At 48.0% G+C, this 41,953-nt stretch carries 47 protein-coding genes; 12 read left to right on the forward strand and 35 right to left on the reverse strand.

Going from position 1 to position 41,953, the window contains the following annotated elements:
• Positions 1-21 precede the first annotated feature (21 nt).
• Genes TRESADRAFT_RS09595 through TRESADRAFT_RS09605 form a run of 3 tightly spaced genes read left to right on the forward strand, consistent with a single transcriptional unit; the run spans position 22 to position 2,684 of the window.
• A complete protein-coding gene (locus tag TRESADRAFT_RS09595) occupies positions 22-762 on the forward strand; it encodes an amino acid ABC transporter ATP-binding protein (protein WP_002705202.1) in 741 nt (246 codons plus the stop codon).
• A gap of 15 nt (positions 763-777) precedes the next feature.
• On the forward strand, positions 778-1,428 hold the full coding sequence (locus tag TRESADRAFT_RS09600; RefSeq protein WP_040842820.1) for a cytidylate kinase-like family protein: 651 nt from the start codon (positions 778-780) through the stop codon (positions 1,426-1,428).
• Between the two features lie 50 nt (positions 1,429-1,478).
• Entirely contained in the window at positions 1,479-2,684 is a 1,206-nt protein-coding gene (locus TRESADRAFT_RS09605; RefSeq protein WP_002705204.1) for an aspartate aminotransferase family protein, read from the forward strand.
• A 208-nt stretch (positions 2,685-2,892) separates the two neighbouring features.
• On the opposite strand, the gene TRESADRAFT_RS09610 is transcribed toward TRESADRAFT_RS09605, so the two are convergent.
• The 3 genes from TRESADRAFT_RS09610 to TRESADRAFT_RS09620 all read right to left on the reverse strand — a co-directional run bounded on the left by TRESADRAFT_RS09610 (position 2,893) and on the right by TRESADRAFT_RS09620 (position 5,278).
• Positions 2,893-3,654: an amino acid ABC transporter ATP-binding protein gene (locus TRESADRAFT_RS09610; RefSeq protein ID WP_002705205.1), complete on the reverse strand. Its 762-nt coding sequence runs from the start codon at positions 3,652-3,654 to the stop codon at positions 2,893-2,895.
• A 17-nt stretch (positions 3,655-3,671) separates the two neighbouring features.
• Positions 3,672-4,349 (reverse strand): amino acid ABC transporter permease, encoded by a 678-nt coding sequence (locus tag TRESADRAFT_RS09615; RefSeq protein WP_002705206.1) that lies wholly within the window; start codon positions 4,347-4,349, stop codon positions 3,672-3,674.
• Positions 4,350-4,468: 119 nt separating this feature from the next.
• Entirely contained in the window at positions 4,469-5,278 is an 810-nt protein-coding gene (locus TRESADRAFT_RS09620) for an amino acid ABC transporter substrate-binding protein (protein ID WP_002705207.1), read from the reverse strand.
• Positions 5,279-5,489: 211 nt separating this feature from the next.
• Here TRESADRAFT_RS09620 and TRESADRAFT_RS09625 point away from each other — a divergent pair, with 211 nt between their 5' ends.
• The 3 genes from TRESADRAFT_RS09625 to TRESADRAFT_RS09635 all read left to right on the forward strand — a co-directional run bounded on the left by TRESADRAFT_RS09625 (position 5,490) and on the right by TRESADRAFT_RS09635 (position 8,128).
• Positions 5,490-6,761: an RtcB family protein gene (locus TRESADRAFT_RS09625; RefSeq protein ID WP_002705208.1), complete on the forward strand. Its 1,272-nt coding sequence runs from the start codon at positions 5,490-5,492 to the stop codon at positions 6,759-6,761.
• Between the two features lie 12 nt (positions 6,762-6,773).
• Positions 6,774-7,553 (forward strand): nucleotidyltransferase domain-containing protein, encoded by a 780-nt coding sequence (locus TRESADRAFT_RS09630; RefSeq protein ID WP_002705209.1) that lies wholly within the window; start codon positions 6,774-6,776, stop codon positions 7,551-7,553.
• Between the two features lie 86 nt (positions 7,554-7,639).
• Positions 7,640-8,128: a DUF805 domain-containing protein gene (locus TRESADRAFT_RS09635; RefSeq protein WP_002705211.1), complete on the forward strand. Its 489-nt coding sequence runs from the start codon at positions 7,640-7,642 to the stop codon at positions 8,126-8,128.
• 96 nt (positions 8,129-8,224) lie between these two features.
• Here TRESADRAFT_RS09635 and TRESADRAFT_RS09640 read toward each other — a convergent pair whose 3' ends face one another.
• The 24 genes from TRESADRAFT_RS09640 to TRESADRAFT_RS16290 all read right to left on the reverse strand — a co-directional run bounded on the left by TRESADRAFT_RS09640 (position 8,225) and on the right by TRESADRAFT_RS16290 (position 26,879).
• Entirely contained in the window at positions 8,225-9,001 is a 777-nt protein-coding gene (locus TRESADRAFT_RS09640) for an SH3 domain-containing protein (protein ID WP_002705213.1), read from the reverse strand.
• 110 nt (positions 9,002-9,111) lie between these two features.
• Positions 9,112-9,318 (reverse strand): hypothetical protein, encoded by a 207-nt coding sequence (locus TRESADRAFT_RS09645; RefSeq protein ID WP_040842825.1) that lies wholly within the window; start codon positions 9,316-9,318, stop codon positions 9,112-9,114.
• A 42-nt stretch (positions 9,319-9,360) separates the two neighbouring features.
• Complete coding sequence (locus tag TRESADRAFT_RS09650) at positions 9,361-10,506, reverse strand: NADase-type glycan-binding domain-containing protein (protein ID WP_002705215.1); 1,146 nt, start codon at positions 10,504-10,506, stop codon at positions 9,361-9,363.
• Positions 10,507-10,728: 222 nt separating this feature from the next.
• The gene (locus TRESADRAFT_RS09655; RefSeq protein WP_002705217.1) at positions 10,729-11,892 is read right to left on the reverse strand and encodes a YwqG family protein; all 1,164 of its coding nucleotides are present in this window, start codon (positions 11,890-11,892) and stop codon (positions 10,729-10,731) included.
• Between the two features lie 9 nt (positions 11,893-11,901).
• The gene (locus tag TRESADRAFT_RS09660; RefSeq protein WP_002705219.1) at positions 11,902-13,233 is read right to left on the reverse strand and encodes an ankyrin repeat domain-containing protein; all 1,332 of its coding nucleotides are present in this window, start codon (positions 13,231-13,233) and stop codon (positions 11,902-11,904) included.
• A gap of 41 nt (positions 13,234-13,274) precedes the next feature.
• Complete coding sequence (locus TRESADRAFT_RS09665; protein WP_159100058.1) at positions 13,275-14,696, reverse strand: ankyrin repeat domain-containing protein; 1,422 nt, start codon at positions 14,694-14,696, stop codon at positions 13,275-13,277.
• A 114-nt stretch (positions 14,697-14,810) separates the two neighbouring features.
• Positions 14,811-15,134, reverse strand: coding sequence for a hypothetical protein (locus tag TRESADRAFT_RS09670; RefSeq protein WP_002705223.1), 324 nt, complete (start codon positions 15,132-15,134; stop codon positions 14,811-14,813).
• A 302-nt stretch (positions 15,135-15,436) separates the two neighbouring features.
• A complete protein-coding gene (locus tag TRESADRAFT_RS09675; protein WP_002705224.1) occupies positions 15,437-16,717 on the reverse strand; it encodes a hypothetical protein in 1,281 nt (426 codons plus the stop codon).
• A gap of 117 nt (positions 16,718-16,834) precedes the next feature.
• Entirely contained in the window at positions 16,835-17,140 is a 306-nt protein-coding gene (locus TRESADRAFT_RS09680; RefSeq protein ID WP_050985078.1) for a hypothetical protein, read from the reverse strand.
• A 189-nt stretch (positions 17,141-17,329) separates the two neighbouring features.
• On the reverse strand, positions 17,330-18,082 hold the full coding sequence (locus TRESADRAFT_RS09685; protein WP_002705228.1) for an SH3 domain-containing protein: 753 nt from the start codon (positions 18,080-18,082) through the stop codon (positions 17,330-17,332).
• A gap of 17 nt (positions 18,083-18,099) precedes the next feature.
• Positions 18,100-19,392 (reverse strand): formylglycine-generating enzyme family protein, encoded by a 1,293-nt coding sequence (locus TRESADRAFT_RS15240; RefSeq protein WP_050985079.1) that lies wholly within the window; start codon positions 19,390-19,392, stop codon positions 18,100-18,102.
• A gap of 16 nt (positions 19,393-19,408) precedes the next feature.
• Positions 19,409-20,101, reverse strand: coding sequence for an SH3 domain-containing protein (locus TRESADRAFT_RS09695; protein ID WP_002705232.1), 693 nt, complete (start codon positions 20,099-20,101; stop codon positions 19,409-19,411).
• 43 nt (positions 20,102-20,144) lie between these two features.
• Positions 20,145-20,525: a hypothetical protein gene (locus TRESADRAFT_RS16280; protein ID WP_002705233.1), complete on the reverse strand. Its 381-nt coding sequence runs from the start codon at positions 20,523-20,525 to the stop codon at positions 20,145-20,147.
• Positions 20,522-21,346, reverse strand: coding sequence for a hypothetical protein (locus TRESADRAFT_RS16285; RefSeq protein WP_002705234.1), 825 nt, complete (start codon positions 21,344-21,346; stop codon positions 20,522-20,524). The genes TRESADRAFT_RS16280 and TRESADRAFT_RS16285 overlap by 4 nt, the downstream gene beginning before the upstream one ends.
• Before the next feature lie 70 nt (positions 21,347-21,416).
• On the reverse strand, positions 21,417-21,722 hold the full coding sequence (locus TRESADRAFT_RS16070) for a hypothetical protein (RefSeq protein ID WP_141607317.1): 306 nt from the start codon (positions 21,720-21,722) through the stop codon (positions 21,417-21,419).
• A gap of 17 nt (positions 21,723-21,739) precedes the next feature.
• A complete protein-coding gene (locus TRESADRAFT_RS15245; RefSeq protein WP_002705236.1) occupies positions 21,740-22,438 on the reverse strand; it encodes a YARHG domain-containing protein in 699 nt (232 codons plus the stop codon).
• A gap of 60 nt (positions 22,439-22,498) precedes the next feature.
• Positions 22,499-23,848, reverse strand: a complete 1,350-nt coding sequence (locus TRESADRAFT_RS09715) for an ankyrin repeat domain-containing protein (RefSeq protein ID WP_002705240.1) — start codon at positions 23,846-23,848, stop codon at positions 22,499-22,501.
• Between the two features lie 27 nt (positions 23,849-23,875).
• Positions 23,876-24,358, reverse strand: a complete 483-nt coding sequence (locus tag TRESADRAFT_RS09720; RefSeq protein WP_002705242.1) for a hypothetical protein — start codon at positions 24,356-24,358, stop codon at positions 23,876-23,878.
• A gap of 27 nt (positions 24,359-24,385) precedes the next feature.
• Positions 24,386-24,715 (reverse strand): hypothetical protein, encoded by a 330-nt coding sequence (locus tag TRESADRAFT_RS09725; RefSeq protein WP_002705243.1) that lies wholly within the window; start codon positions 24,713-24,715, stop codon positions 24,386-24,388.
• Between the two features lie 11 nt (positions 24,716-24,726).
• A complete protein-coding gene (locus TRESADRAFT_RS09730; RefSeq protein ID WP_002705245.1) occupies positions 24,727-25,023 on the reverse strand; it encodes a SpaA isopeptide-forming pilin-related protein in 297 nt (98 codons plus the stop codon).
• A gap of 24 nt (positions 25,024-25,047) precedes the next feature.
• Complete coding sequence (locus tag TRESADRAFT_RS16710; protein ID WP_281054624.1) at positions 25,048-25,182, reverse strand: hypothetical protein; 135 nt, start codon at positions 25,180-25,182, stop codon at positions 25,048-25,050.
• 106 nt (positions 25,183-25,288) lie between these two features.
• On the reverse strand, positions 25,289-25,549 hold the full coding sequence (locus tag TRESADRAFT_RS09735; RefSeq protein WP_002705249.1) for a hypothetical protein: 261 nt from the start codon (positions 25,547-25,549) through the stop codon (positions 25,289-25,291).
• Positions 25,550-25,662: 113 nt separating this feature from the next.
• Entirely contained in the window at positions 25,663-26,424 is a 762-nt protein-coding gene (locus tag TRESADRAFT_RS09740; protein WP_002705251.1) for an XAC2610-related protein, read from the reverse strand.
• Positions 26,425-26,591: 167 nt separating this feature from the next.
• Complete coding sequence (locus TRESADRAFT_RS16290) at positions 26,592-26,879, reverse strand: hypothetical protein (RefSeq protein ID WP_159100059.1); 288 nt, start codon at positions 26,877-26,879, stop codon at positions 26,592-26,594.
• Between the two features lie 226 nt (positions 26,880-27,105).
• On the opposite strand from TRESADRAFT_RS16290, the gene TRESADRAFT_RS09745 reads away from it, so the two are divergent.
• The 3 genes from TRESADRAFT_RS09745 to TRESADRAFT_RS09755 all read left to right on the forward strand — a co-directional run bounded on the left by TRESADRAFT_RS09745 (position 27,106) and on the right by TRESADRAFT_RS09755 (position 29,172).
• Positions 27,106-27,342: a hypothetical protein gene (locus tag TRESADRAFT_RS09745; protein ID WP_002705252.1), complete on the forward strand. Its 237-nt coding sequence runs from the start codon at positions 27,106-27,108 to the stop codon at positions 27,340-27,342.
• Positions 27,343-27,585: 243 nt separating this feature from the next.
• The gene (locus TRESADRAFT_RS09750; protein ID WP_002705253.1) at positions 27,586-28,224 is read left to right on the forward strand and encodes a TM1812 family CRISPR-associated protein; all 639 of its coding nucleotides are present in this window, start codon (positions 27,586-27,588) and stop codon (positions 28,222-28,224) included.
• A gap of 18 nt (positions 28,225-28,242) precedes the next feature.
• Positions 28,243-29,172, forward strand: a complete 930-nt coding sequence (locus TRESADRAFT_RS09755) for a hypothetical protein (protein WP_002705254.1) — start codon at positions 28,243-28,245, stop codon at positions 29,170-29,172.
• Positions 29,173-29,231: 59 nt separating this feature from the next.
• On the opposite strand, the gene TRESADRAFT_RS09760 is transcribed toward TRESADRAFT_RS09755, so the two are convergent.
• Positions 29,232-29,639: a hypothetical protein gene (locus TRESADRAFT_RS09760; protein ID WP_002705255.1), complete on the reverse strand. Its 408-nt coding sequence runs from the start codon at positions 29,637-29,639 to the stop codon at positions 29,232-29,234.
• A gap of 14 nt (positions 29,640-29,653) precedes the next feature.
• Positions 29,654-30,172, reverse strand: coding sequence for a hypothetical protein (locus TRESADRAFT_RS09765; RefSeq protein WP_002705257.1), 519 nt, complete (start codon positions 30,170-30,172; stop codon positions 29,654-29,656).
• A 135-nt stretch (positions 30,173-30,307) separates the two neighbouring features.
• Here TRESADRAFT_RS09765 and TRESADRAFT_RS09770 point away from each other — a divergent pair, with 135 nt between their 5' ends.
• The 3 genes from TRESADRAFT_RS09770 (at position 30,308) to TRESADRAFT_RS09785 (ending at position 36,654) form a co-directional block, all read left to right on the forward strand.
• Entirely contained in the window at positions 30,308-31,897 is a 1,590-nt protein-coding gene (locus TRESADRAFT_RS09770; RefSeq protein WP_002705259.1) for a hypothetical protein, read from the forward strand.
• A gap of 57 nt (positions 31,898-31,954) precedes the next feature.
• Positions 31,955-34,330: an AAA family ATPase gene (locus TRESADRAFT_RS15250; RefSeq protein WP_002705268.1), complete on the forward strand. Its 2,376-nt coding sequence runs from the start codon at positions 31,955-31,957 to the stop codon at positions 34,328-34,330.
• A 725-nt stretch (positions 34,331-35,055) separates the two neighbouring features.
• The gene (locus tag TRESADRAFT_RS09785; protein WP_245534344.1) at positions 35,056-36,654 is read left to right on the forward strand and encodes a VWA domain-containing protein; all 1,599 of its coding nucleotides are present in this window, start codon (positions 35,056-35,058) and stop codon (positions 36,652-36,654) included.
• A 212-nt stretch (positions 36,655-36,866) separates the two neighbouring features.
• On the opposite strand, the gene TRESADRAFT_RS15255 is transcribed toward TRESADRAFT_RS09785, so the two are convergent.
• The 6 genes from TRESADRAFT_RS15255 to TRESADRAFT_RS09815 form a co-directional block, all read right to left on the reverse strand.
• A complete protein-coding gene (locus TRESADRAFT_RS15255; RefSeq protein ID WP_002705273.1) occupies positions 36,867-38,270 on the reverse strand; it encodes an adenylate/guanylate cyclase domain-containing protein in 1,404 nt (467 codons plus the stop codon).
• Positions 38,271-38,331: 61 nt separating this feature from the next.
• Positions 38,332-38,616 carry a hypothetical protein gene (locus tag TRESADRAFT_RS16295; protein WP_002705274.1) on the reverse strand — a complete coding sequence of 95 codons (285 nt, stop codon included), beginning with the start codon at positions 38,614-38,616 and terminating at the stop codon, positions 38,332-38,334.
• Between the two features lie 2 nt (positions 38,617-38,618).
• Positions 38,619-39,932, reverse strand: coding sequence for an ankyrin repeat domain-containing protein (locus TRESADRAFT_RS09800; protein ID WP_002705275.1), 1,314 nt, complete (start codon positions 39,930-39,932; stop codon positions 38,619-38,621).
• Between the two features lie 15 nt (positions 39,933-39,947).
• Positions 39,948-40,148 carry a hypothetical protein gene (locus tag TRESADRAFT_RS09805; RefSeq protein ID WP_002705276.1) on the reverse strand — a complete coding sequence of 67 codons (201 nt, stop codon included), beginning with the start codon at positions 40,146-40,148 and terminating at the stop codon, positions 39,948-39,950.
• Between the two features lie 179 nt (positions 40,149-40,327).
• Positions 40,328-41,116 carry a TIGR02452 family protein gene (locus tag TRESADRAFT_RS09810; RefSeq protein ID WP_002705277.1) on the reverse strand — a complete coding sequence of 263 codons (789 nt, stop codon included), beginning with the start codon at positions 41,114-41,116 and terminating at the stop codon, positions 40,328-40,330.
• Positions 41,117-41,199: 83 nt separating this feature from the next.
• On the reverse strand, positions 41,200-41,953 hold a 754-nt coding region (locus TRESADRAFT_RS09815), incomplete at its 5' end, for a leucine-rich repeat domain-containing protein (RefSeq protein WP_002705278.1).

A 41,953-nucleotide genomic window follows, 5' to 3' on the forward strand; every position in this document is an offset into this window, starting at 1 on the left:
GACCAATCAGGAGGAGGAAAAATGGCGGAGAAAATAATCGAAATCAAGGATTTGAGCAAATCGTTCGGGAAGCATGAGGTTCTTCGGAAAATCGACATAGACATCGAGAAAGGGGAAATCATCTGCATTCTCGGCTCGTCGGGAAGCGGAAAATCGACATTGCTCCGTTGCATCAACAAGCTTGAGCGGCAGACATCAGGCAAAGTCCTGTTCCACGGAAAGGAAGTCCGCGACGTTCAGAAGGACATAAACACGTTCCGCTCAAAAGTGGGAATGTGCTTCCAGTCGTTCAATCTTTTCAACAACTACACTGTCCTTGAGAACTGTATGCTCTGCACGAGAAAAGTGCTTCATCTTTCAAAGGAAGAATCGTTCCAGCGCGCAATCAAGCACCTAAAGGAAGTCGGAATGGCTCCTTACATAAACGCAAAGCCTGCGCAGCTGAGCGGCGGTCAGAAGCAGCGCGTCGCAATCGCAAGAAGTTTGTGCATGAATCCAGAAGTCCTTCTTTTTGACGAGCCGACATCCGCGCTCGACCCGGAAATGGTGGGCGAAGTTCTGAGCACGATGAAGGAACTTGCGAAGACGGGACTTACGATGGTGATTGTGACTCACGAAATGGGTTTTGCACGGGACGTAAGCACGCGGACAATCTTCATGGATCAGGGATATGTCGCGGAAGACGCGCCTCCGGCAAAGTTCTTCTCGAACCCGTCGAATCCGAGGTCGAGGGAATTCCTCAAGCGGTATCTGGAAGGCTAAAAAAAGGGGTGAAAAATGGCAGAAACAGGAAATGAACAGGAACATTTTGTGGTGACATTCGCACGCGGATTCGGAACTGGCGGAAAGGAAATCGCATCGAAGCTTGCGAAGGAGCTTGGAATCCACTGTTACGAGAACAGAATCCTCACGCTCGCAAGCCAGATGAGCGGCCTTGACGAGGAAATTTTCCGCGAAGTCGATGAGAAAATCAGGAACAAAGGCGGATTCGCAAGTTTTTTGCGCGGGCTTCCGAAAGCGAAAAGCTACATCGCACGGAACGAGAAATTCGTGAGCGACGACAAGCTCTTCGAATACCAGAGCAAGATTATCGAAAACCTCGCGGAAACCGAAAGCTGCGTAATCGTCGGAAAATGCGCGGATTACGTCCTACGCGGGAACCCGAGGGTCGTGAGCGTGTACATCGAGGCACCGAGGGCATTCTGCCTGAAGCGCACCATGGAAAAGATGGGCGTGACCGAGGAAGTCGCGGCGGCGACAATCACGCAGACAGACAAATTCCGCGCCGACTATTACGAATACTACACGGGCGGAAATTACTGGACGAACCCGGTGAACTACGACATCACGCTCAACAGCGAGAAAGTCGGAATCGAAGGCTGCGTCGATATGGTGAAGCATCTGCTTGAACTGAAAGGCTTAATCTGAAAAACACAAATCAGCTGACAACAAATAATCAAACAATAGGGAGAAAAAATATGAAACTCAAAGACACAGGATTGACAGCTCAGGACATCAAGGACAAGGTTTCAAAATACATGATTGAAACTTACGAACGCTTCGATTTTCTTGCGGAGACGGCAAAAGACCAGTATGTGTACGACGAGAAAGGTGAAGCGTACCTTGATTTCTATGCAGGAATCGCGGTGAACAGCGCGGGCAACTGCAACAAGAAAGTCGTGGATGCCGTAATCGACCAGGTGCAGGACATCATGCACACGTTCAACTACCCTTACACAATTCCGCAGGCACTTCTCGCGGAAAAAGTCTGCACGACAATCGGAATGGACAAAATCTTCTATCAGAACTCGGGAACGGAAGCGAACGAAGCCATGATCAAGATGGCGCGAAAATACGGAATCGAAAAATACGGCCCGAACAAATACCACATCGTAACGGCGAAAATGGGCTTTCACGGACGAACATTCGGAGCGATGAGCGCGACAGGTCAGCCGGGAAACGGCTGCCAGGTGGGATTCGGCCCGATGACATACGGATTTTCCTACGCTCCGTACAACGACCTTGAGGCATTCAAAAACGCATGCACCGAGAACACAATCGCAATCATGGTCGAGCCGGTGCAGGGAGAAGGCGGCGTCCATCCTGCCACAATGGAATTCATGCAGGGACTCCGCAAATTCTGCGACGAGAAAGGAATGCTTCTTCTGATTGACGAAGTCCAGACAGGCTGGTGCAGGACGGGAGCTGTTATGAGCTTCATGAACTACGGAATCAAGCCCGATATCGTCTCGATGGCGAAAGCACTCGGCGGCGGAATGCCGATTGGCGCAATCTGCGCACGCGCGGAAGTCGCAAAAGCGTTCACGCTGGGAAGCCACGGAACGACATTCGGCGGACATCCCGTAAGCTGCGCCGCCGCCCTCGCGGAAGTCAACGAGCTTTTGGACAGGGATTTGGCAGGAAACGCGAAAAAAATGGGCGACTACTTCTCCGCAAAGCTTGGGACGCTCCCGCACATAAAGGAAGTCCGCCATCAGGGGCTTCTTGTGGGCGTTGAATTCGACGACACAATCAGCGGCGTTGACGTGAAGCACAAATGCCTTGAAAAGCATCTTCTCATCACCGCAATCGGCGCGCACACAATCAGAATGATTCCGCCGCTCATCATCACGGAAGAGGACTGCGACAAGGCATTCGAAATCATCAAATCGGTCGTTTCATGACATCATAAAATCTGTGGCGGTGTTACGAAAAGTATCTGCTTAAGGTGGCCGAGCGTCGCCGAAGCCCGTTCTTTCCCATGCAAGAAGCGGGCATTTCGACTGCGCTCGGCCACCATATTTCGACGATGAATCACAAAATGCCTGAAACTCGGCATTCGGGATTCATAAATGAACACGTGCGCTTTTCAGGCATAGCGGAATATGAGCGTCACACGGTGCTGAACCGGGAAAGGAAAGCCTTCGTGCGCTCCGTTTTCGGGTGGTTGATTACATCGTCGGGCTTGCCCTGCTCCACGATGACGCCGCCGTCCATAAAAATGATTTCGGTGGAGATGTCGCGGGCGAACGACATTTCATGCGTGACGACGACCATCGTCATCTTCTCGCTCGCAAGCTCCTTGATTACGGCAAGTATTTCCCCCGTAAGCTCCGGGTCGAGGGCGGAAGTCGGCTCGTCGAAAAGGAGCACTTCCGGGTTCAGCGCAAGGGCGCGGGCGATGGACACACGCTGCTGCTGTCCGCCCGAAAGCTCGCACGGATAATTCTTCATCCGCTCGCCAAGGCCGATTCTTCGCAAAAGCTCCTCCGCTTTTTCCGTCGCCTCCTCGCGCGATTTCCGCAAAACGCGAACCTGCGGCTCGACTACGTTCTGCAGGACAGAATAATGCGGGAAAAGGTTGAAGTTCTGGAACACGAGCCCGCTTTTGAGCGTGATTTCGTGGCGGAGGCTCTTGTCAGAATACACGCCGTCGGCAACGAGCGGAAGACCGCAGATTTCAATGCTTCCGCCGCTCACGCTCTCAAGCTGGGAAACGCAGCGGAGGATTGTCGATTTTCCGCTTCCCGAAGGTCCGATTATCGAAAGGACCTGCCCCTTTTTCACCGAAAAGGAAATGTCCTTCAGGATTTCCGTTTTCCCGAACGATTTCTTCAAATTTCTAACGCCGATGATTTCATCCGTCCCGCTCATTCCTGCACTCCCCTTCATCAATGATAATAATTGAGCTTCTTTTCAAGCCGCGCAAAAACAATCGAGACGAACCAGTTCATCACGAAATAGAAAACGCCTGCGATGAAAAGCGGCGCGAAGCTGAAAAGCGCGCCCTGACGCTCCTTTGCGACCATCAGAAGCTCGCTCACGCCGATGACGCTCACGAGGGCGGTGTCCTTCACGAGCGTGATGACCTCGTTTCCCATCGCGGGAACAATCCTTTTGATTACCTGCGGGAGGATAATCCTGAAAAATGTCTGGTATCTCTTGTAGCCGAGAACCTGGCACGCCTCGTACTGCCCTTTCGGGATCGATTCGATTCCGCCGCGGTAGATTTCCGCAAAGTAGGCGGCATAGTTCACGCTCAGTGCGATTATCGCGGCCGTGAAGCGGTCCCATCTGAAACTCACGTCAAATCCCATCGAAACAAGCCAGCGGACGAAAAGCCCGGGGCCGAAGTAGACGACAAGAAGCTGCAGCATGAGCGGAGTCCCGCGGATTACAAGAAGAAAAATGTTCGTAATCCAAGAAAGAACCTTGTCTTTGCCCATTCTTCCGAGCGCAATCGGAAGAGCCAGAGGAATCGAAAAAATCAGCGTGAGGAAAAACACTTCGAGCGACGTGACGGAGCCGTCGAACATCGCCGAAAGCATTTTCATATATTTAGGAGACATAAGAACTTCCAGAAATTACACCTGCTCGGGAACCTCAGTTTCGGAGCAGGTTGCCTTAAATGCTGTCTGCACGTTTTTGAACTCGCAGACATGAGCGACAGCGAACGTATCGGACATGCCTATTTATTGATTACAGAGATATTCTTGCCGAACCATTTTTCAGAAATCGCGGCGACCGTACCGTCAGCGGCCATTTCCTTGAGGACAGCCCAGACTGCATCGCGAAGCTCGCCCTCGTTCTTCCTGAAACCGATACCGTAGCCCTCGTTCGAAAGCGGCTCGTCGATGACGACGAACGGCTTTTTCGTCTGCGCAATCGAATAGTTCGCGACGACGCTGTCCATAACGACCGCATCGACGCCGCCGATGTCCAAATCGTTCAGCGCGGTGATATTGTCCTTGAAATAAATGGTGTTTCCGACAGACGCGGCAAACGAAGCATTGCCGTCGACGGCTATCTGCGCGCTCGAGCCGCTCTGAATGCCGAGCGTCTTTCCCTTCATGTCCGAAAGCGTCTTGATTCCGCTGTCCGCGCGGACGACGAGAACCTGCTCGTTGTTCAGATACGCCTCAGTGAAGCTCAACGCCTCCTTGCGCTCGTCAGTGATTGTGAACCCGTTCCAGATGCAGTCGATTTTGCCGGTCTCAAGCTCCATCTCCTTCGCGTCCCAGTCAATCGGCTGCGCCTTAAACGAAACGCCGAGACGCTTCGCGGCTTCCTTCGCAAGGTCGATGTCATAGCCGACGATTTCGTTCGTGTCGTTGTCGCGGAAACCGAGCGGCGGGAAAGACGCATCGAGACCGAGAACGAACGTCCCGCGGTTTTTCAGAGCATCAACAGGATTCTCGCCCGTTTTCGCCGTTTTCCTGCAGGAAGCAAGCGCAAAAAAAGCACAGGAAAGAAGAATTCCGCCAATAATTTTTTTCATAACCGAACCTCTTTTTAAAATATTCGCAATTTTTTTTGAAAGCCGCATGGTTGCCGATGCCCCGTGCTGAGCCGTATGCATGGATTATAGTGAAAACAAGCCTTTAATAAAAGCGAGCCGGAAGCGCTGAACAGTGCAGGATTCCATTTCGCACCGAATTTTCCGTGATTTGCGGGAAATCTTCCGCCATAGTGGAGCCATGGAGGCCCATATGAAAGAAATCACAGGCACATTCAACAGCGCGAAAATCTTCACCGACGACGTCGAGGAAAAATCGCTTGGACAGGTCAAAACGCTCTGCGACCAGCCGTTCTCCGCGGGCGCAAAAATACGCCTCATGCCCGACATCCACGCGGGTGCCGGCTGCACCATCGGGACGACGATGACAATCACCGACAAAATCTGCCCGAACCTCGTCGGAGTCGACATCGGCTGCGGCATGGAGACGATTGTCTTCCACGCGGATTCCCCGACAAGCCGCACCTTCGACCCCGAAAAGCTCGACAAATCTATACGGAAGAACATCCCGTCCGGTTTCGCAATCAGGAAATTCCCGCACAAATTCGCCGACGAGGTCGAATGGGACAAAATCCGCGGGAAATACGACAGGAACAGGGCGCGGCTCTCCCTCGGAACGCTTGGCGGCGGCAACCATTTCATCGAGGCGGACAGGGACGACGAGGGAAACCTCTACATCGTCGTCCATTCGGGGAGCCGGCACGCCGGGCTCGAAATCGCGAATTTCTACCAGGAGGAGGCATGGCGGCAGCTCAACAAGAACCGCGAGTCCGACGTCCAGTCGCTGATTGAGTCGCTCAAATCGTCAGGACGCGAGAGCGAAATCGAAATCGAGCTTCAGAAAATCCGCGCGCAAGTCCTCACATCAATTCCGCGCGACCTTGCGTACGTCAGCGGAAGCCTTTTCGACGACTACATAAACGACATGAAGATAATGCAGCATTTTGCCGCGCTCAACAGGAAGGCGATGATTCAGACAATCTGCGTGGGGCTTCGCGTCGCGCAGGACGAAATCGCGGAGCAGTTCACGACAATCCACAACTACATCGACATGGAAGAAACAGTGCCGGGAAAGATGATTTTGCGGAAGGGCGCCGTGAGCGCGAAAAAAGGCGAGAAGCTTCTGATTCCAATCAACATGCGGGACGGAAGCCTCATCTGCATCGGGAAAGGCAACGAGGACTGGAATTTCTCCGCGCCGCACGGAGCCGGACGGGTGATGAGCCGCGCACAGGCAAGGAGAGAGCTCAAGCTCGACGAATTCAGGAGCGAGATGGCGGGCATTTTCTCCACGACGGTGGGAAGCGACACGATTGACGAGGCGCCGATGGCATACAAGACGATGGAAAGCATCGTGAGCAACATCGCGCCGACAGCCGAGGTCGTGAAAACCATCAGGCCTATTTACAATTTCAAGGCAAGCGACGAAGCCCCGTGGGAAAGGCGCGCGAGACGAAGAAGATGAGGGGAGCGTTTTATGGAAACGATTGAGGAAAGAATCAAATATAAAATAGAAGAAGTCGAGCGCAAAAACGACGTGCGCGTCATCTACGCGTGCGAGAGCGGAAGCCGCGCATGGGGATTCGCGTCCCCGGACAGCGACTACGACGTGCGCTTCGTCTACGTCCGGCACCCCGCCGAATACATGCGGCTCGACAAAACGCGCGACGTCATCGAGCACGAGCTGAACGACGTGTTCGACATAAACGGCTGGGACTTGCAGAAACTGCTCCGCCTCCTTATGAAGTCGAACCCGACGATTTTCGAATGGGCGTCCTCCCCGATTGTCTACGCAGAACGCACGGAATTCGCGCGGCTGCGGAATCTCCTCCCGCTTTATTTTTCCGAGAAGCGGAGCATCTTTCATTATTTTTCGATGATGAGGAACAACCTCCGCTCGTATTTCCAGTCGGATTCCGTCGCGCTCAAAAAATACCTGTATGCGCTCCGGCCGCTGCTTTCGTGCAGGTGGATTCTCGAGAAGCATTCCCCGCCCCCGACATCATTCTCCGCCCTCCGCTCGGAAACGCTCCCGCGCATTTTTGACGGCGACGTGGACGCGCTCCTCGAAAGGAAAAAGAACGCGAACGAGGCGGAACGAGGCAGAAGAATCCCGCGCCTCGACGAATTCATCGGCTCGGAATGCGAGCGTCTCATTTCCGTAATCGAAACCATTCCGCAAAGGCAGAATCCCGGCTGGAAAGCGCTGAACGGCGCGTTTTTTGAGACAATCGCGTCGGCTTTCGCCCCGTCGTGAAAAAACGCGCGAAACCGGTGCTGTCGTTCAGGACAGTCCGCACCGCATATGGACTCTCCGCACCGTTTCCGGTAAAATCTTCCGCCATGCAAAATACACACGACATAATCAAAGAAAAGAACGAAGGGCCGAAGCCCGACCCGCTGCCGTTTGCCCGGGCAATCAAACTGTGCCTCGGAAAGTTTTTCTCGTTCAGGGGATGCGCGACGCGGGCGGAATTCTGGTGGTTCATGCTGTTCTATCTGGCGTCGCTCATGGTGTCGCTTCTCGTCGTCGCGGCGGCAAAAACCAGTTCCGTCCAACTGATTTTTTTCGGCGTGTTCGAGATTGTCGCATTGGTGGGGCTCGTCCCCCTGTATTCCGCGGCGATACGGCGGATGCACGACATCGGGCTGATGGGATTTTTCGGCTTCATCCCGATTGTCGGGCCAATCCTCTGGCTTCTTCCGTCAAAAGAGAGCAGCGCATACCGGACTGACAGGAACCTGCATCCGGTTTTGGACGTCATCGGAAAGATTTTCCTCATCCTTGTTATCATTGCCAAGCTCCTCACCACTCTCTCCGGCGAAAGCTGAGCGCGGATTATTTTCCCCGCCGCCATCCAAAACACGATGACGGCAAAATATCAACGAAAGGATTGAACAAAAATCTTCGCAAAGTTGCAGGCATAATCAGTTTCCCAAAGCGTCAGTACTAATTCCGATTTCTTTAAGCTTTCCGTTTTCAAAATGAAAGCCAATATCAGAAAAAACATCATAAACACACGAAAAAGAATAAAGATTTTCGTAATATTCTGAATGATTCAGCTCTCGTTCAAAACAGGCTTTCAATTCATCCAAAGTCATTCCGATTTTAACGCCGAAAGCGTTCGGAACAGTTTTAGTGATTTTTGTAGAAATCCAGTTTTCGCACCTGACTTTATGCTCCCCGCAGTCAAAAGCATAAACAAAGTAATCAATTTCAATCGGATGGGCTTCGTCATCATAATTTTTCATATACACTTTGTCATTTCGCACAGGAGTTTTCCCTTTTGCAAACGCCGCGACAGATTCTTCTGTAGGCATCGCACAAAATGGAGTCGCCGCAACCAAATTATAATTTAGAATCTCGTCAAAAAATTCCTGCTCCTCCCGAATCAAATCAACGCTGTCCTTTTCGGCTATGTCAAGATATTTTCCGAAAATCCAGCCGAACTGTCCTTTTGATTCATCAAGCCAAATCTTGTACCATTTGTCCCAAGAATTATCCAGCCGGACATTTTTATCAAGAAAAGCGATGACCTTAAACTTCTGATTCTTGCCGACTTTAGCAATGACTTCTGAATCACCCCCTGTCGAAGGCAAAGTCCTGACACGAACATTATCATCGTTCAGAACGCAATAAATATCCGCAGAGAACGCGAATGTCGGAATCAACAAAACCAAAATACATAAAAGGCTTTTTTTCATAAATCGTTTTTCCTATAACTGAGTAAAATATTATCCTGATTATTAATTAACTGATAATTAAGCGCTTAATTAGAAGAATTTTCATATTTTTTATTTTAAGGCATCTGACTCTATTTCTGATGTTCATCAAACATTTTTTTTGCATTTTCCAGCAAATTTTCTTTTGTTGCGTGAATATCTGCGAGTTCTGAAGTACGGACGGTTTTCTCAAAAACATATTTTTCTACTTGGACAAAGCCCAAAGAATCAGGAGAAAATCCTGCCCCCGCTTCAATATCGACATATCTATCGTCTCCGCGCAAAATGCTCATGTTCATATTTTGATTTCATAGTTTTTTTTCCACATACAATCTTAACGCTTACGGTTCCCAGAAATCTACAAAAAGACATTCAGGGTCAACAAGAAGATATTGATTTCCGTTTACATCAATGCGATAATTCGGCTCTGAAACTGAACTGAATGGCTCATAGGTTGAATTTTGCTCTACATCAACCAGATAATCTCGATATTCATAACCGCCGCAAAAACCGTCTGGACCATACTGAACAGTTCCTTGCTCAGTTATGACACTGTTTGTACTTGAATCAAAACTAAATTCTCTGTGATCCATATACCTGTATCCAATGTCTACAATAAAAGAATAATCATAGATGTTTATATTGGGATTTTCTTTCCATTGCCATAAATGCTCATAGTCTGCTGTCAATTTTTTATAATCATCAACACCTCTAAACCAGCAGTCATAAAGACCTACTTTACGACCATCAAATATAACGGCATAACCTTTTACATCACCAGAATTGAGCGGAACAAGAAATGCTTTACCATTATATTTTCCGTCTTTTGTCTGATAATAACGTTCTGCTCTTTTGTATAATTTTTTGTAAAGAGCTGAATCTTCATCCAGATTTTTTGAAGCTTTTGCTTTTGCATCTTTTTTTGCCTGCTTCAAGGTTTTAACATTTTTAATGTCAATATTTCTTCCTTTATAATAAAACCTGATTTCATCAATGCAAGTGTCATTGTATTTTGTTCCCCTGTAAACATCCTGAATCGTAAAAACAAGAGCATCAACGGTAAAGGTTTCATCAAGATAAATCGATTGGAAATTCTCGCAATTATCTTTCAGAGTATATTCTCTCACATAACCTGCATCAGTATAAAGAAATCCAATGTTCAAAGTTTTTACGCGGTTATTCTTTTTGTAATAATCCTTGTGAGCAAAACCGTTTATGATTTGAATTTCGTCAATTTTAATCGGCTCATAAAAAACAACAGTCAGTCTTTCATCGATTCCAGAATCATCTGCATTTTCAACCCAGACGGTTTCCGTATCATTATCAAAAGCATTAAGCGCATCATACACAACTTCTTTGCCCGAAAGCCACTCAGAAAGCGTGCTGCTCGCCTCTGCCGACCGAAGATATGCGCAGTCAGCAAGAATCCTCTCAGCAAAAATCTGAAAGGACACAAACATCATCATTGCAAAAAATATCTTTTTCATCTTAAAGCTCCTGTTTTTTCACTTTCCGAATATAGCTCGCTCTTTTTGCATCGACATAGCCGTTCAAAATCATGATTTGTCCGAATTGGGAAATTGTTTGTCCAAGTTGGGAAATTGTTTGTCCAAGTTGGAAAACCTTCGTCCGACATTGGAACTGTCATTGACGAATTTATTTCACAATCCGTGCGTCGACTCCGCTCAGCAACCATGCTTCGGCTTCGCTTAGTAGCAGTCCCAGTTGTAGAGCACGTTTGAAAAATCTCGATTGATTAAATCCTCAGGATTGATAAAAAAGTTCGCGATTCCCATATCTCCCCAGAGGATTTCGCCCTCGCTGTCCATCTGAAAAAGCAGAATGTCGCCATCACGTCGCGCGTCGTTCTGCGTGAAATCGGGATAGCCGCCGATTTGGTGCTTAGAGTTGTCGCTGAAAAAGGCAGAGAAAGAATCCTCGTCAAAAAGCTCGTAAGGGCTTTTGTCATAGACGGAAAAGCCCAAGACTTGCGCCGCATTTTTCAGAACGCCGTCAAAGTCGTCGAGGTGCGGGTGCGAATATGTTTGTGTTTTCTCGAAAGAAAGCGCGTATTCTTTTTGAAGCGGCATCTCTGACATTTCCTCGCCAGCGCAGTTCACGCCCATTGCACGCAAATCCGCTTCGCTCATGGCAAGGCTTGGCGAAAAGACTTCCCGCCAGACAATGCGCCAATCTTTTTGCTCACTGTCGAAACTACAGCCATAGGTGTCATCTGCTTTTATGAAAATCTGCAAAAGCCCGCGATTGGGATAATCGGCAAGATTGGGAACTTCGGAAAAATTGATTTGCGCCAAAAGATAGAGATTCGCTCCGTCTTCTGCTTTTGGGTATTCTTCGCCGCGCGTCCAATACGGCAAACCACCGAACTTTGAAGAGCAGGCTTTCTTTTCAAAAGGCAGAGAGCTATCAGCTGGCATGGGCTTTATGCGGACAGTGTCTTTTGCCGTGCTGTCGTGGATGTAGCGCAGAAGCCGCTTTGCTTGCTCCTCGGTGTAGTGCGGATTGACTTCTGTCTTTGGTTGGGAATCAGTCTGTGATTTAGAGTCAGCCCGCGGCTGCTTTGGCTCCTTGACGGTAAAAAAGCCCGCTTGTCGTGTTACATATTCGCCGTCATCGTCGTTTTGTGGACTTGAATCGCTCTTCGCGGCAAATGATTCCATCATACTCATAAAATCATCCACCAGTTTCTGCGATTTTTCTCTTTCGCTGGCTTCCTGCTTTTCTTCTTCTTTTTTGATTGCGTTCATAATCGCAAAAAAACCAATAACTATCACAATAGGGTTTGGTTTAATCCACAAACCAATGCCAACAAGGACTAGTATCAATACAATAGTGAGTATCTTCTTCACCATATCTGCCACCTACCAGTTATCTAGAATATCATCGAGTTCTCTATGTTTTTCCAAAGAAATATATGCAATTTCTGTCGGTTCTGAAGAAAAAATATTGGGAGAAGAATTTTTTTGAGAAGAAACTTTCGGCGTGAGGAGCGCGGCGATTTTGTCATAATAATTTTTGCTGGACTCACCACTATATTTGTAGTCCTTGTACCGCTCTGTGTGCAAATCAAGCGCAGTCTTTCCGTCCTTGTCCTTGAGCGAAATGTCCGCGCCGTGCCGAGTGAAAAACTCCGCCGCCCGAAGCGTGTCTTCCCAGCTGATAATTTCCGAAACAGCATACATCAGCGGCGTTTTGCCCTCGTCGTCCTGCGCGTTGATGTCCCCTCCCGCGTCCAAAAGCATTTTTGCAAGTCTGCTCCGCTCCTCGCTCCATTCATAAAACAAAGCCGCATAGTGCATTGCCGTTTTGCCCGCGTCGTCCCTGTCGCTCGCGTCAATCTTTTTCAGCAGCGTTTCAAGCACATACGCCTTGTCCTCGATGTTAAAGTCGCCCTCATAGCCGTCAAAAATCTGCATGACCAGCGTTTTCTTCTCGTTGGTTTCGTTGTTCCTGATTTCGTAGCCGTACATATACGCTCCGACTTTCGCGCCGCGCTCCAAAAACAGCCTCGCCGCCTTGTAAGAACTGCACCGCAACGCCCACTGAAACGGCATAAAGGGCTTTCCGACAAGGATTTTTTTGCCGTTTTCGCCGACTTCGCCGCTTTCCTCATAGCTGTCGATGTTCGCTCCTCTCTCCACCAAAAGCCGCACCGCACCTGCCCTGTGCTTGTCAATCGCGACAGCCATAGCGCAAATCCTGTTGAAAGACACCGTTCCGAAAAAATATTCTTCCTCGAGCAAAAGGTCTGGCTCTGCCCCCGCCTCAAGCAGAATCTGCACGATTTCGTCATATTCGCCCTTGTTTGCTCCGTCCAGCGCACAGGCTGCAATAAGCGGCGTTCGGTTGCCCCTGCCCTCGTTCACATCCGCGCCCGCTTCGATGAGTTTTTTGACTTTCTCGGTTTCCCGCCGCTCCACCGCGACGATAAGTTCCCCGCGCTCCTTTATGTATTCGGCTTCCTGCCGTGTTTTTTCAGCCTCTTTCTTTTTTTCCGCAATCTCAGCCCGCACTATCGGAGTGCAGAATGCCACAAGGCTTATGCCGCAAATACATGCCGCCACGGTTCTCGCAATCCCGCTTGCAAAAACCGCGACCAGCCCCGCAACAAGCGCAACCCCGCCCAGCAGCAGCAAACCGCCGAGCAGCAGAAACACATCAACAATCGCACCAAGCGCGTGTTCACCAGTCATAATAATTCACCCCCTGCTTGCAAAAAAACGTCGTCAGAATCTTACCAATCATCGCTAATATCATTCAGAAGGACATGAGGCGAGTTTTGCACTTCTTCAGCAATTTCGCTTTCAGCGGCAATCTTTTTTGTCCTCATAAAATCTCCCGTTAAATCATCTGGAATATCGCAAAGCGCAATATGTGTTTCCTGCTCTTGTTGCGGGGCGGCGCGAGAAATCGGCGTTGCAGAAAGAGTTTTTCCTGCCGTCTTTTTCACCGTAAGAAGCTCCACGATTTTGTCGTAATTCGCTTTTTCTTTGCCGTCAAGTTTTCTATCGGCATAGCGAGCCGTGAACAAATCGAGCGCAGTCTTGCCATCTTTGTCCCTCCGCGTGATGTCCGCGCCGTGGGAGACCAGAAAGCCCACCGGCTCCAAAGCCGTATCGCGCCATAATCCAACTTCCTTCACCGCATACATCAGAGGCGTTTTGCCCTCGTCGTCTTGTGCGTTGATGTCCGCTCCCGCAGTCAAAAGCATTTCTGCCAGTCGGCTTCGCGTATCTTTCCATTCGCTATGGGCAGCGGCAAAATGAAGAGCAGTTTTTCCCTTGTCGTCTTTTTTGTTTGCGTCGATTTTTTCAAGCAGCTTTTCAAGAATATACGCCTTTGTTTCGATGTTAGCTTCGCTCTCATAGCCGCCCAAAAGCTCCATCACGAGCGTTTTCTTTTCGTTTTTCTCGTAGCCGCTTTCGTAGCCGTACATATAAGTGCCGATTTTCGCTCCAGCGTCCAAAAGCACTTTGGCAGACTCATAAGAGCATTCTCGGATTGCATACTGAAACGGCAGAAACGGCTTTCCAATCAGCACTTTCTCGCCGTTTTCACCGACTTCATCGCTCTCCTCGTAGCTGTCGATGTCCGCACCGTGTTCGATTAAAAGCCGAACAATGCCTTCCCTGTCCTTTGAAATTGCGATAGGCATAGCGTGAATTCTCTTGAAACCAATCGTGCTGTATTCGTAGCTCCAAGGCTCTTCGCGAACAAGGTCGGGCTCTGCTCCCGCGTCAAGCAAAATCTTGGCGATTTCTTCGTATTCCGCATCATTATAGCTTTGCCCGTGTTCGCAGGCGACGATGAGCGGCGTCCGGTAGCCTTTGCCCTCGTTCACGTCCGCGCCCCTTTTGATGAGCTTCTTGACTTTCTTTATGTCCCCTTTTTCCACCGCGACGATGAGCGGAGTGCGCTCTGCCTTGTATTCTTTCTCGTATCTGGCAACGGCGGCTCTGTCTTTGAGCGGGTTAATCACAAAAATCTGCAAGAGCGGCAGAGAGAAAGCCGTAAGACTTATGCCAAAAATCCACGCCGCCACAGTCTTTGCCACACCGTGTGCCAAAAGTGCGACAATCCCCGAAATGAGTGCGAGTCCGCCAGTGAGTGCCATAAAGCAAATTACCAAAAGACCTGCCCAAAGGGCTTTTCCCAATGCGTCTCCCATATTTTTCCTCCTCTCTGTCGAGAAAACCCCCAAAACAAAAAGGCACAGACACAGCCTGTTTTCGCAAACTATACCCATGCCTTACAAAGCGGTCATCGACCGTTACTGCTTGTCCGAGATACCGAACGCAACCCAGCCAGCTTTGTCCACAGCAATCTTTACAAGTTTTCTTGTTTCGGCAACAGTCGAGCGAAGCGTCTTCTGCACGCTGTCAAGCTCCGCAGTCTTTTCCTTGAGCTGAGCCTTCAGCTCCTCCTGCTGATTGTCGAGCGTGGTCAACTTTGAAAGTAGAGCCTCGATTTCCGCAGCCTTGTCCGCCGTCAAGCCGACTTTCGCCACAGAATCCGCACGGTTCTTAATTCCCTCAGCCAAAAGCCGAGCCGTCGTAATTTCGCTAGACAAAGATGTATTTGCTTTTGATGCCATTTGTTTCCTCCTTGGCATAAAATTTCTTAAATACTATACATTTCAAGGGCTAAATTTCAAGCACATATTTTTAGGAACTTTTCCTAAAGGCTTAGGAGAGTTCCCTAAAAGGTTAGGAAGACTTCCTAAAGGCTTAGGAAACTTTCCTAAAAGGTTAGGAGACCTTCCTAAAGGTTTAGGAGGCTTTCCTAAAAGGTTAGGAGACCTTCCTAAAAGTTTAGGAGCGTTTCCTAAAGAGTTAGGAAGCCTTCCTAAAAGTTTTTGCCAATGCGTCTCCCATGTTTCTCCTCCTTCGCGACCTTTTATCCTATTTTGAATCTTTTTCTGAAAATTTCTTTCGCTTTTTCTGCGATGTCCTTGTTGCAGTCGTATATCGCTTCATCGCAGACGGTTTTGTCCAGAATGCCGTTTTCTGCCATTCTGTCAAAAATATCATTTCTGCACAGAGAGCATTTGTTTTTTTGATAAAGCCTGCTCAAAATTTTCTTATAGAAGTCCAAATCATTTTTGAGATTTTCATTGTCAATCAAAAATTGAAGAATATCATGGCAACTATAAACATCAAGGCAGTCTATTTTATCCAGCAAAATTCCATTTTCATTTTTATCATAAAAAGCACAAAGAGCTTTTATATACAATTCCTGCACATCGGAATTGCGAAAATCCAAATCAAAAATCAATTCCTTGACTTCGCCTTTTCCAAAAAGGAGCATAGCCTGCAAAATCTGGATTTTGAAATCTTGATTTTCAACTTTCAGATATTCGCTTTTGAGAATTTCGTAGTCAACGGGAATCTTGACTTCATCAAATGCTGAAATGAGCCTGTATTTAAATTCTTCATTTTCAAATTGAAAAGCGTATTCTGCGATTTTCCTCATCTCATCTTCATCAGCTTTTTTGAGCCAGGAACGAATCGGATAATACCATTTATTTTTCTTGTAAAAGTTTTCGATTATTTCTTCGGCAGATTTTCTTTTATAAGGCTTGAAAGCGCGGGTTTCCTCAATGTTCTGCAGATAAAGCTTTATATGATTGTCATCGCTTTTCTGCAAAAAAGAGCGGACTTCTCCTTTGTTGTGAAAATCGCTGAAAAAACCGTCATAACAAGCCAAATTGTGATTCGGATTTTTTTCAAGGAGTTTTCCAAGTTCCCGCGCGACAAATTCGGCCGCTTCAAGTCCTTCTTTTTCCGCAAAATCGTAAATCGCATACAAATCGTCTTTTCCGTTTTCAATGTACCAGCGGATTTTGTCGAAGATGATTTTTTTGAAAACGATTTTTTCCTGCGCCAAGATGCACACAAAACTGAAAGTCTGCTGCTCGCCCCAATCGGTGCCGGTCATTTTTTCAAAAAAATGCAGAACTTTTTTGAAGACCGCTTCTTTGTTATGATAGTTTTTCACTATCGAATACATATATTCCGCCCGCAGACCTTCGCATTGCGGGTCGTAAGCATTGCAGTTCAGAATATTGTCCACGATGATTGAATCAACTTCTGGCGACGCTTTTATTATTTCGTTTTTTATCAGAAGATATGGAATTCCTGTTCCTTTTTCCAATTCTGCTTCAAATATGTTTATCATTTTTTATATTCCAAAATGCATTATACATTTTTTTCAGTTTTCGCTTTTAAAAAAAGTTGCGGTGGCGCAAAGGCGAGTCAACAACAGAAGAAACGATTAAACTATTTGTTAAGCGTCTTAATATGAATTAATTAACTCTTTTGCTGCTTCATATTTTTCTATAAACTGAATATCTTCGGCATTTTTACATCTTTCAATTTCTAATTCTAAAACCTGTAAGATTCGTTCCTTAGAGATAATTCTATAATCTCTAACTAATTCTTCACCAAATTCCGGATATTCCCAATCCAAATAGAACATTTTATCCTTAGTTATCCCATATGTTAATGTTTCAACCGGGCCTAATGAATACTTATTAATTATTACAATATTACCATCTTTATCTGGCTTAAGGGTTGGAATGTCATACATAAATCTATTCACTTTTTAGACCTCCTTTGTTATATGTAGAAAAATAAGAATAAACTCGTAAAAAGATGGGTCGCCAAAAACATTAACATTGTGGTTGAAGAAAATTACAGCCGAAATCGCTCCCCAAAGCATCATAATAAGCGACAGAAGCGAAAATATTTTGGCAAGTCGGTGTTTCATTGTTTTCTCCGCTTTTTTTACTTACCAGCCAGGCGCAAAATCAAACTTTATGCCGACAATGTTTTCTCCGTCGTCAAAAACATGCATTCGCACATAGCCACCTCTCCATGCCTGCAAATCATCGATGTTCTCAAAAAAATAAGCCTCGCCGTTTGGCTTTTTGCCGAAAATATCGCGCACTTTCTCCATAGAATCGCCAATCTGTATCGGGAAATCCTTTGGCATGCCATCGTTGTCATAAACATACACGCCCAAAAGAAAATAGCCTTCTTTTCCGCTCTCTTCGTCTTTTGTGGGATAAAAGATATAGTTTATGCCCTGACCGTAAACTCTGGTTATGTCCTCTTCGCTAAAACTAAAAATGTTGCGCCCATTCCTGTCGATGTTCATCGTTGAAGTGAATTGTTCCGCCAGCTCCTCAAGCCAATCTTCCACGGGGTTCAGAATCTCGTAACAGCGAAAGTCCGCCGCATCTTCAAGAGTGCGCGAAAGATACTCGCCGTAGACAAAGCCCCAAGAGCCACTTTGAGTGCGGATTTTGCACCACGGCTTTTCAGAGTCGCCGATTTTTTCTTTTTCCGCCGTTTCCTCAAGAAGCTCGACACGCTCGTTGCATTTGAGCGCAAACTTTTTCTTTCCGCTCAGGCTCGGCTTGTCGCGCACGTTCACGCCGTCCAACGTGTTGACATAGCGATAGACACCGCTTTCCGCAAGCGCAACCGACGAAAGTGAGAGTGTTGCCAGAACGCAGATGATGATTTTCCTTGCTTTCATAAAAACAGCCTTTTTCTCTAGTCCTTGCTCACAAACTCATTGAACAGCACATCGTAATCTTCACTACCGATTTTGACTTTAGTGTGCAGATAGGCTTGGGATTTTATCCTTTGCCAGTCGATTTTGTCAGGGTCGAGGCTACGGGCTTCCTCGGGTATTATCCCAAGAAGCATGGCAAACTGATGCCAAACATAAGCTTCCATATTCTTTTGGGTTGGGCGGGCATAAAGTACATAGATGAAATTCGGTATGCAACTTTTTTCGTTGCCCTGCATACGGAAATAGAGGTACGGTGAGCTTGTGTTTGGATCAATGAGATAGGTACTGCCCTTTGTGTGGATATAGGTAGAGCCTCCCATTTTTCGGACAGTGTCGTCGCTTTCTTCCTCCGTGATTATGAGCTTTTCCCGCTCCACAATCTCGGCAAGAATTTCTTGAAGCCGTTCCTCAGAAACAGGTGGGAGTTCATCGGGAAAATCTGAATGCTGAGTATACGCTTTTTTTGTCGTTTCCTCGTCATCGCCCTGTAGTGCCGCATATTTTGCTTTGCGAACTATGCGAAATCCTCTGGAACTGTCGCATACCCACGGAAGTGAGTTTCCCTTGCCAGTGGTCTCGCACTCTGTTACGGTTCCCCACAAATAACTGTTATACCAAGCACCACCGCCCAACAAGCGATAACGGTCATAGTATGCATCCCAGACCCATTCATACACATTGCCACTCATATCGTACAAGCCGTAGCCGTTTGGCTTTTTCTGTGCCACGGGATGCGTCGTATTGCCGCTGTTGTCTTTATACCATGCAACTTCGTCTATAATGTCGCTTCCGGCATAAATGTAATTCTGTCCGCCTTTTGCTGCATATATTCTTTCGTCCAGCGTCGGCAGTCGATAACCGTCCGCATCGATGTTCTGTGTGACTATGCTGTTGAATTTGTGGTCTTTATCCGTACTGCTGTTCGGTTCGTAGCCCCATTTGGAAACATCGCTTTCGCCGTCCACCTCATACACTGGAGACAGTCCGTGCATAACGCTCAGTTTGTTGCAGAAATAAACCGCGTCATACCAGCTCACGCATTCCACAGGATTGTCATTCCCCTTGAATTCGCTCGGATTCACGCCCATCACATTCTCATACAAAAACTGTGTTACTTCCGTCTTTAGCATTTCAATATCTGTACCCGGAATTTGTATCATATCAACGCTGATTCCTTCCTCGGTGACTGTCTTTGTCAAATCATATTTCTCCGCCGCAGCAAGTGATGACAGCACGGCAGCCGCCGCCATAATCAGAAATATCTTTTTCATTGTGATTTTCTTCCCTTTACTCCCTGCTCGTCCACGGCTTTTCGCGGTATTCCGTGCCGTCGGTCAGGTAACCCGCGAAGCACCAGCCTTCCGTTCCGTCTTTCGCGCGGACTTTCACCCACGCAGACTCGATTCCGTCTATCGTCACCTTTTCGCCCACCTCGATGACGGTCGCCCTCTCGTCTTTTGAAAGCCGCCCGACCTGTTCCGCAGAAAGCGAGGGGGATTTTCGGATTCTGAGCGCGTCGGTGGCGATGTATTTCTGCCCCACAAAGCGGATGTCGTCCAAAACGCGCCAGCCGTCGATATTATTTCTGTACCACCATTCTTTGCCTGACTTACTCGCTTCATGGTGATAATAAATTTCAAGCGGGGTAAAATGTGGCATATCATCAGAAAATGGAACATCGCCAGACATAGGTATTGAGAATCTTTCCCCGTCACTATAGAACGCAAATTCACCGTCAAAATCATTAAAATAACGAAAGTGGCATTTTATTTTAAAACGCTGACCGTCAAATTCTTTTATTTTGTCCCTAGAATTGTTCTTAGAAACTTCTTCAAAGTCTTTCTTATCTTCGCTGACGGTTGTTTCCTTGTACTTGCTCTCGTCAAAGCCGTATATAAACCCGCTCCGTGCCGAAGCCTGCGCAAACGCGACCGACGACAGCACGAACAGTGCCGCAAAAATCAGAAATGTCTTTTTCATCTTTCGCTCCTTTCCCCCCTTTGTATCACATTTCGCACGGTCGCTACAGGGCTGGCGGGGGTTGCTCCGTTTTGTCCGTATCAGTTTGCTTGTCATTGCGGCTCGCAAACAGAAAAGAGTATTTTCCATCGGGAATATTTTTGACATAGACCCAGCCGTTTCTGTCGGTCTTTCCGTAGATTTCGCCCTCAGTTTTGTCATCGAAGAACACGAAAATCACGAATTCGCGGTTCGCAATCGGCTCTCGCCTGTCGTTGTCGCCCGTGTGAACATAAAACATCTGTGTCTTGATGCAGTTCTCGCCGTCAAGCGTTATGTTCTTTAAGCCGAATATTTTTGATTCTGTCGCACACGAGGCGAGCAAGAGCGCGAAAATGAGTGCGAACGGCAGAAGCGGGCAGATTTTGGCTAGTCGGGCTTTCATAGTGTTTCCTCCTTCGTCAGCACGAGCGGAACGGGAAAGCGGTAGCCTTTCTCAAGCTCGTCCGCACAATACAGAACATCGGAAAGCGAAGTGTGTATCGTGAGCGTGTCGCCGTCTAAGGAATAGGAAAGCTCGCAGTAATCCGTAAGGCTTCCGTAGCCGCCAACGCCGTCTTTGTAGCCTTCAGCGTAGTCCGTTACGAAAAGCTCGATGTGGCTGTCGGTGGCGGCGTATTTTCCTTGCCACGCATAAAACTTGTATTTGATTTTTTTGTAGTCAAGCTTGATTTCCATTTCGTCAGCCTCTGGATACCCCAAGCCGAACTCCACGGTGATTTCCACTTTCTCGTCGGAAAAAGTCCACCGAACAGGGCTCGGAGAAAGGATTTCCGCTCTCTTTTCCCCCAGAGCGACGCGGGATTTTTGTTCTTCGTCTTTGGCTTTTTGGATTTCACACAGCTCATGCCATCGTTCATTGTCGATTTCAATCGATAACTTGCAGTCTTTAAATTCATCGCTAAGGTTCTGGATAAAAACCTCTGAGTTTTCGTCGCACTCTGTCCAAATCCGTCCCTCTCGCCCGTCGTCAAATTTCACGGTAATAACAATGGGCATATTTTTCATAAATGCTTGAGTTATGCCTTCCTTGTCCGCAAAGCGAGCATGAAACCACTCCGAGCCGTCGAAGCTGATTCCTTCGCTTTTGAAAACAGGCGACGGCGGGACGTTTTCGGGCGGATTTTTCTTTGTCGTCGCGCAGGCACACAGTGACATTTGTAAAAGAAATGCCAGAGCGATAAATGCAATCTTATTTGTTTTCATAAAAAGACTCCGTTTTATAAAAATCATTGTCTCACATCAAAATAAAACCCAAAATCTGCTTTATCAAAACTCAGTAAAATTCTTCCGTCGTCGGTAAAACCAAACGCCAGAACTCAGTGCCAATTCTGCTTCGCTCCGTGTAAGGTCGGGCGTAACCGCAATATCGCCCAAAATCAAGGATTCCCTGCTGTCTAAAATCACCATTTGTGTTTCCTCCCATCATACCGCAAAAAAGACGGGCAAGCCTATGACCACGCCCGCGTGCGAACACAACGCCATTTGCAAAATAACAGCCAATGCGATAAAAATAATCTTCTTTGCTTTCATAATTTGCTCCCCGCACAAAAAAAGCACAATAAAGATTGTACTTTCTCATTCCTTCCTTAATTGCAATTATTTCTCCGCAAGCTTTATAACTTCGAGCAAACTTGATTCAAGGCGGTTGAAACGCTTCTCAATGTTTTCGTTACTATTTCCTTTTGGGACATAATACCAGTCGCATTTGGAAAAAATCTCTTTCAGGTCGGCGGATTTGAACTCGTATCCGTATTTTGCATAAATCGTGTTCCGCAGGATTCGCAAATCTTCTTTTGAAAAGATTTTTGCTATCTCAACAAATGCTGCAAGGCAGTCAAAATCTGGGTTGTAAGAGGAGTTATTAAATGCCTCGTTTTGAAGATACCACCTGTAAAACTCGTCCGCAAGAATTCTGTAAAAATCAGTTTTGCTGTATTTTATTTCCTCGACATTTTTAATATTTGCCTTTGGAGGCTCATTGAAGTCATATTTTGCCGCTGAAAATATCCCATCGCCCAGATAATCAGGGTGATAGTTCCCGTAATTCCCAAAAACACGGTAATAATTACCTTTTTCATTTTTATAAAAAACAATGAGTCCATTTGTGGGAACTTGATATTCATAAATCATAAAATTATTTATGAAGTAAAACTCTTCTGAATACTCTTCGCCTATATGAACAGCATACTTATAATTATAGATGTAAGTTTCTTTTCTGCATTTGAAAAATTCGTCCGCCCACGCAACCGACGACAGCACGACCGCCGCCGCCAAAATCAAAAACATCTTTTTCATAGTCTTCCCCTATTCGTTGGTTTCTTCAATATTGCCAAAAATCCATTCGCCACCAGAAGATTACCAATCGTCGCTCATATCTTCGAGCGGAAGATGAAGCGCAATCTGCACATTCTCAGCTCTTTCGATTTCAGTAACGCTTTTGCCTCTTCCTGTTACGGCTGCCTTTGTTTGTGCCTCTGGAGTGAGGAGTCGCTCGATTTCGTCATAGACGGGGATTTCCGCTTCTTTGAGGTCGTCCCTGCGGCATGAGCGGTGAAAATAATCCAGAGCGGTGAGTCCTTTTTCGTCGCGCAAAGTCTTGTCCGCGTTGTATGAAACCAAAAGCCGAATCCAGTTTACTATGTCTGTGATTTCTGTTGCCCAAGAAATCTCTGCAAAACACATCAGCGCAGTTTTTCCGTATGCGTCTTGAATGTCCACGTCAGCTCCTCCGTCCAAAAGCACTTTTGCAATTGGCAGTTTGGGTGCGTCGTTTCGCGTTGTCGCATACCTATCAGCAAGAAGAATGAGCGCGGTCATTTTTCTGTGGTCATTTGTCTGCGCGTTCACATCAACTCCTTTCTCCAAAAGAAGCTTGAAGAGGCGGCAGAGGTCGCTGGCTTTCTTTTTCTCAACGAGCAGCCGTTTTTCCTTCTCTTCCTCCGTTTCGTTGGAATCATAAATGAAAAAAATCGACTCCTCCAAGAGGAACATAAAAGGCGTGTAGTCCTGGCGAAAGCCAAAATCGTAGCGTTCAAGGGGGACTGCACCAAGTTCAAGGAGAATGCAGGCCTCCTCATAGCACTTCGTCCCGACCGCAAACTCCACAATGCCGTTTCCTTTTCCGTCTTCCGCTAAAAAATTGTAGCCGTGGGAGCAAAGAAGATTGATTGCGCCGTGCCTTTTGGATGCAACCGCATTTTTCATCGCATCCCTTTTAAACTCTATTTCCTTGTTCGCGTCCGCGCCTGACTCCAAAAGAAGAGCCGTGATTCTGTCCGCCTTTTCTTCGTCTTGGTAAGCCTTGCAGGATTCGCCCAAAGGGGTGCGCTTTCCATATTCAGAAAAAGCGTTCACGTCCGCGCCCTTTTTGAGCAGTTTTGCGATTTTTTTCTCGTTCTGCTTTTTCACCGCACGGATAAGAGGCGTGTTCTCCTTCCATTCGCTAAAGCCCGAATTAGAAAACGAATCTCCTGCACTATCAAGTATCTTTAGTATGGGCGCACCCAAGATTCCGATGACAAGTGGCGAAAAGAAGACAGCCGCCGCGATTCCCGCCACTTTGAGAGCGAGCGCACTTTTTGCCGCAGCTGCCACAATGAGCGAGACGATTGCCGTTCCGCCCGCCATAAGAATCAGCGGCCACGCCACGACGCAAACAGAAAAAGTGATTATAAGCCACAAAGGAATTTCAACATCCATAAACATAAAAACCTCCAAAAGCAACCGCGGTACCTACATCGGCAGTTCAGCGACGAGCCAGTTGCCGTTTTCGTCCTGTTCCATTGTAACTTGGTCTTCGCCCTCGGCGGATTCCCCCTGGTAAGAAGCGGAAATTTTCACCGTGTAGAACGCGCTTCCCCAGCCGTTGGACTTGAAAGCGGCTGGATTGATTGTTATGCGGACCGAATCAACTTTCCCATAAAGCCCTTCCCATGCTTCATGCATAGTGACTATTCCCTCATCAAACGAAGAGCCTGGAAAACTATAATGGGTGATTAAATCATGCCATCCGTCGTCCTTGGAAAAATAGCTGACGAAAAACGAAACGAGGACAGAAGTCGGGTCTTTCCTGTCGATGCTTGAATCTGCCGCCCATGTTTTTCCGTCGCGCGTCGATGAAACTTCCACTCCGTTCCTTGAAACCACAAAAGTTTCAGAGGTTGCCGTGGAACAAAGCGCGACCGCCGCCGCAAAAATCAGAAATATCTTTTTCATTGTGATTTCCTCCCGATTTTAGCAAAGTTATGCCGAAAAAGTGCGGATTGAATCATACAACACTAAAATTATCCCAGAAACAAACGCCAATGATAAGGCACAAAAACAAATCATTCTCAGTCCTTTTTGGCTTTGCCTTATCCGCTTGAAAAATGCAAGCGAGGGAAACAGAACGAATGCAAGCCAAAAAAACAGAAGCAAAGCCCCCACAAAAAAAGCCGTTCCCTCATCCATAGTGCCGTCATACTGATATACCAGCCCCGTCAGACAGAGAAACAAAAAGAACAATGTCATTGGCGTTATCAGCGTTCCTAAAAATGTCCACACGCCGAAAATGAACAGAAACAGCTTTTTCATAATTCACCCCTTCATTCACCGCTGAACATGATATAATATTTTCCGTCAGGCACATTCTGTATATAAACCCAGCCGTGCTTGTCGGTCTTTGTGACGATTCTGCCGATGCCGTCCTCTTTGAGCAGATAAACGGCACATTCAGCGTTCGCAATTGGCTTCCCTGTGTTCTTGTCGATGTTCTGAACTTTTATCCATTGTTCGCCGTCAAGCGCGATATTGTCTAGTTCCAGAATTGGCGACTCTTTCGGCATTGTCGCGCACGACGACAGCACGACCGCCGTCGCCAAAATCAGAAATAGTTTTTTCATAGTTCACTCCTTTTCGCTGTCATCTCACCGCTCGCACGCCGCGTCAAGTTTCGCGCTCATGTGGGAAATGCAGGTGTCGCTGTATTTTGAGCCTTTGTAGACGGAGCGGACGGTCATGTCAAATCCGCACCGAATCGTGCCGTCAGGAGCGACAATCACGGGCCAGCTCGTAAAATCGTCTTCCTGCTTGTCCTCGTATTCCCAAAAGGTACAGCCCGTTTTCGATTCTGACTTTCTGCTTCCGCCCCGTCCGGCGAGATTGAAATCAAAATCCGCGTCTCCGGCTCGACGAAAGTTCCGCCCTGCATGAGGACAGCATTCCCGAATATTTTTTGAGGACGGTCTGGTACGCGTCCATACCGTAGGATTTGTACACCGCCGTCACCTCAACGCAATCGACATACCGCTCGAAATCGTAGGAATAAACGCCGTCGGGCGGAAAGGCGCTTTTCGGCACGGACGCGCAGGAAACGAATGCAAAAGCAGGCACAAGAATCAGCGCTAATATATAGAAGAATCTTTTCATTTTTTGTTTTCATCACATTTTCCCTGGGCTGCGACAAAAATCGATTTCAGAACAAGTTCATTGCATACGCGCTTCCCCTGAAAAGCGTCATAGGGAAAAATTCCGTTTTCGGCTCACCGGCTCCCCGCGTTTTCCGCTTTCACCCTGAACGCGTCGCAGAAAAGCCTGCTTGGCGAAAGCGACGGTTTTTCCGCGGACGAGACCGTGCCGTCTGGCGAATAACGGATTTCGGCATAGAAAATCTCGTCGGCTTTTTCGGGCGGAAAACCGAAATGCTTGACAATATATTCACCGCGGTCGGCGTCGTCGGGAAGCTCGATTCCGTAAACATCGTACAATTCGGAAAGCGGCGCCTCGTGGAACTGGTGCGTGAGGACGAATTCGCCGCCGATGAATTCGTAGATGGAATAGATATGGTGGACGGCATTGTCGCGCTCGTATGACGTGAGGCATTTTTTCTCGGCGTTCGGAGCCGGGTTCGGGATATATTCGCAGCCGACATATTCAAACGCCGATTCCCGCCCGTTCCAAAGGAAAAACGACCAGTAGCTCACGCCCTGGTTCCCGTACCGCCCGAGATAAATCCGGATGTCCTTGAACCCGTCGAAATTCAAGTCCTCGAATTCGATGTGCCGCTCAAACGGGAAAACGGAACCATCGAAAAATCCCTCCGCGTATTCGTAGTCGATTTTCTGGATTTCCGTCCCGTTCCTGCGCACCTCGATTCCAATTTTCCGCTCGCCGTCCTCGGGATTTTTCATGTATCGGACCTCGATTCCGTCCGCCTTGTCAAAAAACGACGTGTATCCGGCTCCCCATCCCCCAAAAACCGCGCCCACAAAAACAAGCGCGGCCGCGCCAATCGATTTTCTCATTTTCACCTCCAATTTTTTTTGTTTTCCAATAAATTGCGCTTCAAGTTCTGAAGTATTTTCCATAATCAAAGTTTTCCCTTCCGTAAATAGTGCCTGATTTTCGCTGATGATTTCAGCGTATCACATTGCCGCCATCTCGCGAAAAGCCGGGCAGTGTGCCGGCAACATCATCTTTCTTTCCCCGCATTCCTGAAAACCGCGTCCAATTCCCTTATTATCTCCTCGGGATGCGGAATTCCGCGCGTCGCGTCCGCGATGTCCCAGAAAAGCCCCCACAACGCCGGGGCGTCCTCGTTAAGCTCGCAGATGCAGCCGAAGCCCTTCCATACAAAAAACGTTCGTCTCGGATTCGCGCAATGAACGGTTTTTATTTCCGCATACGTATCGTGCCATCCTCCAAAATCGTAATGACGTTTTTGGAAAACGCCATGCCGGCATCTTACTGTTTTGGGCACGTTTTATAAACGTCATTCTGGCGTTTTCCCAAATCCGCCCAGCCAGCAAAAAGTGATGCATCCGCCAAAAATTCAGGCGGGGCGTTCGGATGATTCTAAAACATATGCTTTCCGTGCCTATTTTTCGTGTTCCGCTCCGCGATTCCGCCGAAAAAATATCAGCGAGCTCTAAAAAGCGTCAACCGAAAGCGGAACTGCCGCTTATAGACTTGCAGGAGGTTTTTCAATGGACAAAAAAGAGGAGAAAGAAGAGGTGAAGCGGATTTTCACTGGGTACAAGCGAATGACGCCGAAAATCACGCGGGAATTGCGGAGGCTCGGCATTTTCGTCGTGCGGCAGAGGAACCACGTCGTCCTGTCTGTCTCAGACGGGGAGACGCGCCATCTCGTTCCGATAAGCTCGACGGGCGGAGACAAGCGCGGCGGGCTGAACATGGCGAGAAAAATCATCAGCTACTTATGAATGCCTGGCTTTTTGTGTTATTCCGAACTTGATTCGGAATCTGTGCACGCAAAATACAGGGATACGGAATCACGTTTTCCTGCAAAAGCTGTTCAGCATGAAAAAAGATAAATCACCTGTTTTTTCAGAACAGGTTATCTTAAAATGCGATGCTCAAAAACATGCTGTCTTCACATTTTTGACTCTTCGACCTGAGCGGCAGCAAAGTTATCGAACAGGTCTATTTTATGGAGGAATATCGATATGAAAAAAATTGTGTTCGCGGACATTCCGATGAAGGAAATGACGGAGCGCGACAAGGTCTGCTATTTCAAAACGGGAAACGCGGGATGTGCATACGAGGGAAAGGTCGTTTTCCCGATAAACGCGGTTCTTTCGGAAAAACTCAAAAAAGGCGACGACGTGAAAGTCGTCCTTCTCAAAACCATTTCCGCGAAGGGAAAGACGGACGCGAACGCGGATTTTTTCAGGGCGGAGCTTGACGGAATCAACGCGAGCATCGGCGCGAACATCGAATACGAGCCGGTCGAGTCGGATTTCGTTGAGACGAAAAAGAACCACGAGAAGCGCCTCCGCGCGATGCTCTCAAAAATCGAGGAAGGCGCCGAGATTTTCGTTGACATCACGTTCGGGCCAAAGCCGCTTCCGATGGTGATGATGTGCGTCCTGAACTTTGCCGAGAAATTCTTCGACGCGGACGTCCGGAAAATCGTCTACGGCAAAGTCGATTTCGTGAAGCACGATGACGGCACGTTCTCCCCGGAAAATCCCGAGCTTTACGACGTGACGTCGCTCTACTATCTCAACAATCTGATGGGCTCGATGGAGGCTCCCGACGGAAAGACGGCATTGAACGCCCTTGATGAATTCTTCGCCTTGTAAATTCAGGAGCGACTTCAAATGGAAAAAGACAAACTCGAATCGAAAATCAAGAAAATCGCGGAGGAACTGCTTTCGATGCCGGAGGAAACGCGCACGGAATCGGAGGATTTCACCATCCTGAAAACGAAGCTCGCCGATTTTTCATGGCGGTGGGCGGAAGGCGTTTTCGGAAAGACGAAAATCGAGTGCGCGGGAGAGGAAATAATGAAATGCGCCGCAGCGTGCCTCAAAAATTTCAGCGGGCAGCCGGACGATTTCATCAAATATCTTTCCGCGTCGCTCAAGACACAAATCGAGCGCGCGAACGAGAGAAACGCCGAATCCGAATCGAGCGCGATGAAAGCCCCCGAAAAGAAAAGCCGGCTCGCAAAAAACGCTATCCGCTATGCCGAGGAAAACGCGCTTGAAATACGTTCCGATGCGGCGCAGGAAAAAATCGCCCGAATTTTCGGACTGCCAAAAGAGAAAATCAGGCGCGCGCTTGACTGCTGCTTCACCTGCAGGACGGAAGACGAATTCGTCATCGGAGACGACGGCGAGTTTGCCTCGATGTTCGACACGGCTCTCCTCTCCCCCAAAAGCCGAAACCGCTATCCGGCGGAGAAAGCACTTCTTGACGGAGACATGCAGGCCAAGCTCAAACACAAGCTTTTGAGAATCGACTTGATTTTTCAAAAAAAGCAGGAGCGCGTGAAGCCGTACCTTTCCGCGCTGATTATGCGGCAGATTCTTTTTGAGCTGGATAACGCGAAAATCGATTTCGGGCAGTTTCCGGCATTTCTTTCGGAATTCAACTTCTCAAAATACGGGAAATCCGCCGAGCTGCTGGAAAACGTCGTCTCAGGAAAGGACATCCCCACGCAGGAGGAAACCGCGGCGATGTTCGGCAAGGACAAGACGGACGCAAGCCGGACGATGCGGGGCTTTCTGGAAAAAATGAAGGACTGACGGCGGGAACGGGAACGAAATGCGCGGGACACATTCTTGAGCTGTCCCGCGCATTTCCGCTACATCCCGCTGTATTTTGCGGAGCAAATCAGCTCGCTTTCCGAATCCGTGAAAATCATGCAGACGCTCATGTCGCACCCCTGTTTTCTGTCCAGGCGGCTGTCCAAATTCGCGGCGACATCGCTGTTTACTTTCAGGGTGTGCTTTATGTCGCTTTTGGAGGCGGCTTTTCCCCGTTTGTATTGGCACCAGATATAATAGCTGCTTCCGTTTTTGTACATCCTGATTGTGTGCTCGTCGTTTTCCTCGATGAGCGTGCTTTTTCCGCTCAGATACGGGCTGTAGTCAGAAAAATTTCTCTCGGAAGTGTCGTAATAATAGTACGGGAAGCCTTTTGTCGGGTTCTGCGCCCACAGAAAGGCGGCAAACGACAGGAACGCCAAAAAAACAGATATCTTTCTTTTCATTTTTGAATCCTTTTTTACCATGCGGCATCGTAAATCTTGTCCGCCAAATTCCGAGCCTCTTCTTCCGTGGCAACGGTGTCGGTCGCCTCCTTCAGAATCATCGCGCCGGCAGCGATACCGAACAGCGCACCCGCACCTTTCGCCGCGTCAATCTTTTTCTGCTTCGCCTCCGCCGTGATGAATTTAACGCCTTTGTTGTTGAAGAAAATCGTCATCTTGTCGCCGGAACGGGAAAAAGCGAACGAATTCTCGTTTCTCTCGACAATCGGCTCATAAAGCTCATGATTGAGCGAGCTTGTCGTATGTTCCGTCAGATTTTCGAGCACGATGCGCCCGTCGTCGACGCGATAGCTCCAGGCGATGTAGTTTCCGCCCTTCTTTTCGCTGTATTTGAAAACAGTATCGTCGATTTCAAGGAAATAATCGCTGCTTCCGATTTTGTCCTTCGCCCATTTTCCGACAGGAGAATTTTCATCCGCAAAAAGAGCCGAGGCGGCGAACGCCATCAGCGCACCAATAAAAAGCGTTTTCATTGAACGACTCCAAAATTAATATGCAAACGATAAGATATATGAAAATCAAATTTTCTGAAAGAATACATGCAGAAAAACTGTCAATCCGACGGAAAATTGCGGATAGAAAATACCGGGAGGATTTTTGGAGGAACAATGGCAAACGACTTTGTTTTTGGCGGCTTCGGCTGTTTTGAAGAAAAAGGAACCGGTTTTTTCGGGGAATTTCTCGCGCTCCTCTCCTCAGCCGCCGACAACCGCGAGCGTATTTCGGCTTTTCTCGACAAAAACGGCTTTTCGGGCGCGGACGTGAGCGGGGCAATCAAGCGCTTTTTCCTGTATGCGAAGGAAACGCACAAGGCTGATTTCGACAAAAATCCGTCCGTCGTTTTCCTTCTATATAAATGCATCCAGTTCCTGACGTTCGACGATTTCAAATCTATTTTTCCGGCAAAAAAATCGGTTGTGGAGCAGAACATATACGATTACTCGACGGAAATCTTCAAATCGAAGGACGCGGATTCTGCCGTGGAAAATTTCGCGCGCGGCTTCATCTCCTCGGCGTTCAGCGTCAGGAACATCGAAAAAAACAAGGACGAGAAATACGACGACGATTTGAGCCTTCTCCAGAAGCTGTTCGCGTTCCTTCTTTTTGACAGCGCGGAAAAGCTCGGGCTTGGCAGAACCGGCGATTTCTGCACGGCGGGCGCGGAATACTGGTCGGCGGAAAAACTGTCGGCGGTCATGAACGCGCTCGCGCAAAAACTCGATTTCAACGGCAAAGCTCCGATAGAGCTTCCCGATTTCAGGAATTTCAGCGGGAAGCATTTCGGGCGGAACGAAAGCGTCCTGCGGCTTCTGTACAACTTTACGCGTCCCGAGCAGGCTCTGAAAGAGGGAATCATAAACGAGCTGAATTTCGTAAGGGAGCAGCAGCGCGCAATCCTCCCGATTTGGCCGAACACGCGGAAGGACAATTTCACCCCGTCCGACGCGTCATCGGAAATCAGGCGCGTGAAAGAAAACCTCAAGACGCTCAAATCCATCGATTTCGGTTTTTCCGACAGCGCATTCTCGCAGACTTTTTTCATCAACGACGAGGAAAAGGCGAAATCTGTCACAAGGACGATAAAATGCCGCTGTTTTTCCGAATCGGAAATGGAATGGGAGTCAATCGAAAGGAAGAAAGGAAGGATTTTCGCACGAAGAAAGGAGCGCACCATGATAAAAAAATCGCTCGACTCAAAATTCCTGTATCCGGAGCGGAACAAAATTACGCACGTGGGGGAGAATTTTGCCGTCTTCACGCTTTTCACGAAGGATTACAAGGAGCGCGACAAATACATGTGGGAGGAGCTTTTTCTTCAGGCATTTTTCGACGCGCGGAAATACCTTGAGAAAGGCCCCGACAAGGAAATTTCGAAGCAGCTTATCGCGATACTGGATTACTTTTTCGAGAAAACGACGCGCCCGCTCGGACTGCCCCACCGCACCCCGGCGGAATTGTACAAGCGCGTCTTCAACAACGGGGAAATCGCGATTCCGTACAGCGAGATAAAGAAGACGAACGTTTTCAGCAATCTCACCGACACCGAAATTCGCTATCTCAAACATTTTCTGGGCTTCCTGTACTGCTCGGAGAACATCGCCGAGGATTTCATTCTCCGGAACAAAGCGAAAATCCAGGTTTACCTGATTTACCTTACGCTTGAGCTGACAAAACTTGAAAGCGCGAAAAAGAAATAGAAAAAGCGTCAACTTGAAAATAAAATATTCCTAATACATAGAGCAAGGAGTCTTGAAATGACATACACAAAAGAGGAAGTTGTGCAGAAACTTGTTTTGGCATACAAAGCACGTTGCGAAGAAAAGAACCTAGACGAGATTTCTATTTCATCCATCATTCAAAAAGCTTCATTCAAGCAGGATGAGCGAAACGAAATTTTCAAGTTGTTCAATTTGCCTTCGTATGAAGAAATTCTTTTGCACACAAATCTTTTTGATGTGTTCAGTCCACAAGGAAAAACTCACAAGGTTGCAAAAATGAAACAGACAAATGCCACAATGGAGGAAAAGACAATGGCAGAAAACGAAACAAAAACGGAAAAACTTCACGACAGAATTCAAAAGATTCGCGACGCTCTTTCAGAAGGCTTGATTGAAAAAGAAGATGTTGTCCGCTTGCTGCTTCTTACGGCGATTGCAGGAGAAAGCTCATTTTTACTCGGCGCGCCAGGCTGTGGAAAAAGTATGCTTGCCCGCAGAATGGCTTTGGCGTTCAAGGTGGACGGAGAGAACGGAGTAAAGTATTTTGAAACGCTCTTGAACCAGTTTTCAACGCCAGAAGATGTATTCGGCAACATTTCGCTCAAGGCTTTGAACGGAGAGCTTGAAGAATGCAAGGGAAAAGAAGAATATCGCCGTCTCACAGAAAATATGCTTCCTGAAGCGGACGTCGCATTTTTGGACGAAATTTGGAAGGCAAGCCCGGCAATTTTGAACACGCTTCTGACGATTATCAACGAGCGAAAATTCCACAACGGAAGCAAGGTGATGGACGTTCCGCTCAAAGCCCTTTTCGCCGCATCGAACGAGCTTCCTGCAAAGGACAAGGGACTTGAAGCATTGTACGACCGTTTTGTCCTGCGCCTTTGCGTTGGATATATTCAAAATGAGGACAGCTTCTTTGAGATGATTGACGGCTCTTCAAGTTCAGAGTTTGAGCTTCCCGACGAAGTGAAAAAATTGCAGATTACGAACGAAGAACTGAAAGAGTGGAAAGAAAAAATTGACGCTGTTTCCCTTTCCGATGAGGCAAAAGCCGTCATTTCTGCAATCCGAAAGGAGCTTGTTCATCGAAACAACAACATGGGCGACGAGGACAAAAAGAACGGCGAGCTTTTTGAAGTTGGCGACCGTCGCTGGAAGAAAATCGCGCACATTCTCAAAACGTCGGCGTTCCTGAACGACCGCAGCGAAGTCGATTTGATGGACTGCCAGCTCATCGAATACTGCATCTGGAGCACGGAAAAGCAACAGAAGCAAGCCCGCGAGATTGTTGAGAAGTGCATCAAGCAGAACGGTGTGGACTGCGACAACGCGATTGACGAAATCAGAGAACAGATTGTTGACTTTAAGGTGGCTATTGATGAAGCCTGGTTTATGGAAGTTGAGGAGCCTGCAACCGATAAAATTGTTACGGTTGATGGACAAAATTGCTATGAATGTACTCGTGAGGGAACAAGCGAAACTTGGTATGTAAGTGTGGAAAAAGGAACACATGCTTATTACTCTGATCATTCTCATGATGTCTATGATTCAAGTAAATCCCGTAGAACCTCTGATTATTCCATGACAAAACAAGGTGATAAAATTAAATGTTGGCAGAACTTCACCTTAAAAAAGAATCCTGCAAAAACCCATGTTGAAGCAAAGAAATTTTCCGACATCGCATACGAAACCCTGCAGAAAAAATTCAAGCAGGAGCGTTATGTGCCAATCGTTGACAGAATCAATGCCGAGATTGCTTCACTCAAGACTCAGAAAGAAAAGGACGCAGTTCCATTCAAGGCAAATCTCTTTGCGAATCAGGAATACAATACGAGCATCACCTCAAAAATCGACACTGCAATTCGTGAACTTGAAGATGCCGAAGTTGCGCTTGATAAACAGCAGAGCCGCTATTACAAGGCGAATCTTTCAGCCTCTCTTTCTGTCGGCGATGTGATTCTAAAAAACGGCACAATCTATACTGCGGACGAAATAGCTTCTTTGTCTGACGAGGACAAAGGAAAAGTGATTGCTGTTGTCTGCGTTGCTGGTGAAAAAACGTATGCTGTGGGACTTGAGCAGTACACGGACACTTGGGACAACACCGCAAAAATCGCCTCTGACTACGGAAGCGAAAATGGACTTCCTTCAAAATATGCTTCTTGTTGGGCAGTTCCCGATAAGAATTTGCTTTCTAAAATCTGGGCGAACAGAGAAGTCATCAACAAATCTTTGGAAGCTGTTGGCAATAAGCTCGCAACTCTGATGGCAAAAGAATACTGGTCTTCAAGCTCAAATGGAGATACTGCCGCATTCTATCAGCTCTTTGACGAGCGCGGACACCAAGACCACACGACAAAAGACCATAATTATGCCGTCTGCCTTGTTCGCGAATGGAAAAAGGAATAGACATTGAACGAAAACAAATCGCGCAATGCCCTTTCCGCATTGCGACAAAAGTTCCCAGCCGCGCCTGATGTCTGCTCGCTTTCTGACGAACAAAAAGCGTGGCTTCAGATGAAAATCCAGTCGGTCGCGGAGGTAGCTGAAACAGCGCAGGTTGCCTTGCAGCTGCAAAAAATCCGTAACCGCCTTGTTCACGCGACGGAAGATGTGAGGGACGGGGAACTTCAAAAAATGGTTTCGTTCGTGTTTTCGAACATGGACGAAATTGAAAAATTGCTAGGAAAACAGGAATCGGAATGAATAAAAAAGACCGTAATTCGCGAAAATACAGCCGAAAGGCACTGGAGCGGGTGAATGAGATAATCGGCAAATATCCGACAAAGATATCTGATTTCGCAACCGTGAAAGAAGAATCTCGCGCGTGGATTCAGATGAAAATTCAGCAATTTCGCGAGTGCTTGAAAAACGTGAAATTTTTGTCAAAACCGTCTTGGTGGGAACCGCTTAGATTAGCGCGGAACAAAACAGCCCACCAAACAGAAGATTTTTCTGACGAGGAATTTTCTGATTTGTGCAGCAAAGTGTTCTCAAACATAGAAAAAATCACAGGCGACTTACAGGCGAACATCAAACGTTATCGCCAGCAGTCCAAGAAAAAACGCAAGTTTGAGAATTTCGCTTCTCCCGTCTTCGGTTCTGAAAATGACCGCAAGCAGCTTGTTGACGCCATGGAAGACATGATTTCGCCTGTCGAGCCGAAATATGTGAAAATCGAATTTCCCAAAAACAATTATGCAAAAATCGCGGAAGACACGCTTTCTGAAATTCTTCGCCATGGAAACACGCATCCTTACGCGCTTTTGCATGAGGGCGTTAGCGAGAATATTCAGACTGACATTCTGGAATGGCTCCAAAAAACTCAAGCGACGATTGAAAAGGAAAATCCATTTTTTGACGAAGCAATTTTCCTTGCCCAGCAGAAAAAACTCAGCGCACAAGAAATCGCACTTGATTTGTCTGCTGAAAACTCAAAGATTCAGTATCATTACAAGCGGCTTCCTTCCGTGAGCGATTCAAAACGAGGAAGCATTGCTCCAAGCACTCTGGACTTTGATTTTTATCGCAAATCTTTTTCCGAGCAGAAAAAAATCAAACCGGATAAAGACGGAAAAGAAACAATCGCATGGAAATCTGCGGAAAAACTTGATGTCTTGTGTCGCAATTTTCTTTCCGACATGGAGAAAAATCTCATCGACCGCAAAAACAAGTGGGAAATGGAGCGAATCGACGCACTCAGGAAGCAGTTCCTCGAAGAGCTTTACAAGAAAATCGAAAAATTCATGCGCCTTGAAAAACTCCTTTCGCCTTTTATCAAGGACTTGGGACGGCTCTGGGATTTGTCCAACAAAGCGTTTGAGACGAGCGGATTTGAAATCTTGGAGCAGTTCGCAAAACTTTTGGAGCAGGACGAGTCCTTGCAGGAACTTGCCAAGATGATTGGAAAGCAGAGCCGCACGCAGGAAATTTTCGAAAAGGAAATGCGCGACAAAATCGTCATCAAAACCGAGTGGCATCCAAAACCTGCCTACCGTGGAGAGATAAACGGATTGCGCTATTCTTCCGACATTGCCTCCGTGCTTCCTGCGGAACTTGCCATGATGAAAAATCCCGCGGCAAAGAAATTGTTCCAGCTCAAATTCGCGCAGAAACAGCTTTTGTCCTTTGATTATCAAAACGACAAAGCGGAAAGCAAGGAAGAGCATGAGAGCGAAGAAGTTGACGTGGCAAAAAAAGACCAGAAAGGTCCTGTCATTATCTGCGTGGACACATCAGGCTCAATGCAAGGTACACCGGAAAACATCGCAAAGACCGTGACATTCGCCCTTTCAAAAATCGCCATGGAGGAAGAACGCAAGTGCTATCTGATTTCGTTTTCCACTGGAATTGAAACGCTTGATATGTCGGATTTCAAATCGGGCGACGCGCTTACAAGAATTGTGCAGTTTCTCCGCATGAGCTTCAACGGCGGAACAGATGCAAGCCCTGCGTTAAAGCATGCTGTGCAGATGCTCCAGAAAGACGGTTACAAGAATGCAGACGTTCTGATGATTTCTGATTTTGTGATGGGAACTCTTCCTGATGACCTTGTGAAATCAATCGAAGAAGAAAAGAAGAAGAACACGGACTTCTACAGCCTTGTCATCGGTTCAAGCGGAAATCAGAGTACGATTGCATGTTTCAATCATAATTGGCTCTACGACACAAGCGACTCGCGGGCGCAGCGGCATCTTGTTGAGCATCTGCAAACGATGAGAACGCGGACGTGAAAAAAGGCTGGACGAATGAATTATTGAATTAAAAAATTGCCGATTCGCGATTCTCGCCCTATATGCGCAAGTAAAACAAATTCCCGACACTGCTGCATTTGGAGGCAAAAATGGAAATCTCGACAAAAGAATGGAACGCTTACATAGAATCAATGAAAAACGCAATTTCAGAAGACAAGGCCTCCCCCGCCTCCTGACCTTGAGGGAGGAAATCATAAGTAATAGGTGCTCATCTTCCCCTTGCCCTTGATTTCCATCTCCACTTTTTCGAATGCCGAGCAATCTGAATGGCACTGCGAAAGCGTGCGCTCGGTGACGTGGATTTTCATTGGCTCGGCGGTGCTTTCCATGCGGCTGGCGACGTTGACCGTGTCGCCCCACACGTCATAGATGAATTTCGTCTTTCCGATGACGCCGCCGACAAGGCTTCCCGTATTGATTCCGATCCGTATTTTCAGTTTCTGCTCGGCCGTCTTGTTGTAATCGGCGATGTCGGAAAGGATATTCTTGGCGAACATGAGCATCCTGTCAGCACCGTCATTGTCGCGCTCCGCCGTCAATCCGGAAGCCGCCATATACGAATCCCCGATAGTCTTAATCTTTTCGATTCCGGCTTCCCTCGCCCTGTCGTCGAGAATCGAAATCATCTGGTTGAGCATGCTGACGGTCTCCCGCGCGGACATCGTGCTGCTCATCTTCGTGAACCCGACGACGTCAGTGAAAAGCACCGTCGCGTTCGGATATTCGTTCGCGATGGTCTTGTCGGGATGTTCGGCAAGCTCGTCGGCAATTTCCTTCGGGAGGATGTTCAGAATAAGGTTCTCCGCCTTCTCGTTCGCGATTTTCAGCTCCTGCGTGCGCTCCTCGACGGTCTTCTCAAGCTCGCTTTTGTACATCTCGAGGAGCTGGATTTCGAAACGGTGCGCGCGGCGAACGGACTCGTTGAGGTTCTGTAGCGCGAAAACGTAGAGAATTATCGCCGAACCGACGACCGAAATGTTCGTCAGCGAAATCCCGTAAGCGAAAAACTGTATGCAGGAGGCGAAAATCGGCAGGACAGTAAAAAGGACGAGCGGAACGACGGTTTTGAGCTGAAGCTTCTTCGAATGGAAGATGATGAGCGTCGTCTGAAGAATCAGCGGAAGGATGCTGAACACATAGCTCACCGGCATCAGCGGCGCGCGGTGGTACCTGTTCTGAGCGTCAAACGTATAATACAAATCAGTAAACTGGGAGAACACTACGAGAAGCTGCCCCGCTCGCAAAATCCATTTGCAGATTCGGAGGCGACGCGGAACGCTTGCAAGGCGCGCCTCGTGCGTGTACAAATCGATGAGGTACATGTTGAACCCGTAAATAATCGACAAGCTCATCAGGAACACTAAAAAATTCGACAGCCGCACCGCCCACCAGCCGGTCATGCTGACATCGCCGCGGTACAGGTACGCAAAACGGTCGGCGATGAGGAGAACCATCGTCGCAAATTCGACTACGAGAATCGGCTTTTTCCGGCTTTTCGGGATGCTTGTTGAAATCGCGACGAGAAACGAAAGAATCGCGCAGATTCCCGTCAGGAAAAGCATTATGTCGAGCTGATAGCATTTCAAGAATTCCATGTTGATAAAGATACAACTTTTTTTTCTTTTTTTGCTACAAATAACAAACGGAGCCGAAAAATCAGCGGAGGGCGACCTCGACGCAAAAATAAAATACCTTCTCGAAAAGAACGTCCGCGACAAGAAATGCGAGGTTGAGCAACCTCCCCTTCCCCGTTGCGATGATTGCGCCGACAGCATCAAGAGCAATCGCCGGCAGAGCAAGAATAAACGAGGCAAGCACGAGGACGAATACGTTTCCGCCGTCAAATACCGGAAAGAAAAAACAGGCAGACGCCACCATGAGAAAAAATGCCGAAAGCATTCCGTTCGCGGCTGTAAGGATTTTTGCAATCTTCCCGCGCATGCTCACCATCCGTCGCACATGTCCGCAAGCATCACGTGCCCGTCGGTTTTTGGCAGCTCCGTTTTCTGGGAAACGATTTCCGAAACTGCGCCGATTATCTCCAGATTTTTCGAAGGATTTTTTTCAGGAAGAGAAACCGCGCCCGATTCCTTCGGCGTCAGAACGGAAACGATTTCGTCGTATTTCCGCATCTCCTCCTTCTCCCATGAATCTTTTTTCTCGTGCTTGTCCAAAAAAATATCAAGAGCGCGTTTTCCGTCGCTATCGCGCAGGGAATTGTCCGCACCGTGGGAGACGAGGAACGAGGAAACCGAAAGAATTTCGTCGAGCGAGCCGTATTCGAGGCCGCCGAGCATGAGGGGCGTTTTTCCCTTGTCTGTCCGGGCATTTATGTCAGCGCCCAAGGAAAGAAGCTTCTCGGCAAAAGGGGCGCGCTCATCCCAGCGTTCCCAATTGTAGGAATCCGCGCAATAGTGCATCGCAGTCCGCCCCCGCTCGTCGCGCGCGTTCACGTCGGTTCCGAGGCTCAGGAGCTTGCCGAAAACGGAAACCTTCATGGCGCCGCCCTTTTCGTCGTAACTGTTGTCGAGCAGCAACATGACGAGCGTCTTCCGCGTTTTTTCGCACGTCTTATAGTCGTAGCAGAATCCGTCCGTTTTCGCGCCGGAATCGAGAAGAAAATCCGCGCTCCTGTATTTTCCCGCCCCGACGGCAGACTGCAGCGGCTTGAAAATGAAATTCCGCTTTTTCTTCTTCACGAAAACATCATACCCGTCTATTTCGGCTCCGCGCTCCATCAGAATGCGGAGCGCCTCAATGCGCTCGCCGGCAATCGCGCACTCAATCGGATACGAAAAACCTCCCAGCCAGAAAAAGTCCGGGACGCCGAGATTTGGGTCGGCGCCCGCATCGAGAAGCAGCAGAAGGATTTTGTCGGCATTCTCGTTTTTCCCGTCATCATCGGCGTCATGCGAGCAGGCTGCGGTCAGCGGGGAATAGCGCTCCTTTATTTTGTTCGGGTTTTTCTTTTTTTTGAGAAGTCTCCCGACTTCCTCGACATCGTTGTCGAGAGCCGCGCAGACAAGCTCGCCCCACACTTTTATGCGCTCTTTTTCCACATTGCGGGGCCGGGATGCTCCCGCGACATAGACGACGGGAATGCAAAAAATGCCGAATGTCACTCCGGAAACGATTGCCGCTACCATTTTCGCAGTTCCCGACGCAAAAATGGCGATTATTCCGGAAACGACAGCCGCCAGACCGAAAAGAGCCGTCAGCCCGAGAAAAAGCAAAATCGCGGTGCCTATGTTATCCATATAAATTTTCCCGATTCACTCGTCGAAACAGACAGGCTCGTCGCCGTCGTCGCCCGTCAGTTCGAGTATTTTTTCGACGGTGAAAAAAATCCGCGCGCCCGTCGAATCTCCCCAGTAGTTCGAAAACATCTCCTCTCCTGTCTCCTTCGCCGGAAAAGCCGCGTTCGTGCCATTCAGCATCTGCGCTATGTAATATTGCCGCAACGTCAAAATCATTTTTAACCTCCGTAATGCAGCGCCACCGTTCTGAACTATCGCTTTCAGAACATGCCTGCTTGCGAACAGTATAGGCTGTTTTTCGTGCATTGAGTATTGCGCAGCAAAAATTCGTCCGCGGAATCTTTCCGCATGGCGGGCAAATCGGAAAAACCGGCGCAGGATGCCCGACCGTTTTTTCATTCGGCAAAACGCTTTTTGAAAACGTCGAAATTCGTCGTGTCGCCGTTGCAGAACACCGCAAATTCCACCGTCTCAAAACCGTATTTTCTTACAAGCCCCGAGAATATCTCCGAAACGATTTCGGGCGGATTGTTGAAGGCGCCGCAACCGAATGCGCCAAGAATCAGAACCTGGACATTTTCGTTCGAGGCAACGTCGAGGATTCTTTTTATGCGCGATTCCATAATTTTTTTGTAGGCGACGTCATCGTACCCCCAGTCCAATTCGGGCGCGGCAGAAACGATGACGTCGGTCTTGAACCACAGCTCTTCGTCCTTCAACTTCGGAATCGATTCGTCGGTTTTGAACACGACGACATCAGGAACGTAGATTACATCGTCGGTTCCCATCTCGTCGATTTCGCCCGCATCGTACTCCTCGCAGTGAAGGTCATAAAAATCCTGCTTTTTCGCGTACAAGCACGGATATAACGTCGATACGCGGCACATCGATTCTTCCTGCGCGCCTGCCGACCACGGTGCGCCGCCGACGCTATGAGAATTCGCAAAGTCAAGGCAGCAGATTTTTTTCCCCTTGTATTTTTCCGCAGCCGCAAACGTGCGCTCCCCGGAAACGACAATCTTCATGTCCGCATTCGGCATAGCGTTGGCGGTTATCTCGTCATCTTTGTAGACCACGTATTCGCGCTCAACCGAAGATGCAATCGCGCTTTTCAAAGAATTCAGTTTTCCGCATACATCTTGCGTGTCATCCATAACGGATTTGTTGATTTTGGCATAATCCATATCTGCACTCCTTTTTGCTTAGTATAAAAGAACTTTCAGCGATTTTGCCTTTCGGGCAAACCACCGAAATACTTCCAGCATCTCTACAGCTCCGCCTCGCCATCGGAGCACTTCACGGAAGCGACATTGCACCACTTGTGCCAGTCCTCGCCTTTTTCCACCGCTTTCCACTGAGATACAGTTCCGCCGAACTCAATCGACTCAAGCGACGAGCAGCCAAAGAACGCCATCTCGCCAATTATCGTGACGCTTGACGGAATTGCCACTGACGTAAGCGACTTGCAGTCCTCGAACGCACTCTCGCCTATTTCCGTGACGCTCGAAGGAATATCAACCGACGTAAGCGACTCGCAGCCCTCGAACGCATACTTGCCGATTTCCGTAACGCCCTCGGGTATCACAACCGACGTAAGCGACTTGCAGCCATTGAACGCACTCTCGCCGATTTCCGTGACGCTTGGCGGAATCTCAACCGACGAAAGCGACTTGCAGTTCCAGAACGCATAATTGCCGATTTCCGTGACGTCGGGCGGAATCACAACCGACACAAGCGACGCGCAGCCAGAGAACGCCCTCGTACCGATTTCCGTGACGCCATCAGGAATCGTGACAGAGCCGCGCTGGCTTGCACAATACAGGACTTTGTTGCCCTTGACCACGACTCCGTTCTTTATAGTAAGACACGGATGCGAAAGCTCGTTGATGTTGCAATCACGAAACGCCTTATCGCCGATTTCCGTGACGCTAGAAGGAATCACAACCGACGAAAGCGACGTGCAGCCATCGAACGCCCTCGCACCGATTTCAGTGACGCTTGACGGAATCTCAACCGACGAA

The sequence above is a fragment of the Treponema saccharophilum DSM 2985 genome, assembly GCF_000255555.1.
Classification (GTDB): domain Bacteria; phylum Spirochaetota; class Spirochaetia; order Treponematales; family Treponemataceae; genus Treponema_D; species Treponema_D saccharophilum.

Excerpts from the sequence above, each read along its gene's own strand:
- TRESADRAFT_RS09595 (WP_002705202.1), top strand. The coding sequence starts at position 22 with ATGGCGGAGAAAATAATCGAAATCAAGGATTTGAGCAAATCGTTCGGG.
- TRESADRAFT_RS09600 (WP_040842820.1), top strand. The coding sequence starts at position 778 with ATGGCAGAAACAGGAAATGAACAGGAACATTTTGTGGTGACATTCGCA.
- TRESADRAFT_RS09605 (WP_002705204.1), top strand. The coding sequence starts at position 1,479 with ATGAAACTCAAAGACACAGGATTGACAGCTCAGGACATCAAGGACAAG.
- TRESADRAFT_RS09610 (WP_002705205.1), bottom strand. The coding sequence starts at position 3,654 with ATGAGCGGGACGGATGAAATCATCGGCGTTAGAAATTTGAAGAAATCG.
- TRESADRAFT_RS09615 (WP_002705206.1), bottom strand. The coding sequence starts at position 4,349 with ATGTCTCCTAAATATATGAAAATGCTTTCGGCGATGTTCGACGGCTCC.
- TRESADRAFT_RS09620 (WP_002705207.1), bottom strand. The coding sequence starts at position 5,278 with ATGAAAAAAATTATTGGCGGAATTCTTCTTTCCTGTGCTTTTTTTGCG.
- TRESADRAFT_RS09625 (WP_002705208.1), top strand. The coding sequence starts at position 5,490 with ATGAAAGAAATCACAGGCACATTCAACAGCGCGAAAATCTTCACCGAC.
- TRESADRAFT_RS09630 (WP_002705209.1), top strand. The coding sequence starts at position 6,774 with ATGGAAACGATTGAGGAAAGAATCAAATATAAAATAGAAGAAGTCGAG.
- TRESADRAFT_RS09635 (WP_002705211.1), top strand. The coding sequence starts at position 7,640 with ATGCAAAATACACACGACATAATCAAAGAAAAGAACGAAGGGCCGAAG.
- TRESADRAFT_RS09640 (WP_002705213.1), bottom strand. The coding sequence starts at position 9,001 with ATGAAAAAAAGCCTTTTATGTATTTTGGTTTTGTTGATTCCGACATTC.
- TRESADRAFT_RS09645 (WP_040842825.1), bottom strand. The coding sequence starts at position 9,318 with ATGAACATGAGCATTTTGCGCGGAGACGATAGATATGTCGATATTGAA.
- TRESADRAFT_RS09650 (WP_002705215.1), bottom strand. The coding sequence starts at position 10,506 with ATGAAAAAGATATTTTTTGCAATGATGATGTTTGTGTCCTTTCAGATT.
- TRESADRAFT_RS09655 (WP_002705217.1), bottom strand. The coding sequence starts at position 11,892 with ATGGTGAAGAAGATACTCACTATTGTATTGATACTAGTCCTTGTTGGC.
- TRESADRAFT_RS09660 (WP_002705219.1), bottom strand. The coding sequence starts at position 13,233 with ATGACTGGTGAACACGCGCTTGGTGCGATTGTTGATGTGTTTCTGCTG.
- TRESADRAFT_RS09670 (WP_002705223.1), bottom strand. The coding sequence starts at position 15,134 with ATGGCATCAAAAGCAAATACATCTTTGTCTAGCGAAATTACGACGGCT.
- TRESADRAFT_RS09675 (WP_002705224.1), bottom strand. The coding sequence starts at position 16,717 with ATGATAAACATATTTGAAGCAGAATTGGAAAAAGGAACAGGAATTCCA.
- TRESADRAFT_RS09685 (WP_002705228.1), bottom strand. The coding sequence starts at position 18,082 with ATGAAAGCAAGGAAAATCATCATCTGCGTTCTGGCAACACTCTCACTT.
- TRESADRAFT_RS15240 (WP_050985079.1), bottom strand. The coding sequence starts at position 19,392 with ATGAAAAAGATATTTCTGATTATGGCGGCGGCTGCCGTGCTGTCATCA.
- TRESADRAFT_RS09695 (WP_002705232.1), bottom strand. The coding sequence starts at position 20,101 with ATGAAAAAGACATTTCTGATTTTTGCGGCACTGTTCGTGCTGTCGTCG.
- TRESADRAFT_RS16280 (WP_002705233.1), bottom strand. The coding sequence starts at position 20,525 with ATGAAAGCCCGACTAGCCAAAATCTGCCCGCTTCTGCCGTTCGCACTC.
- TRESADRAFT_RS16285 (WP_002705234.1), bottom strand. The coding sequence starts at position 21,346 with ATGAAAACAAATAAGATTGCATTTATCGCTCTGGCATTTCTTTTACAA.
- TRESADRAFT_RS16070 (WP_141607317.1), bottom strand. The coding sequence starts at position 21,722 with ATGAGAAAGTACAATCTTTATTGTGCTTTTTTTGTGCGGGGAGCAAAT.
- TRESADRAFT_RS15245 (WP_002705236.1), bottom strand. The coding sequence starts at position 22,438 with ATGAAAAAGATGTTTTTGATTTTGGCGGCGGCGGTCGTGCTGTCGTCG.
- TRESADRAFT_RS09715 (WP_002705240.1), bottom strand. The coding sequence starts at position 23,848 with ATGTTTATGGATGTTGAAATTCCTTTGTGGCTTATAATCACTTTTTCT.
- TRESADRAFT_RS09720 (WP_002705242.1), bottom strand. The coding sequence starts at position 24,358 with ATGAAAAAGATATTTCTGATTTTTGCGGCGGCGGTCGCGCTTTGTTCC.
- TRESADRAFT_RS09725 (WP_002705243.1), bottom strand. The coding sequence starts at position 24,715 with ATGAAAAAGCTGTTTCTGTTCATTTTCGGCGTGTGGACATTTTTAGGA.
- TRESADRAFT_RS09730 (WP_002705245.1), bottom strand. The coding sequence starts at position 25,023 with ATGAAAAAACTATTTCTGATTTTGGCGACGGCGGTCGTGCTGTCGTCG.
- TRESADRAFT_RS09735 (WP_002705249.1), bottom strand. The coding sequence starts at position 25,549 with ATGAAAAGATTCTTCTATATATTAGCGCTGATTCTTGTGCCTGCTTTT.
- TRESADRAFT_RS09740 (WP_002705251.1), bottom strand. The coding sequence starts at position 26,424 with ATGAGAAAATCGATTGGCGCGGCCGCGCTTGTTTTTGTGGGCGCGGTT.
- TRESADRAFT_RS09745 (WP_002705252.1), top strand. The coding sequence starts at position 27,106 with ATGGACAAAAAAGAGGAGAAAGAAGAGGTGAAGCGGATTTTCACTGGG.
- TRESADRAFT_RS09750 (WP_002705253.1), top strand. The coding sequence starts at position 27,586 with ATGAAAAAAATTGTGTTCGCGGACATTCCGATGAAGGAAATGACGGAG.
- TRESADRAFT_RS09755 (WP_002705254.1), top strand. The coding sequence starts at position 28,243 with ATGGAAAAAGACAAACTCGAATCGAAAATCAAGAAAATCGCGGAGGAA.
- TRESADRAFT_RS09760 (WP_002705255.1), bottom strand. The coding sequence starts at position 29,639 with ATGAAAAGAAAGATATCTGTTTTTTTGGCGTTCCTGTCGTTTGCCGCC.
- TRESADRAFT_RS09765 (WP_002705257.1), bottom strand. The coding sequence starts at position 30,172 with ATGAAAACGCTTTTTATTGGTGCGCTGATGGCGTTCGCCGCCTCGGCT.
- TRESADRAFT_RS09770 (WP_002705259.1), top strand. The coding sequence starts at position 30,308 with ATGGCAAACGACTTTGTTTTTGGCGGCTTCGGCTGTTTTGAAGAAAAA.
- TRESADRAFT_RS15250 (WP_002705268.1), top strand. The coding sequence starts at position 31,955 with ATGACATACACAAAAGAGGAAGTTGTGCAGAAACTTGTTTTGGCATAC.
- TRESADRAFT_RS09785 (WP_245534344.1), top strand. The coding sequence starts at position 35,056 with ATGGAAGACATGATTTCGCCTGTCGAGCCGAAATATGTGAAAATCGAA.
- TRESADRAFT_RS15255 (WP_002705273.1), bottom strand. The coding sequence starts at position 38,270 with ATGGAATTCTTGAAATGCTATCAGCTCGACATAATGCTTTTCCTGACG.
- TRESADRAFT_RS16295 (WP_002705274.1), bottom strand. The coding sequence starts at position 38,616 with ATGCGCGGGAAGATTGCAAAAATCCTTACAGCCGCGAACGGAATGCTT.
- TRESADRAFT_RS09800 (WP_002705275.1), bottom strand. The coding sequence starts at position 39,932 with ATGGATAACATAGGCACCGCGATTTTGCTTTTTCTCGGGCTGACGGCT.
- TRESADRAFT_RS09805 (WP_002705276.1), bottom strand. The coding sequence starts at position 40,148 with ATGATTTTGACGTTGCGGCAATATTACATAGCGCAGATGCTGAATGGC.
- TRESADRAFT_RS09810 (WP_002705277.1), bottom strand. The coding sequence starts at position 41,116 with ATGGATTATGCCAAAATCAACAAATCCGTTATGGATGACACGCAAGAT.